Below are 54,234 nucleotides of genomic sequence, written 5' to 3'. Positions count from 1 at the left end.
CTCCCCGCTCTCCTGGGGCACCGCCTTCCGGGAGGCCGGGTCCAGCCTGTTCACCCTCGGGTTCGCCAGCGGCGACCGCCTGCGGCTGTCCGCGCTCGACTTCGTCGCCGCCGCCACCGGTCCCGTCGTCATCGCCCTGCAGATCGCCTACCTCCCCACGCTGTACGCCGCCTACAACCGCCGGGAACTGGAGGTCACCCTCCTGCAGTCCCGGGCCGGTGAGCCCGCCTGGGGCCCGGAGATCCTGGCCCGGCAGTGGCTGGTGGACACCGAGGTCGCGCTGCCCCAGCTCTACCGGGACTGGGAGCGGCTGGCCGCGGACATGGGAGAGAGCCACGCCACCTACCCGGTACTGCTGGCGTTCCGCTCGCCGCGCCCCTACCGCAGCTGGCTGGTGGGGCTGATCGCCGTCATGGACGCGGCCGCCCTGCAGCTCGCGCTCGCCCCGCGTACCGCCCCCGCCGAGGCCCGCCTGGTGCTGCGCGCCGGCTTCACCGCGCTGCGCGACATCGCCGTCTCGGTACGTGCCACTTTCGACGCCGACCCGCCCCCCGACGCCCCGATCGACCTGACGTTCGGCGAATTCGAGGCGGCCGTGGCCATGTTGGAGAAGACCGGCTTCCGCGCGGAACGCGGCCCCGAAGAGGCCTGGCCGCACTTCCACGGCTGGCGGGTCAACTACGAGGCCGTCGCCTACGAACTGTGCCGCCGGTGCGACGCCGTACCGGCGCTGTGGACCGGCAGGCGCGACTTCCCGTCGGAACCGATCCCGCCGATGCGCCCGGTGGACCGGCAGCCTCCCGAAGGACAGCCGGAAGTTCATCCCGGCCACGGATAGCGCGGCCCGTCCTGAGGGAAGACCCCGGCAGGGGCCGGGAGACCGAGAGGGGCGGATCGTCGTGAGGGTCGTCCTGCTGGGCACCGCCGCCGGTGGCGGATTCCCGCAGTGGAACTGCGCCTGCGCGCTGTGCGCGGCCGCCCGGGACGGCAAGCTGCCGTCCCGTACCCAGGAGTGCGCCGCCCTGACCGGCAACGGCCGGGACTGGTGGCTGCTCAACGCCTCCCCGGACATCCGTGCCCAGCTCACCGCCACCGCGATGCTCTGGCCGGGCCCGGGTCCCCGGGAGACCCCGGTGCGCGGTGTGCTGCTCACCGACGGCGAGGCCGACCATGTCACCGGTCTGACCGTGCTGCGCGGGGCGCCGGACCTGAAGGTGTACGCGGCCCCGCCGGTGCGGACGGTGCTGGCCCCGGCCCGCGGGGTCCTCGACCGCTACGCTCCCTGGGAGTGGGCGGACAGCCTGGCCGACGGCGGGTTCGTGCTGTCCGGCGGCCTGGTGGTGACCGCGCATCCGGTGAGCGCCAAGGCCCCGAAGTACGTACCGGCCGGACCCGCCGCGGCCGACGGCCGCTGGGTCACGGCGTACCGGGTCGAGGACCTGGCCACCGGGGGAGTCCTGCTCTACGCACCCTGTGTCGGCGCCTGGAGCGACACGCTCGACCAGCTGTGTGCGGAGGCCGACTGCGTCCTGCTGGACGGCACCGTCTTCACCGCGGACGAGATGGGCACCGCGGTGCGCTCCGGCCCCGGGCAGGCCGCCATGGGCCACCTCCCCGTCTCCGGCCCGCACGGGAGCCTCGCCGCCCTGGCCCGGCACCCCCGCGCCCGCCGGATCTACACCCACCTGAACGACACGAACCCCCTGGTCGATTCGGCCTCCCGGGCTCGCGCCCAGGTCGCCGAGGCGGGCATCGAGGTACTTCCGGACGGCATCGAGTTCGCGCTCTAAGGGCTGTCCCGTAATCCCTGGTGGATCAGCGCGCGGCGTCAGATGCGGTGCATCGCAAGGCGGAGGGTCGTCCTCATACTGGGCGTATTCGGGCGAGCCCGAATACCCTGCGAGGTGCCGTAGCTGTCGTCGTGCGCCCGCCGGGGATTACGGGACAGCCCTTAGCCGCCGGCCGGACCCTCCAGCGTCCGCTGCAGGGCGGCCCGCTGCAGCGGCCGTACCTCGGCGTGCACGGCGCGGCCCTTCTCGGTGAGCGCCACCCACACGCCCCGCCGGTCCTCGACGCACACCGACCGCTCCACCAGGCCGTCCTTCTCCAGCCGTCCGATCAGCCGGGACAGGGCGCTCTGGCTGAGATGGACCTGCCCCACCAGGTTCTGCACCCGGCAGTGGTCGCCCTCGTCGGGCGATCCGACGGCCAGCCGGTCGAGCACCTCGAAGTCGCTCGCGCCCAGCCCGTGCGGGTGCAGCACCCGGTCGATCTCGCACATCGTGCGCGCGTGCACCGACAGGATGTCCCGCCAGCGCTCCTCCAGCCGCGACTCGGCCGTTGTGACTGCCATACCCGCACCGTAGCACCGATCCGGTCAGTCATTGAGTGTGCAACTAGTGCAGATGCAAGCAGTCGTGGCGGGGGGGCGCCGAACGAACTCGCCTGACCGCCGTACCAAGGGGCGGCAGGCCGGTCAGGCCACCGGGTCCTGGAGCAGACCCACCATGTTCCCGTCGGCGTCCTTCACCGAGGCGACCAGCCGGCCGTTGCCGACGTCCCGGGCGTCCTGGACCAGCTCCGCACCCGCCGCGAGCAGCGCCGCGAGCCGCTCCCGCAGATCGGTGACATGCCAGAACGGCGTCGGCCCGGTCAGGCCCTGGGCGTGCCCGTTCGGGTCCAGACCGACGTCCTGCCCGGCCGCCTTGAACCCGATGTAGTACGGCTCGTCGGCATACGGCTCGACACCGAGCAGCGCGCCGAACAGGGCCTTGGCCCGCTCCGCGTCCTTCACGGGGTAGATGATCGTCTGGATGCCTGCGGTCATGGTCTTCTCGCTCCTCGTGCGTGGCGGCCCGGCACGGTTCGTCCGGTGGATCCCACGCTAGGAGCACCGGGGGCGCCACGGCTTCTCGAAAACTGACCGGCTGCCGGACCGCTCGCCCCCTGCCTCCGCCTCAGGCCGACTCGCGCCGCACCAGTTCCGTCGGCAGGATCACGGCCGCCGGGTCCTCACCGCCGATCCGGGCCAGCAGCACGCGGACCGTCCCGGTGCCGATCCGGTCCCAGGGCCGGCGGATCGTGGTGAGCGCCGGCGGCACCGCCGTCGCCACCGCGGAGTCGTCGAAACCGCCGACAGCGATGTCGTCCGGGCCGCCGTTGGTCTCGTTGCCGATCTGGACCGTGTCGGCGGTGGTGCCCCGGGACTTCAGCGCGTTCAGGACGTCGTAGGTGTGCTGGCACACGTTTGTCCTGAGCTGACCGTAGGAGTGAGCGGGCCAGGCATGCTCCGGTCCGAGGGCTCCACCGGCAACTGGTCCCAGCTCGCCGGCCTGCTCAACTCCGGGTACGGCGCGGCCAAGGCGGTCTCCTCCGCCACCCGGGTCGCCCTGCACCTGGCCAACGCGGGCGAGGACGCCACGGTCCGCCGGTGGTTTCGGCAACGCCAAGACCTACGGCATCGGCACGGCTCTCTCGCCGCCGCCCGTACCACCCGGGACGACACGGCCGCCCGCTACGGCAGGCCGGTCTTCGTCGCCGAGACCGCCTGCCCGCCCACCCGTTCACCCTCGGCCAGGACGCCTCGCCGGAGAACCAGATCGACACCAGCGGCGAACTGGTCACCGGCTGCCCGCCCACCGCGGCCGGCCGGTCTGGACGAACGCCGTCGCGAACATCGTGGAGACGGTCCCGAACGGCCGGGGACTCGGCGTCTTCTACTGGGAGGCGACCTGGACCGCCGTCACCGGCAACGGCTAAGGACCCGACCGACGCCACGTCCGGAAACGGCTGGGAGAACCAGGCCCTGTTCGGCTACGACGGCAAGGCCCTCTCCTCCATGCGTGGTTCGGCCGCCGCTGAACCACCACTGACGAGGGTTCCGCAGGGGGAGGGCCGGGCCCCTTGCGCCGGTCCTGGACCGGGCACGAAGGCAAGGCCCCCGCCAGCCGGACGCGGACGGCCGTCCGGTCTCGGACAACGCTCTCCGACTCGCTGACATGGTGGCTTCGGCTGCGGAACAGTGGGAAAACGAACTGCGAGGAGGCAGGGGACGGACGGAGGCCGGTCGGATGCTGAGGAACTCCCAGAGCGTGAGCCGCCTGGACATTCTGGACTGGCTCAAGGATCCGGCGGCCCACTTCCCGCCCCGGCGTCACGCGGACCTCACCGAGAACGGCGTCACCGTCCGGGCCGTCGCGGCCAAACTCGGCATCTCCCGCAAGGCCGCAGGCAGCCATCTGGGCATGCTGACCCGGCTCGGGCTGCTGCGCACCCGGCGCATCCGGCACCGCACCCACTACCAGCGCGACGAGACCCGTATCGCCGAAGTGGCCCGGATGTTCGAGAAGGGCTGGTGAGACCGGTCACGCCTGTCAGTATGGGGTTCATGGACCGACCCTCGCGCCTCGTCCCGCTCCACTACGTCGCCATCGGCGGCCGCGGCCCGGAGGACGTGGTGACGGCTCCGGACGGCGGCGTCCTGACCGGCGTCGAGGACGGCCGGATCCTGCGCCTGGACGGCCTCGGTGATCCGGACACCGCCCGGGTCCGGGAGCTGGCCCGCACCGGCGGCCGCCCGCTGGGCCTCGAACTCCTCCCGGACGGCGACCTGTTGGTGTGCGACGCGGAGCGCGGCCTGCTGCGTGTCGGCCTCGCCGACGGAGCCGTCCGCGTCCTCGCCGACTCGGCGGAGGGGGAGCCGCTGCGGTTCGCGAGCAACGTGGTCGCCCTGCCCGACGGGACCGTGTACTTCACGTCCTCCAGCCGACGCTTCCCGCTGGACCACTGGATCGGCGACATCGTCGAGCACAGCGGCACCGGCCGCCTGCTGCGTCTCACGCCCGGCGCCCGCAGCGCCGAAGTGGTCTGCGACGGACTCCAGTTCGCCAACGGGCTGGCCGTGGGCGGCGACGGCACCTTCCTGATCGTCGCCGAGACGGGCGCGTACCGCCTGACCCGCTGCTGGCTGTCCGGCCCGCGGGCCGGACGTGCCGAGTTCTTCGCCGAGCTGCCCGGCATGCCCGACAACATGTGGCGCGACGGCGAGCTGATCTGGGTCGCCCTGGCCGGTCCGCGCAATCCGCCGCTCGACCTCTTCCACCGGGCCCCGGCCGCCGTCCGCCGGGCCGCCGCGCGAGCCGCCGTGCACGCCCCCTACCGTCCGGCCGGCACCGTCGCCGTGACGGCCCTCGACGACCACGGCAGGATCGTCCACCACCTCGCCCGGCGGCACTCCGGCTTCCGCATGGCCACCAGCGTCTGCGTGACCGGCCGCCACCTGGTCCTCGGCAGCGTCCGGGAGCCCGGGGTGGCGGTCTGCGCGGCCCCCCTCGCGAAGTGACCGGCAGGTAGCCGCGGCGGTACCCTGGGGCATCCGTCGGGGCGGTGCCGAACAGGAGACCTACGACCCATGACAGCCCCGGAAGCCGAGAGCCTCCGTGTCCAGCCGAGCGCCCAGCGGCGGTCCGAGTGGCGTGCCCAGGCGCCGGTCGTCGCGGTGGTCGCCGCCGGCGGCGCGATCGGGGCGCTGGCCCGCTACGCAATCGCCCAGGCCCTGCCCACGGCGGCGGGCGGATTCCCCTGGGCGACGTTCTGGACGAACGCCGTCGGCTGTGCGGTCATCGGTGCCTTCCTGATCCTGATCGCCGAAGGACTGCCCGCGCACCGCCTCGTCCGTCCCTTCTTCGGCACCGGCGTCCTCGGCGGCTTCACCACCTTCTCCACCTACGCCGTCGACATCCAGAAGCTGGTCGACCACGGCAGGCCTGCCACGGGCCTGGCCTACCTCGCAGCGACCCTGTGCGTGGCCCTCGCCGCGGTGTGGTGCGCGGCCAGGGTGACCCGCCGACTCCTGACCCGGAGGCAGCGATGACGAGACTGACCGGCCGCGCCCTGCGCCTGACGGTCTACATCGGCGAGGACGACTGCTGGCACCACAAGCCCCTGTACACGGAGATCGTGCACCGCGCCCACGCGGCAGGTCTCGCGGGCGCCAGCGTCTTCCGGGGCATCGAGGGCTTCGGTGCCACCTCCCGCATCCACACCGCGCGGCTGCTGTCGCTGAGCGAGGATCTGCCGGTGGCGGTCGTCGTCGTGGACACGGAGGAACGGATCCGGGCGTTCCTGCCTCAGCTGGACGAACTGGTGAGCGAAGGTCTCGTCACCCTGGACGACTGCGAGGTCATCAGGTACGTCGGCCGGGACGCCAAATCTGGCAAAACGGACGCGAAGGGTAAGAGGTCGTTGTGAACTGGCTGTTGGTCGTCGCCGGTGCCGTCGTAGGTGCTCCACTGCGCTATCTCGCCGACCGGGCCGTGCAGGCCAGGCACGACTCCGTCTTCCCCTGGGGTACCTTCGTGGTGAACGTCGTCGGCTGCCTGATCCTCGGCCTGCTGACCGGCGCGGCCGAGGCGGGCGCGGCGAGCCCCCACCTCCAGCTGCTGCTGGGCACCGGGCTGTGCGGGGCGCTCACGACCTACTCGACGTTCTCCTACGAGACCCTGCGGCTGACCGAGACCGGCGCCGGGCTCTACGCTGCGGCCAATGTCGTCGCGAGCGTGGCGGCGGGTCTCGGGGCGGCCTTCGCCGGAGTGGCGATCGCCCAGGCGGTGTGGTCCTAGGACTTGCTTCACACGCGCGCCTTGTAAGACTGTCTACAGCACTGTCGACCAAACTCTGCAGAACTGGATCCCATGAGCGCCATCTCCGTCGGTCAGGCCGCCGTCCTCGGGGTAGTCGAGGGGGTGACCGAGTTCCTCCCGGTGTCCTCCACCGGCCACCTCAAGATCACCGAGGGGCTCATGAACATCCCCGTCGACGACCAGTCCGTCGTCGGGTTCTCGGCCGTCATCCAGGTCGGCGCCATCGCCGCCGTGCTGGTGTACTTCTTCAAGGACATCCGGCGGATCGTCTCGGCCTGGGGCCGGGGGCTGGTCAACAAGGAGGAGCGCTACCACCACGACTACAAGTTCGCCTGGTGGGTGATCGCCGCGACCGTTCCGATCGTCCTGGTGGGCCTCGCCGCCAAGCCGCTGATCGACGGCCCCCTCGCCTCGCTCTGGGTGGTGGCCGGCTCGCTGATCCTCGGCTCCGGTGTGATGTGGGCGGCCGACCAGATGGGCCGCCACAAGCGCGGAGAGGACGACACCTCCTTCGCGGACGCCATGTGGGTCGGCTCCTCCCAGATCCTCGCCCTGCTCTTCCCCGGTTTCTCCCGCTCCGGCGCCACCATGTCCACCGCGCTCATCCGGGACCTCGACCGGGTCGCCGCCACCCGCCTCTCGTTCTTCCTCGGCATCCCGGCCCTGACCGGCGCCGGCCTCTACGAGCTCAAGGACGCCCTGGGTGCGGGCGTCGGCGCCGCCCCGCTGGTCGTCGGCACGGTGGTCTCCTTCGTCGTCGCCTACGCCTCCATCGCCTGGCTGCTGAAGTTCGTCGCCAAGCACTCCTTCAACGCCTTCGTGATCTACCGGATCGTTGTCGGCCTGGCCCTCTTCGGGCTGCTCGCCACCAACACGATCAGCGCCTGACCCGGTCACCGCTCCGCCACGGGGTGTGACGCCTGTCCCTTCAGGTGTCGCACCCCGTGCGTGTTTCTTCCGGGGCGCCTTGACAGTCGCGTCCCGCAGCCCGGACCATCTCACTCGTGAACCTGTCAGACAGCCCGACAGCCGGACAGCCCCCGCGGCGCGTGAGTGCCATGGAGGCGGTCCTGTCGTACCTGCGCGGCGCCATCGAGCGCGGCGAGTACGCCATCGGCGACAAACTCCCCTCCGAGGCGGAGCTGTGCCGTTCCCTGGAGGTCAGCAGGCCTGTCCTGCGCGAGGCCCTGCGGGCCCTGCAGACGATGGGCCTGACCGTCTCCAAGACCGGCAAGGGCACCTTCGTCGTCGCCGGCGCCGTCGAGGACCCCACCTTCGGCGACTACGCGGCCAGCGACCTGCTGGAGGTGCGGCGGCACATCGAGATCCCGGTCGCCGGGTACGCGGCGCTGCGCCGCACTCCGGAGGACCTGGACCACCTGGCCCATCTCCTCGACCGCATGGACCGGGAGACGGACACCACCGCGTGGGTCGCGATGGACACCCTCTTCCACCTCGCCGTGGCCGAGGCCGCCCAGAACCCGGTCTTCCGCCGGGTCATCGAGGAGATCCGGGACGCGCTGGCGCGCCAGTCGGCCTTCCTCAACGAACTGGGCGGCCGCCGCGAGCAGTCCAACCGGGAGCACCGCGCCATCGTCGAAGCGCTGGTCGACGGGTGCGAACCCGACGCCGTGGACGCCATGAGCCACCACCTGGACCGCGTCGAGACGACCCTCACCCACATCGTGCGACCCGCACACCCGTCCAGCGGAGCCGACGCGTGAACCGCGTACCGGTCCGTCCCGACCCACCCGAGACCAGGCAGTGATGTACAGCAGTTCCCCCGCGGACGCACCCGTCGTCCGTGAACCCCTGCACGCCCCCGTCGCCCACCTCATACGCGGCGGGGTCGTCGAGGGCGTCCACCACGGCTCCGTCGTCGTCCTCGGCGCCGACGGCGAGGTCCAGTTCCGGCTCGGCGACATCGAGGCCGCGTTCTACCCGCGCTCGGCCGTCAAACCCCTCCAGGCCGTGGCCATGCTGCGGGCCGGACTGCCGCTCGACGGCGAGCTGCTCTCGCTGGCCGCGGCCAGCCACTCCGGCGAGGAACGCCACCTCGCCGGCGCCCGGCGGATCCTCGGCCTCGCCGCACTGACCGAAGCCGACCTGCGCAACGTGCCCGACCTGCCGTACGCCCCCGCGGTCCGGGACACCTGGATCCGCGCGGGCCGGCAGCCCTCCCGGCTCGCCCAGAACTGCTCCGGCAAGCACGCGGCGATGCTGTGGACCGCGAAGCTGAACGACTGGTCGCTCGACGACTACCTGGACCCGGAGCACCCGCTCCAGCAGGCGATCGCCGAGATCGTCGAGGACCTGACCGGGCAGCACATCGCGCGCACCACCGTGGACGGGTGCGGCGCGCCGCTGTTCTCCCTCTCCCTGCACGGGCTGGCCCGGGCGGTGTCGCGGATCGTGACCGCCGCGCCGGGGACACCGGAGGCGCGGGTCGCCGACTCGATGCGGCAGCACCCGGAGATGGCGTCCGGTGCGGGGCGTGACGTGGCCGCGCTGATGGCGGCCGTGCCGGGGCTGCTGGCGAAGGACGGCTTCGAGGGCGTGCAGGTCGCCGCGCTGCCGGACGGCCGGGCCGTCGCCGTGAAGATCGCCGACGGGGCCGACCGGGCGCGGGTGCCGGTCGCCGCGGCCGCTCTGGCCAGGGCCGGGGTTGACCCGGAGCTGCTGACCGGCTTCGCCGGCGAGGCGCTGCTCGGCGGTGGCAGGGAGGTCGGGCGTGTGCGGCCCGTTCGTTCCCTGGAGCCGGTTCCGGTTTCGGCCCGCGCCTAGCGGGCCGGGCCGGGTTGTCGGTCGGCGGCCGCGGGTCGGCCGTGGCCGGTCGCGCAGTTCCCCGCGCCCCTTGCGGGGTGCTTCACCCTCACTCTCTTGAAACAGGACTTGTGACCGTTCGCAGCGGACACGCTCTGCTCGGCGACCGTGACGTGGCCGCCGACGCCTGCCGGGGTGTGCACACCCTGCGGGCCACCGAGAACTTCCCCCTCACCGGTACGGCGATCTCCGCCTACCCGGGACCTCGACGGACATCAACGCCGGCGAGGTCGTCGCCACCGGCCGGGGCGTGGCCGAACCCGTCCTGGAGAAGGCCCTGTTGCGCGCCGAGCGGCTCGCCGGCCCGCTGTGTCCCGAGGCCGTCGCCGGCAGCGGAGGGTCCCTCGCCCGACCCGCGCACACGCGCCGGGACCGGCCCCGGGGCACAATGGCGATCATGGCAATGACGTCGTCACCGCCCTTTCTGCCGGTCCTGGAGCGGATCGCCGAGGAGATCGAGCGGACGCCCGGCCGCGGGCGGCCCGCCGACTACATCCCGGCGCTCGCCGCCTGCGACCCCCGCCGCTTCGGCATGGCCGTGGCCGAGCTGGACGGCACGGTCTACGGCGTCGGCGACTGGCGGCAGCCTTTCTCCACCCAGTCCATCACCAAGGTCTTCACCCTCGCACTCGACCTGGCCCGCGAGGGTGACGAACTCTGGGAGCACGTCGGCCGGGAGCCGTCCGGCAACCCCTTCAACTCCCTGGTCCAGCTGGAGTACGAACAGGGCATCCCGCGCAACCCGTTCATCAACGCGGGCGCCCTCGTCGTCACCGACCGGCTCCAGACCCGTACCGGAGACGCGGCCGGCGAGCTGCTGGCCTTCCTGCGCGCCGAGAGCGGCAACGCCACGCTGGAATACGACACGGAGGTGGCCGCCTCCGAGTCCCAGCACGGCGACCGCAACGCCGCGCTGGCCCACTTCATGGCGTCCTACGGCAACATCGACAACGAGATCCCGGTCCTGCTCGACCAGTACTTCCGTCAGTGTTCCGTCGCCGCCTCCTGTGCCGACCTCGCCCTGGCGGCCACCTTCCTGGCCCGCCACGGCATCCGGGCCGACGGCAGCCGTCTGCTGACCAGAAGCCAGGCGAAACAGGTCAACGCGGTGATGCTGACATGCGGGACCTACGACGCGGCGGGCGACTTCGCGTACCGGGTGGGGCTGCCCGGCAAGAGCGGGGTGGGCGGCGGCATCGTCGCCGTGGTACCGGGGCGTTGCGCGCTCTGCGTGTGGAGCCCGGGGCTGGACGAGCGGGGCAATTCGGTGGCGGGAGTCGCCGCGCTGGACAGATTCACGACCCTCACCGGTCTGTCCGTGTTCTAGGTCCGGCGGGACGGGGGACCGGCGGACCGGCGGATCGCTCCGCGCGGCGATGCTCGCGGTCGTCCTCCAGGCGCAGCCGCCGGCGCGGCGCGGGCTTCGCCAGCGGGCGCGCTCAACTCCCTTCCCCCGCCCCCGATCACGCTCCACCGCACACAGGTAACAAGCAGGCCGCTCCCAAGAAAACGCCCCGTCGCTTTCTGGCCACCCGCCCTTGACACGCTGACCCAGTGTTGGCCATGGCTTTTCCCGTCGATCTTCGCCGCTGCCAGGTCCTGGGCCTGGCCGGTACCGCGTTCCTCGCCCTGGGAGGTGAGACAGCCGGCGCCCTGCCCGTGGAGGACCTGCTCGCGCCGGGCTCCGCGCAGGCGGCGTTCGGTCTGGTCGGGGTCTACTTCGGCGTCGTGCTCCTCATCGCGGCATGGCTGCTGCTGGGCCGCCTGGTACGCGGCGGCGAACCGCCCACCCCCCGCCGGCTGTTGCTGGTCCTCGCCGTCTGGGCGGCCCCGCTGCTGCTCGCGCCCCCGCTGTTCAGCCGGGACGTGTACAGCTATCTCGCGCAGGGCGCGATGGTCGACGCGCACATGGACGTCTACACGGCGGGACCCGCGCAGCTCGGCGGGCCGCTGGCGGACGAGGTCGCCCCGGTCTGGCAGAACACCGCCGCGCCGTACGGCCCCGCGTTCATGGGTGTGGCCTCGCTGCTGTCCGGCCTGACCCGGGGCGAACTCCCGGCCGGGCTCTTCGGGATGCGGCTGGTCGCCCTGTTCGGCGTCGGCCTGATGGCGGCCGCGCTGCCCCGGCTGGCCCGGCACAGCGGGGCCGACCCGGCCGCCGCGCTCTGGCTCGGCGCCCTCAACCCGCTGGTGCTGCTGCACCTGGTGGCGGGCGCCCACAACGACGCGATCATGCTCGGTCTGCTGGGCCTCGGCCTGGTCGCCGCGCTCGGCCGCTGGCCGGTCCTCGGCGCCGTGCTCGTCACGCTGGCGGCGCTGGTGAAGGCGCCGGCCGCACTGGGGCTGCTGGCGATCATCGTCGTACAGGCGCGCAAGGGCCGCAGCCCGGTGGGGGCCACCCTGCTCACGGCCGCCGCGTCCGCCGCCACGACGGTTGCCGCGACCGCCGTCGCGGGGACCGGGTACGGGTGGATAGGCGCGCTCGACACGCCGGTCTCCGCGCACAACTGGGCCCTCAGCAGCCTCCTCGGCCGGGCCACCGGCGCGCTCCTCGAACACCTCGGCAGCGACCTGGCGCCGCTGGCCGTGCCCGCCTGGCACCTGCTCGGACTCGTACTCACCGCGGTGACCGTGCTGCTGATATGGGTCCGGCTGCGGCTCCGCCCGGTCTACGCCCTCGGACTGAGCCTGGCCGCGGTCGCCGCCTTCGGACCCGCGATCCGGCCCTGGTACGCCATCTGGGGCCTGTTCCTGATAGCGGCCGCGGCGCCCAGCACCTCGGTACGGCACCGGGTGGCCGCCGTCACCGGAGTGCTCGCGCTCGCCGTGCTGCCCAGCGGCGGCCCGGCCGACGCCGCGCAGCTCGTCCTCGCCGTCTCCGGCGGCGTGCTGGGCGTGGTCGTGCTCTGGCAGGCCCACCAGACCGCGCAGGCCCCGGCCGTGGGACGTACGGCATGAGAGGACCGGGTACCGACCGGGGGAGACTGCTGCTCGTCCTGGTCCTCGTCGCCGCCGTGACCGTGTTCACGGCCACCGTGCCGCTGCTGCGCGACTGGTTCGACCTGCGCGTCTACTACGGGACCGTGCACACCTGGGTGCACCACGGCGGGCGTATCTACGACTACCGGGTGCCCGGGACGGCGTACGGCTTCACCTACCCGCCGTTCGCCGCCGTCGGCATGCTGCCCATGGCGCTGGTCGGCCTGCGCCTGGCCATCGCGGTCTCGCTGCTGGTCAACCTGGCCGCGCTGGCCGTCGTGCTGCGCATCCTGGCCGGGCCGGGCTGGCGGCGCCAGGGCTGGTACCGCTGGGCGCTGGCCCTGTGCGCGCTGGCGCTGTTCGAGCCGCTGCGGGACACCTTCAGCTTCGGCCAGGTGAACCTGGTGCTGCTCGCCCTGGTCCTCGCCGACTGCTGCCTGCTGCGCAGCGGGCGGGGACGCTGGGCCGGCGTCGGGATCGGGCTCGCCGCGGCCGTCAAGCTCACGCCGGCGCTCTTCATCGGCATGCTGCTGCTGGCCCGCAGGTGGCGGGCGGCGGCGACCGCGACGGCGGTGGCGTTCGCCGCCACCGGGCTCGCCGCCTGGGCCGATCCGAAGGCGTCCCGCTTCTACTGGACGCAGGCGCTGTGGGACACCAGCCGGGTCGGCCGGCTCGACTACGTGTCCAACCAGTCGCTGCAGGGCGTGCTGGCCAGGCTCGGCCATCCCGACAAGCCGCTGTGGGCGTCGGTCGTGCTGATCACGCTCGCCGTCTGGGCGTGGCGGACCCGCAGGGCGGTGGCGGCCGCGGACTGGACGGCCGCCTTCGCGCTGACCGGTCTCGCCGCCTGCCTGGTCAGCCCGATCACCTGGGTGCACCACCTGGTCTGGGTGCTGCCCTCGTTCGCGCTGCTGGCCCGCGCGGGGTACCCGCGGATCGCGGGCGCCCTGTACGCGGTGATGTGCACCAGCGTGGTGTGGCTGTGGTTCGACGACGCGTCGGGCGTCGACGGGTTCCTCGGCAGCAACATCTACACCTGGATCACGCTGGGTCTGCTGCTGGGCCTGCCGACCGGTCAGTCACGCGCGGACCGGTCGCCCCTGAGCCGCAGCGCGAAGGCGACGGCGCCCGCGCCTAGCGCCGCGACGCCCACGGCGATACCGGCCTCGGACCAGCCGGAGCCCTCCTCGGGCCCGGTGGCCGCCGCCACCGGGACGGTGCTCGGTCCCGGCCGGGGCCGCGGCCTGGCCCGCAGGGCGTCCAGCGAGCCCACCGGGTCGACCCGTCCGGCCGCCTCGAAACCCCAGTCGAGCAGCTGACGGGCCTCGTCGTACACGCCGCCGTCCTGAGGGTTCATCACCGTCACGATCAGGGTGCGCCCGCCCCGCTTGGCGGCGGCGACCAGGGTGTTGCCGGCGTTGGTGGTGTAGCCGTTCTTGATCCCGATCAGGCCGGGATAGCGCGGCACGCCGTCCTCGCCTGTCAGCAGCCGGTTGGTGTTCTGGATGCCGAAGGACCATCCGGCGTCGGCGGGGAACTGGGCCGAGGCCGTGGAGCAGTACCGGGCGAAGTCCTGGTTGCGCAGCCCGGCGCGGCCGAACACCGCCAGGTCGAACGCCGAGGAGACCTGGCCCGGTGCGTCGTACCCGTCGGGGGACTCGACGTGCGTGTCGAGGGCGCCCAGGGAACGCGCCTTGGCCTGCATCAGGGAGACGGTGCGGTCCCAGCCGCCGTCGAGTGCGGCCAGGACGTGCACGGCGTCGTTGCCCGAGCTGAGGAAGACCCCGCGCCACAGGTCGGACACGCGGTAGGTACGGCCCTCCTCGACGCCGACCAGGCTGCTGCCCTCCTCGACGTCCGCCAGCTCCTGGTGGGTCACCCGGTGTTCCAGACCGCCCGGCAGGACCGGCAGCACGGTGAGCGCGAACAGGGTCTTCAGGGTGCTGGCGGGCGGCAGCGCGTGGTGCGCCTCGTTCGCCGCCAGCACCTGGCCGCTGGCCGCGTCGGCGATCAGCCAGGACAGTGCCGAGACGTCCGGGACCTCGGGCACCCCGGCGTGCGGCCGAACCTGTGTCCCGGAGTGGTAGAGCAGGGACGGCCCGGGCACCGCCGCGCGCGGGGGCGGGGCCGGGTCCAGCGCCGCGGTGGCGTGGGCGGCCGTGCCGGACGCCAGCGTCAGCAGGCCCGCCACGCAGAGGGCGCAGGCCGACACCGCCGCTCGGCGAGGAAATCGGTCAGGGAATCCGATCGTCATACGATCAACGTAGGAAGAGTGGCGGTTTCCGGCGCGCAGCCTGGGCCGGACGAGGGTCCTGAGCAACCCGGATGCCGCACGCCCGGCCGTGTGTCAGCCCGTGGGCAGGGTCGGCCGGACACGGTGCAGGAAGGTGGTGTTGTCCGGCGTCCCGCGCATCCGCTCAAGGAGCGTCTCCAGGCCGGAGGGGACCCCCTCCCGGCTCTGCAGGGCCCGGCGCAGTCCGCGTACGACGGTCAACTCGGAGGGGGAGAGCAGGAGTTCCTCGCGCCGGGTGCCGGAGGGGGTGATGTCCACGGCCGGGAAGACCCGCCGGGAGGCCACTTCGCGGTCCAGGCGCAGCTCCATGTTGCCGGTGCCCTTCAGCTCCTCGAAGAAGTAGCCGTCGGCACGGGAGCCGGTGTCCACCAGGACGGTGGCCAGGATGGTGAGCGAGCCGCCCTCCTCCGCCTTGCGGGCGGCTCCGAAGAACCGCTTGGGGCCGAGCAGCGCGCCCGCGTCGACGCCACCGCTGAGGGTACGGCCGTTGGTGGCGGCCGCGTTGTTGTGGGCCCGGCACAGCCGGGTCAGGGAGTCCAGGAGGATGACGACGTCCCGGCCGTCCTCGACGAGCCGCTTGGCGCGCTCGACGACGAGTTCGGCGAGGGCGATGTGCTCCTTGGCGGGCCGGTCGAAGGTGGAGGCGTACACCTCGCCCCGGACCGAACGCCGCATGTCGGTGACTTCCTCGGGGCGCTCGTCGAGCAGCAGCACCATGAGGTGGCACTCCGGGTGGTTGCCGGCGACGGCGGCGGCGTACTGCTGGAGCAGCACGGTCTTGCCGGTCTTCGGCGGGGCCACGATCAGTCCGCGCTGGCCCTTTCCGACGGGGGCGAACAGGTCGGTGACCCGCCCGGCGAGCCCCGCGGCGGGGTGCTCGAGGCGGATCCGCTCGTACGGGTGCAGCGGGGTCAGCTCGCGGAAGTGACGCCGGCCGCGCAGCTCTTCGGGCCTACGGCCGTTGACGCGCGTGACCTCGGTCAGGGCGCGCTGGCCGCCCCTGAGGCCCTCGACGAGGTCGCCCCCGCGCAGGCCGTGACGGCGGATCAGCGCGGCGGAGACCTGCGGGTCGGCCGGGGAGGACAGGCAGCTCGTCGCCCGCAGCTGTCCCTTCCCGCCCGCGTCGACGGCGAGGACACCGGTCACGGGCCGGACGGCGTTCCGGTCCTGCTGCTGTACGGGGGGTTCGAGTGTGGTGGTCATGAGAGGTGGTCCTTTCGGGGACGGAAGACAGAGGAGAAGGGGGAGTGGGCCGCGAGCGGGAGGCGTGCGCACAGGCCTCCGTGCGGCGGGAACGACACCTCGGGGAGGGCAGAAGGACCCAGGTCACAAGGTGGTGCGGAGAAGCCGGTGAGCCGGTCGGAGACGACGGGCGATACGGCTGGAGGGGTGGAACCGGCACTCGGCGCCCGACAGGGGGCGTCCACAGGTGCTGATCGCACTATACCCAGGGTTCCGCCATCCTCAACATGGCACCGGTCACCGATATTCCCGTCCTCGGTGCCCCCTCGGTGCCCTCGGTGGCCGCCCGTCACCCCGGGCCCGACGCGACTGGCCGGGAAACGCGGCTTCCCCAGGGGCGCGGGCGCCTACGATCGGCCGTGCCCGCCTGCCCCACGCGTCAGGAGACCCGGTGGAGACCTCGCCCGTGCCGCACCGCCTGGACCCCGCCGGCGGCTGTCCGCACGCCGACAACGCCAGGCTGCTGGCGCGCGGCGCCGTGACGCCGGTCGTCCTGCCCGGCGGTGTCGAGGGCATGGCCGTACTCGGGCACGAGGCGCTCAGGGAGTTCCTCCAGCATCCGGAAGTCGCCAAGGACGCTCGGCACTTCACCGAGCTGCGGGAGGGCCGGATCGCCACCGGCTGGCCCCTGCTGACCTTCGCCACCGTCCGGGGCATGACCACCGCCGACGGTGACGACCACCGCAGGCTGCGCCAACTGGTCAGCCGTGCCTTCACACCGCGCCGGGTAGAGGAACTGAGGCCCCGGATCGAGGAGTTGACCGCATCACTGCTCGACGGGCTGGAGCGCGCCGCGGTGGACGGCGTCGCCGATCTGCGCCGGCATTTCGCGCTGCCGCTGCCCATGGACGTGATCGGTGAACTCCTGGGAGTGGACGCCCGGTTCCGCCACCGGCTGCACCAGCTGTCCAGCCGGGTCGTGGCCACCGGCATCGAACCGGCCGAGGCGGTCGCCGCGAACCGGGAACTGGTCGCCGTCCTCCGCCGTGGCCGCGGACCGGACCGAGCACCCCGGCGACGACCTCACCAGCGCCCTGATCGCCGCACGCGACGAGGACGGCGACCGGCTGGGCCAGGAGGAGCTGACCGGCACCCTGGTACTGATGATCATCGCCGGGCACGAGACCACCCTCAACCTGATCACCAACGCCGTGCGCGCCCTGTGCGGCCACCGCGACCAGCTCGACCTGGTGCGCGAGGGCGAGGCGGGCTGGGCGGACGTGGTGGAGGAGACACTGCGCTGGGACGCGCCGGTCAGTTGCTTCCCGTTCCGCTACCCCGTGCGGGACCTGGCCCTCGGCGGCACGGTGATCCCCGCCGGGACCCCGGTCCTGGCCGGCTACTCCGCCGCCGGCCGGGACCCGGAGGCGCACGGACTGGACGCCGACCGGTTCGACGTCACCCGGCCCGCCCGCCCCGACGCCGTCCGTCATCTCTCTCTCGGCCACGGCGCCCACTACTGCCTGGGCGCCCCGCTGGCCCGACTGGAGGCCACCGTGGCCCTGGAGCGGCTCTTCGACCGCTTTCCCGACCTGGACCTGGCCGTGCCCGAGGGCGGGCTCGCCCGGGAGGCCGGCTTCGTCGGCAACAGCGTCCACGCCCTCCCGGTGCGCCTTCGCGGCTGAGCCGCATACCAGCCGTGCCCACCCCCGATGGCCCTTCCCTGACGCATGTGTCGTTCTGGCCGCGAGCCCCACCTGCGTGGCCGCCACTTCGGCGGCTCGGGACGAGGGACTTGGCAGTCATGGGTCGGGTGGCCGGGAAAACCGCTTTCATCAGGGGAACGGGAGCCGGAACCGGCCGCGCGTCCGGGCAGGGCCTCGGACCTGCCGTGATCAGCACCATCGCGATGAGCGCGGCGTCCTCCGCGCCGGTCACCGTGCTGCCGGTCCGCAGGAACACGGCGCGGGTGGCGGCCCGGGCGCCGGGGCAGCCCGCCTCCGCCTGACGTGTCGTCGGCTCCGGGCCACCGGGAAGTCGTGGGCCGGCAACGAATGTCCGCAATCCATAACGGTCATGGCCGGGAGGGGACTTGATGTCGCGTAATGCCTTATCTTCACGACATGTCCACGCCACCGGAGCAGTCGCCGTCCTCTCCGCAGCAGCCGCCGTCGACTCCTCAGCAGCCCCCGCAGCAGCAGCCGTCGCCGCCCGCACAGCCGCCGGACCAGCCGCCGGCTCCGGCGCCCCAGCCGACCGCGTATCCGTATCCGAACCCGCAGTCGCCGCCGCCCCCGCAGAACCCCTACGCCCAGCCGACCCTCGTCAACCAGCCGGTGCCGCCCCCGCAGCAGGGCAACCCCTACGCCGTGCAGCCCGGTTACGGCTACCCGCCCCCGGCCGGACCGCCGTCCGCCGGCCAGAACGCGGCCGGAAGAGCCGTGCTGTGGGCGGTCGTGGGAGCGGTGGTGGCCTCCGCGGGCTGGGCGGCCGCCCTCCTCCTCACCGGTGGTCTCGGCGGCAGCGCGGACCTGCGCGGCTATCAGGCGCCCGCGAACCTCTGCTCCGGCGCGGACTACTCCTCGTTCGAGGACGAGTACCCCGACGCCGACTCGGCCCCCACGAAGAACGCGCTGAAGGACCCGGCCCTGGACCAGAGTTACTGCAGCATCACGCTCAAGAAGACCGGGTCCAGCTACGCGGACGCCTACCTCTCGATGCAGGTCGACCTGCACAAAAAAACGGACCCGGCGCCGGAGTTCACGGCCACCTGGAAGAACTACGGCGACAGCCACACCGACTACGACGTGAGCCCCGTGCAGGGCATCGGCGACGAGGCCTACCTGGTCACCGAGGACACCAGCAGCGGCTCCACCACCAGCGGCTCGCGGTACGCCACGCTCGCGGTGCGGGACGGCTGGATGACCTACACGATGAGCTACAGCGCCTACTTCTCGTCGTACGACAGCGACACCGACCCGCCGGCCCTCGACGACGTGACGGGCTGGCTGAAGACGGACACCAAGTCCACGCTGGAGCAGCTCAAGGACTGACGCTCAGCAGACCCGGCGAGGGGGCGGCCCGTCGCGCGGGCCGCGCCTCCGACGGGTCGGCTGCCGGTCGCTCCCGTAAGCTGGCCGGATGTTCAGCCCCGATGGCCCGAGTCTGCGCGAGCTCACCGTCCAGGCACTGTCCTCGGTCGAGCGCGGCTACGACCTGCTGGCCCCGAAGTTCGACCACACCCCCTTCCGGACCCCGGACTCGGTCCTGGAGTCGGTCGCCAAGGCGCTCACCCCGCTGGGCCCGTACCCGGACGGCCTCGACCTGTGCTGCGGCACCGGCGCCGGTCTGGACGTGCTGGCCCAGGTGTGCCCGACCAGCGTCACCGGCGTCGACTTCAGCGCCGGCATGCTCGACATCGCCCGGCGGCTGCCCCCGCCCGACGGGCCGGACGTCCGCTGGGTGCGCGCGGACGCCCGGGCCCTGCCGTTCGGGCCGGTCTTCGACCTGGTGGTCAGCTTCGGGGCGTTCGGGCACTTCCTGCCCCGGGAGCTGCCCGGACTCTTCGGCCAGGTCCACTCGGTCCTGCGACCGGACGGCGTCTTCGCCTTCCCGGTGCCGGCGCCACCGCGCCCCACGCGCCCCGGGTTCTGGATCCTGCTCGGCTTCGACGCGGTGATGCGGGTACGCAACGCCCTGTGGCGGCCGCCCTTCGTCATGTACTACCGGGCCTTCCGATTCGGGTCCGTGCTGGGGGAGTTGGAGCGGGCGGGGTTCTCGGTGGAGCTGTGCGCGCTGCCCGGGTTCGGGCGGCGTGACGACGGCAGCCCGCGCGCCCGGCTCGTCGTGGCCAGGAAGACCGGCGCGGGTCAGCCCGCGGCCGGGACCGTGAACTCGTAGACCAGTGTCTCCTGCTGGGCGTCCACCACGAGGTCGGTGATCTCCAACGGACGGGCGTACTGGTCGTGCACCCGGCGGGTCACCAGGACCGAGGCCGCGTTCGCGATCTGGCTGATCGAGTCCCGGTGGTGCAGCGTGAGGCCGGCCTTGCGCATCCAGTCGTAGGCCCGCCGCAGTTGGGCGGCGGCCGCGCCGTCGGCCCGGTCCCGGTAGCGGCCCAGTTCCTCGACCTCGGTCAGGGCGACGGCGGAGAAGGAGGTCACCGCGGTGCGCAGGGCGCGGCCGTCGGGTGCGGCCGACTCGAAGCGGTGGACCAGGGTCGGCCGGTGCGGGGCCAGACCCAGGGCCGCCGCGTGCTCCGGTGGCGGCTCCTCCCAGGTCACCGTGGCGCGGTCGACCGCGCCGTGCTCCGTGCTTCCGGCGCCCACCGGGAACGCCAGGGAGACCGGGCTCTCCACCGGCCGTCCGGGCAGCGTGGCGTGACTGCCCCGCCGGTCGGTGGCGACCAGGCCGCTGTGCCGCAGCACCTCCAGCGCCTGCCGGACGGTCTCCCGGCTGACGCCGAAGTGCTGTGCCAACTGCCGTTCCCCCGGCAGTCGTTCGCCCGGCGGGATGGTTCCGGCGCGCAGCTCGCCGAGCAGCTGTGTCGCGATCCGCCCGTACAGGGGCTGCTCTTCGTTCTCGGAGTGGTCGTGGTGGGTGGTGCGGACCATGCCGCGCCTCCTGTTGGTGACAAGACGTAGCCGTGCGGGCTCATTGCGCGACCAGATCTAGCATTGGTCTAAACCATCAGGGAAGGGCGGCTCACAGGTTCGGCCGAAACCGAGCCTCAAAGGCTCGCGTAGAGGGCGGTCACCAGGGCCGTCTTCCGGGGGTCGTCCGCGATCCGCGGCCCCATGCGGTTCATCACGTACCCCAGCGAAACCCCTGCCTCCGGATCGGCCAGCCCGCACGAACCGCCGAAGCCGTCGTGCCCGAAGGCCCGTGGGTTCGGTCCGTAGGAGCCGTTCGTCCCACTCAGCCACAGACCGAGCGCCACCTCGGTCTCGTGCTCGAAACCCGCCCCCAGCACCAGGTCACGGCAGCTGCCCTGCCCCTCGCGCACCCGCTCGGCGGCCTCCGGCGACAGCAGGCGCAGACCGCCGAACTCGCCGCGGCCCGCGAACACGCCGTACAGCGCGGCCACCGCCCGTGCCGTGCCGTGACCGTTGGCCGCCGGGTTCTCGGCCGCCCGCCACTCGGGCGTGTTCGCCGCGCCGGCGCCCACTCCCGGGTTGGCCAGTGCCGCCACCGCCGCCGGTGCCAACTGGCTGAAGATCGCAGCCTGTTCGCTGTCGGACATGACCCGTGGATGGTCCAGCACCGCCGCCCGTCCGGTCTCCTTCTCCGGCAGCCCGACGGTGAAGTCGATGCCCAGAGGTCCGGTCACCTCCCGCTCCAGGAACGCCCCCGGCAGCAGCCCCGACACCCGCCGCACCACCTCGCCGACCAGGAACCCGTAGGTGATCGCGTGATATCCGGACCGTGTACCCGGCTCCCACCAGGGCTCCGTCGCCGCCAGCCGGGAGGTCGTCAACTCCCAGTCGTACAGCTGCTGGAGCGAGTGCGGCTCCCGCAGCCCGGACAGTCCGGCCCGGTGCGAGAGCAGATGCCGGACGAGGACCCGCTCCTTGCCCGCCGCCGCGAACTCGGGCCAGTAGTCGGCCACCGGCGCGTCGAGGTCGAGCAGCCCCCGGTCGGCCAGGATGTGCGCACAGAGGGCTACCGGGCCCTTCGTCGTCGACCAGACGTTCACCAGGGTGTCGCGCTCCCACGGCCGGGTGTGTCCGGGCTCAGCCCAGCCGCCCCACAGATCCACGACCGTCTCGCCGTCGACCGTCACCGCCACGGCGGCGCCCAGCTCCCCACGGTCCCGGAAGTTCCCCTCGAAGGCCTCCCGTACCGCCGCGAAACGCGGCTCGCAGTGACCGTGGACCAGCGGCTCGTGCTCGGACATGCGCCCTCCGTCGTACGCCGGAAAACCCGGACCGCCACGCCGCGACCCGGGCACTCCGAACGTACCGACTGGTCGGACTGGAGGGAAGGGTGGCGGGCGGACGCGCATCTGCTCCCCGTGGCCGACGCGGCGCTCGACACCATGGCCACCCTCTCGGCGGACGGCTCGCGAGGCGCGGCGACGATCGGGCGGCCGGTGTGACGTGCGACAGCCGTCCGGGAGCAGGTGTTCCACGTCCCCTCAGGCGTGGGCGCGCAGCCAGCGCAGCTTCGCCGCCTCGTGGTACGGGCCCCCGCCCTCGTGGTCGTTGAAGTCGTACACCTCGATCTCCTTGTCCTCGTGCGCCCAGGCGTTGAAGGCCGAGAACACCGTGGACGGCGGACAGGTCTGGTCCTCCAGGGCCGCCGAGAACAGCGCCGGGGCCCGGCCGCGCGCCGCGAAGTGCACACCGTCGAAGTAGGACAGGGTGCGCTGCACGTCCGCCGAGCGGCCGCGGTGCGTCTTGAGGAACAGGGCGATCTCGCGGTAGGGATGGCGGTCCGTCACGGTGACGGCGCGCGGGAAGTCGCAGAGGAACGGCACGTCCGGCGCCACCGCCACCAGGTCCGGGACCAGCCCGCCGACCGCGATGCTGATCCCGCCGCCCTGGCTGGCGCCGAGCGCCACCGTCCGCGCCGAGTCGGTGAGCGGGTGCGAGCGGGCCGCCTCGACCGCCCGGACCGCGTCCGTGTACACCCGGCGGTAGTAGTAGTTCTCGGGCGCGTCGATGCCTCGCGTCATGAACCCGGGGAACGCCGGCCCGCCACCCACCGGGTCGGCGGTGCCGCCCCCGCCGCCCCAGGCGCTGCCCTGGCCCCGGGTGTCCATCACGAAATGCGCCCGCCCGGTGGACGCCCACAGCAGGTTCTCGTGCGCCAGTCCGCGCCCGCCGCCGTAGCCGACGAACTCCACGATCAGCGGCAGCGGTCCGGTGGCCCTGGCAGGCAGCCGCAGCCAGCCCTTCACCGGGTGGCCGCCGAACCCCGCGAAGGTCACGTCGTACACGTCGACCGTGGACAGCCCGGTGTCGACCGGTTCGAAGCGGGCGTCGAGGTCGTGCCCGCGGGCTTCCTGGAGCGTCCTGGACCAGAAGGCGTCGAAGTCCTCGGGCGCCGCCGACGTGCTTCGGTGCTCACGGAGTTCGTCGAAGGGAAGGTCGAACAGGGCCATCAACAACCGCCTTTGGGCGCAGGGATCATGCCGGTGATCACACCGTACGCGGGCGGCCGGACGGGTCGCCAGGCCTCCGCGCCGCTGTCACAGGAGGTCAGACACGGTGGACGCGGCGCAGCGGAGGGCGGGACCTCAGGTCCGGCCGCGGGTCCAGTCCGGTCCGGTGCGGGCCCACTCCTGTTCCCACTCGGCGAGCCGGCGCCGCAGCGCGACCCGGCGGACGACCCCGTGACCGAGCAGCACCACGGCCGTGGCGCCGCCCGCCCCGCACAGGCCCACCGTGACCGTGTGCTGCCAGACGGCGACCTCGTCAGGCGGTGGGGCGACACTGTGCCCCCGGCGGTCGAACCACACCTCGACCCGGTCACCGGTCCTGGTCCCCGCCGGCACCCGGGCCAGCGCGGTCCTCGTCCCCTTGCCGGGTTCGGTCCAGCGGACGTCGGTCTGGTAGGCGTGCTCCCGGTCGCCGCCCTCCGCCGACGGCAGCTGCTCCGGCGCGTCCCCGACGACCGACGCCCGTACCATGTGCCGCTCGGCCCGCTGAGCCGTGGCCACCGACCGCGCCTGATCATGGGCCCACAGCCCCGCCACCGCCCCCACCAGGGGCGCACCTATGCACAGCAGGACCGCGACGGACAGCGCGATCCATGCCTCCACCTGGTCGGACTTGCGCCGCAGCGGGTTGTACCGCCAGCGCCAGCCACGCACTCGGGTACGCATGTCGACCTCCTCGCCGCCACGGGAGCCGTAGGGCCGGACAGCCGGTCCGCAGCTCCAGCGTGCCCCCCTTGCACGCGAGCGTCCACACGGTGTGCCACCCCCGTACGGCGCAGCGGGCCCACCTGACGGCGTAACCAGGGCGAAAACGGCCGACGTGTACGTTCCGTGCCGCGCCGCACCGAGGGCGGCCCTCTCCGCCGACAGGCGCCGGGGGGCGGCGGCTTTCATCATGAAGATGCACGTGGTGCGCGCTTGGCTCTTCGGCGTGGCGAGCCGGGAGAGGACTGGTCATGTCGACACCTGAGCAGGCTTACGAACCTGAACTCACGGGGTTGCTCGTCGTCGACCCCTACAACGACTTCCTGTCGGAGGGCGGCAAGCTGTACGAACGCAGCCGTTCCACCCTTGAGGGGCGCGATGTCGTCGAGCACATGCGGCAGGTCCTCGCCGCCGCTCGGAGGGCCGGAACGCAGGTCTTCATCGCCCCGCACCACCGCTGGCGGGAAAGCGATCCGTACAGCCACTGGAAGACGATTCCTCCCGTTCAGGCGTCCGCCGCCGAGGGGCGGATTTTCGCCGACGGCACCTGGGGCGGCAGCTTTCACCCCGATTTCGAGCCGCGTCCCGGCGAGGTCGTCGCGCACGAGCACTGGATGTCGTCCGGATTCGCCAACACGGACCTCGACCTGCAGCTCAAGAAGCACGGCGTCCGCAAAGTCGTCCTGATCGGCATGCGCGCCAACACCTGCATCGAATCCACCGTGCGCTTCGCGGCGGAACTCGGCTACGAGGTCACGGTGGTGAAGGACGCCATCGGCAGCTTCGGGTTCCCCGAGATGGACGCGTCACTGCGCTTCAACATGCCCTCCTACGCGAGGGCCATCGTCCCGACCGACGAAATCGTCGCGGGACTGTCAGCCTGAAAGGCCGCCGGCTCGGCGGCCACGGCCCGCGTGCGCCCAGGTCAGAGCCCCGATCATTGCGGCCGTATGAAAGATTCGAGGGCGCGGGAATAGCGTCCCGGCGATCCTCCTTGGCCCAGAGAGCCGGTACCGGGAAACCGGTGACAGCATCTGAGAGCGAGGAAGAACGATGCCCAAGGCGTACGTCTACACCAGGCACGGCGGGCCCGAGACCGAGGCCTTCGTCGATGTGGACCGGCCTGTTCCCGCCCCCGGTGAGCTGCTGGTCGCAGTGCGGGCGGCGGGGGTCAACCCCGTCGACTGGAAGCTTCGCAACGGCTTCCGCCGGCCGGGCGAGGGCGAGGCGCGCTTCCCGGTCGTGCTCGGCAGCGAGGCCGCCGGGGTGGTCGAGGAAATCGGCGCGGGGGTGACCGGGTTCGCCGTCGGCGACGAGGTCTTCGGCAACGCACCGGCCGGTGCGTTCGCCGAGTACGCCCTGCTGACGGCGTCCGTGACGGCGCACAAGCCCGCCGCGCTGTCCTTCACCGACGCCGCCACCCTGCCGGTCGCCGCGGCCACCGCCTACGACGGGGTGCGCCAGCTCGACCTGCCCGAGGGTGCGACCCTGCTGGTCACCGGTGCGGGCGGCGGAGTCGGCGCGGCGGCCCTGCAGATCGCCCGGGCCTGGGGGCTGCGGGTAGTGGGCGTGGCGAGCGAGGCCAAGAAGGACTTCGTGGAGGGGCTCGGCGCGGTGCACGTGCCCTCCGGCCCCGGCCTGGCCGAGCGGGTGCGGGCCGCCGCGCCCGCGGGGGTGGACGCGGTGTACGACCTGGTGGGCGGTGAGGTGCTCGCCGAGGCGGCCGGCCTGATCGAGGACCGCGCCAAGCTGATCACCGCGGGGGCCGCCCCGGACACCGTGGCCGCGCTGGGCGGCAGCCGGGTCGAACGCGCCCGTACCGCGGCGGTCCTCGACGAGGTGGCCGAACTGGTCGTGGGCGGCGAGCTGGACCCCTACGTCTCGCGGACCTTCCCGCTCGAGGAGGCCGGCCAGGCGCTGCGCACCGTCGAGGACGGGCATGCGCGCGGCAAGATCGTGATCGAGGTCGCCGCATGAGCGTCCCTGGTCCCCGCCAGGGCGCGCCGCACGTCCTGGACAATCCCGCTCTCGCCTCGCTGACCGGCCCGCACGCCCTCTTCGCCGAACGGCGTGGACGGATCCTGCGCTACCCCGTCGACGTCTCCCCCTGGCTGGCGCTGCCCGGCGAGCCCGACGCCGACGACTGGGCCGATCTCGCCGCCCTGGCCGGGCCCGGCACGGAGGTCGGGCTGCCCGGCTACCGCGGTGACCTCCCCGACGGCTGGGAACTCACCATGAACATCCCGGGCGTGCAGCTGGTGGACGAGGGCATGGAGGCCGTACCGGAGCCGCAGGCGGTGCGCCTCGGTCCGGCCGACGTACCCGAGATCCTCGACCTGATCGAGCGGACCCGGCCGGGCCCCTTCCTGCCCCGCACCATCGAACTCGGCACGTACCTGGGCATCCGCCGGGACGGGAGGCTGGTCGCGATGGCGGGGGAGCGGCTGCACCCGCCGGGCTGGACCGAGATCAGCGCGGTCTGCACCGATCCGGCGTACCGGGGCGAAGGCCTGGCGACCCGGCTGATCCGGGCGGTCGCGTACGGCATCCGGGCCCGCGGCGAGACCCCGTTCCTGCACACCGGAGCCGGGAACACCACCGCGATACGGCTGTACGAGTCCCTCGGCTTCCGGCTGCGCCGTCGTACCGCGTTCCTCGCGGCCCGGGTGCCGCAGACGGTCGGTCAGTCCTCGCCGGTCCCCGCGGACGCCCCCGCGTTGTAGCGCTCCAGGTACCCGGCGAACCTGACCAGGTCCTCCTCGGGCCAGTCGGCCAACCGCTCCCGGAAGGCGGTCCGGCGGCTGCGCGTGACCTGGGCCAGGATCTCCTGCCCGGCCTCCGTGAGATGCAGTACCTGGACCCGGTGGTCCTCCGGGTCCAGGCGCCGCTCGATCAGCCCGGCCCGTTCCAGCGACCCGACCTGCCGGCTGACCGTCGACTTGTCCAGCGCGTAGTGCGCGGCCAGGTCGGTCGCCCGGCAGCCGCCGCGCTCCTCCAGATGCCCGAGGAGCGTGTACGACACCAGTGACAGCTCGGGATGCATGCGCCCGGCGGATGCCCGGGCCCGGCGCGCGAAGGCCGTCATCTCGTACTGGATGGTCTCGACGGCCGCCTCGGCCGCCGTCGCCCCGGCCGTCGGCACGTTCATGGGATACCTCCTCCGACGTTCTAGTTGCATAGTACAACTTCAGCAGGAGTTGTATATGCCAACCAATTTCCCGGAAGGTCTGGAGGTCGTGCGCGACGAGGTCACCGGCGCTGCGCCATGTGCTCACGCACCTGATCACCCCGCTGCTGATGTGCCTGGGCATGGGGCTCGCCTACATGGGGGCGTTCGTCCACCCGGAGCCCACCACATGCCCGTCGCCGTGATCGGTGCCGGCCCGAAGGCGAAGGTGTTCGCGCAGACCGTCAAGGACACCGCGGGGGACCGGCTCGACGTCCGAACCGTCCCGTCCCGCGCCGCGGCCGTCGACCTGCTCACGTCCCGTACCGTCGCCGGCGCCTACGTGCCGAGCACCGAGGCGCCCGAGCTGATCGTCGCCAGTGCAGCCGCCGACACCGACGCCACCGCCGTCGAGAAGGCCTTCACTTCCGTCGCCGCCCACGAGGGCGCTCCGCTCAAGGTCACCGACGTGGCCCGGCCGGTCGCCGAAGACCCCACGGGTCAGGGCCTGTTCTTCCTGCTCATCGCGGTGAGCATCGGTTCCTGCGGTTCGGTCGGCGCGCTCGGCGCGGCCGGCGGCACGCTCCCCATGCGGATCCGTGCCCTGCTCGCGCTCGGCGTCTCCGCCGTCGTCGGCGGGATCGGCACCCTGCTCGCCGGACCGGTGTTCCACCTCGCCCACCACGACCTGGCCGGCGTCTGGGGCCTGGCCTGGCTCTACTCGGCGGGCATCCTGCTCATCGGCGTCGGCCTGCACACCTTCCTGCAGCGGTGGACCACGCCGGCCATGATGGTGCTGTTCGTGATGCTCAACTTCACCAGTTCCGGCGGGTTGTTCCGCCCCGAGCCGCAGAACGGCTTCTTCGGCACCCCGCACGCCTTCTGGAACGGCGGCGGCTTCGTCGAGGGCGTCCGCAGCCTGCTGTACTTCGGCGACGACGGCCTGCGCCGCGAGGTCGTGACCCTCGCGGTCTGGCTGCTGGCCGGCCTCGTACTCACCGCGGTCGCGGCCCTCTGCGAGCGGGCCAGGGCCCGGGCCGCGCGTCCGGCCGCACCGGCCTCGGCCGCCGCTCCCACGGCACGGGCGCGGGCGGACGAGGCGGAGGCGGCCGCGGTGACCGAGGAAGAGGAGACGGTCGGCGTGTGACCGACCGAGCGGCCGCCGGATAGGCTCTCGGCGATGCTCTCACTCTCCGACACCACCGCCGTCGTCTCCGCGCTGCGCGCCGCGGGCTGTGTCTTCGCCGAGGACGAGGCGGACCTGATCCTGGCCACCGCCCGTACCCCGGACGAGCTGGCCACCATGGTGGACAGGCGAGCCGCCGGACAGCCCCTCGAACACGTCCTCGGCTGGGCCGGCTTCCACGGGCTGCGGGTGCTCGTGGGGCCCGGCGTCTTCGTGCCCCGCCGCCGGACCGAGTTCCTGGTCGACCAGGCCCTGGCCCAGGCCCCGGACGCGTCCGTGGTGGTGGACCTGTGCTGCGGCTCCGGCGCGGTGGGCGCGGCCCTCGCCGCCGCCCTCGGTGACGCCGAACTGCACGCCGCCGACATCGAACCGGCCGCGGTCGACTGCGCCCGGCGCAACATCGCCCCCTACGGCGGCCACGCCCACCGGGGCGACCTGTTCGACGCGCTGCCCGCCGCCCTGCACGGCCGGATCGGCATCCTCGCGGCCAATGTGCCCTACGTCCCCAGCGGCGAGGTGGGCCTGCTGCCCGCCGAAGCCCGCGACCACGAGCCGCTGGTCGCCCTGGACGGCGGCGGCGACGGCCTGGACGTGCTGCGCAGAGTCGCCGCCGGAGCGCCCGAGTGGCTCGCGCCCGGCGGCTGCGTCCTCGTCGAGACCAGTGAACGCCAGGTGGCGGCGGCCCTCGAAGCGTTCGCCGCCGCGGGCCTGACGGCCCGGCTCGCGGTCTCGGAGGAGCTGTACGCCAACGTCGTGGTGGGCGTACGGGACCAGGGTTAGGTCGTCGCCCCGCTCGCCGAGGGGCCCGGTGACGGCGAGCGGTCACCGGGACGCTGCCACGGCCCGTGGTGGTCGTGCATGCCGCCCCGGCCCATGCCCCTGAAGTCACCGGAGAAGGCGGCCGCGGCGGTCAGCTTGCCGTCGTCGCCGCGGGTGCCGACCAGGAACGCCTTCGTGTCCTTCTTGAGCGAGCCGTCGTCGCCGCGCACCTTGACGCCCGAGCCCACCGTCCACGTCCACGACGCACCGTCGGCGCTCTTCACCGTGACCTGGTCGTCGGCCACCTTCTCGACGGTGCCCCGCTGCCAGACGCGTACCACGTACCTGCCGGTGTCGGGGTCCTTGACGGTCGCCTCACCGTGCACCCCCAGGCCGCCCATGCCGAACCGGCCGTGCCCGGGGCCGTGCCCGTCCGGGGCGGCGGGCGGCGACGGTGCGCCCGAGGCGGCGGGCGGTGTGCCGGAGCCGCTCGCGCCGGATCCGGCGGCGAACGCCACGGTGCCGCCCAGGGCCAGAGCCCCGGCGACGAAGGCCACGGTCACGGCACGCGCGCGGGCCGGCTGCCGGCGCCACAGATCGCGTACCCGCCGGCCCGGGTCACGGTCCGGTCCGGGTCCGGCGAGCACTTCCCGGTGCGGGCCGGCCTGCGGGGGATGGCCCGGCACCGGCGGGACCGACGGGTCGGTTCCGCCGCCGTCACGGCGGTGTTCCTGCTCCGGTTCGTGCGTCACGGCTCGCTCCCATCGGCGAACGGCACGCGGCATAGCGAGGCATGCCTGTCTGTGAATTGTCCGGGTTCGCCGATAAGAATTCGGTAACGAGTCCCTGTGAACGCGATGCAACCGCTGTCGGGCGGCCCCGGGGCCACCCCCACCCCCCGGCTAGGGCAGCAGTTCCTGCACCCGCGCGATGAGCAGCGCCACGTCGTCGTGGTTGTCGGGGTGGTGCAGCTCCCGCAGCAGCAGGTCGCAGACCTCCTCCAGCGGCCGGGCGGGGCCGCCCAGGAGGGCCAGCAGCGCGTCCAGCCGCTCGTCCAGCGAGTGGCTGCGGGTCTCCACCAGACCGTCGGTGTAGAACACCAGCTCGTCACCGGGCTCGAAGTCGACCGCGGTGGTGGCGAAGGGGATCCCGCCGACGCCCAGCGGGACCCCGGTGGGCAGGTCGAGCAGTTCCGGCGGCCGGCCGGGACGGACCCGGACCGGCGGCAGATGGCCGGCGTTGGCGATCCAGCACTGCCGCAGCAGCGGGTCGTGCACCGCGTACACGCAGGTCGCGATGGAGTGGTCGAGGCCGGAGGTGGTCTTGTCCAGGTGCTCCAGCAGGACGGCCGGGTCGAGACCGAGGGAGGCCAGGGTGTTGGTCGCGGTGCGCAGCCGGCCCATCGTCGCGGCCGCGTTGATGCCGCTGCCCATCACGTCGCCCACGACGAGGGCCGTTCTGCCTCCGTCCAGCGGGATGACGTCGAACCAGTCGCCGCCCACCTCGACGGTGGCGCCGGCCGGCTGGTAGCGGGAGGCGACCTCCAGACCGTTGGTGACCCGGGGGTGGGTGGGAAGCAGGCTGCGCTGGAGGGTGAGCGCGGTGGTGCGGGCGTTCTGGTACCAGCGGGCGTTGTCGATCTGCACGGCCGCGCGGGCTGCCAGCTCGCGGGCCAGCAGCAGATCGTCGTCGTCGAAGGGCGCCGGGTGACTGGCGGTGCGCTTGAGGTCGAGGGCGCCCAGCACCTCGCCGCGGGCGATCAGGGGCACGGCCAGGTACGAGTGCAGCCCTGCCCGCGCCAGCAGCGCGGCCGCCTCGGGGGAGCGGGCGATCCTCGGCAGGTCCTCGTCCCGGACCTGCCGCACCAGGACCGCCTCGCCGGTCCGTACGCACTCGGTGACCAGCCGGTCGGGGGCGTACCGGGCGACCGTGCCCGGCACGTCGGCCGCCCGCACCGCGTCCGCTCCCCGCTCGGCGCGCACGGCGAGCGCGCGGAGCACGGCCGGCTCGGCCGGGCCGAGCGTGCTGCGCCGGCCCTCGACCACGGTGTCCAGCAGGTCCACGGCCGCCACGTCGGCCAGCTCCGGTACCGCGACGTCGGCCAGCTCGGCGGCCGTGCGCTCCAGGTCGAGCGTGGTGCCGATCCGGGTCGAGGCGTCGGCGATCACAGCCAGGCGCCGGCGCGCGTTCTCGGCCTCGACGCCGGCCCGGTAGGGCTCGGTGATGTCCACCACCGAGATGGCCACGCCCAGGACGTTGTCCAGCGCGTCCTCCAGCCGGTAGACCGACAGGGACCAGATGTGCTCCTCGTCCGGGTCGGCCGGCGTCCTGCCCACGATCGACTGGTCGATCAGCGGCTCACCGGTCCGCAGCACCCGCAGGTAGGCCGACTCCAGGGCGTCGGCGTCCAGGAGCGGCACCACCTCACGCAGCGTCCGCCCCAGATGTTCCTCGACCGGGACCCCGTTGATCCGCTCCAGCGCGGGGTTGACCGAGACGAACCGCAGCTCCGTGTCGAGGACGGCCAGCCCGATCGGTGACTGCTTCACGATCCGCTCGGACAGCGCCACGTCCTGTTCCAGGCGGCGCACCGTCGACTGGTCGGCGGCCAGACCCAGCGCGAACACGTCGCCGTTGTCGTCGGTGAGCCGCATGTTGCGGAACTCCACCACATGGGTGGTGCCGTCCTTGTGCAGGATCGGGAAGCCGCCCGCCCAGCTCCGCCCGGTACGCATCACGTCCGCGAACAGTTTGCCGACCAGTTCGATGTGGCGTTCGTCCACCATCAGCCGGGCCGCGTACTGCCCGAGCGCCTCGTGGGCCGAGTAGCCGAACAACTCCTCGGCCTGGGGGCTCCACAGCGCGATGCGTCCCCTGGAGTCCAGCACGACCGAGGCCACGCGCAGGACGTCGAGCAGCCCGCCCGGACGCACGGGGCCGCGCACGGGCTCCAGGCCCCCGGGTCCCGACACCTCGGCTCGACTCATTCCACGCACCGCCTTCGAACCTGCGCACGGCACGCCGTCCCCCGTGCCGACTCTCCTTGTTCTATCGCGCTCACTCCCGACTCTCCGACGCAGCCGCCGACTTTTCCACCATCTCTCAACACGGCGGCGTCCGTGCGGCGAAACCGGCACCGGGGCGGCACGGGCCCGAGTTCACCTTCCCGTTCCGTCGCCGGTCTGTACATGTCTGTCAGGAGCACGCCAGACTGACCGCCGCACGCGCGTCCCACCCCCCGAACCGAGGAGTAGGCTTCCATGCCCGCGTCCACCCGGCAACGTTGTCGCGCAGGCCTGACCGCCCTGGTCGCCCTGGCCGCGGCCTTCGCCCTGTCGACCGGCCCGGCGTCCGCCGCCGACACCTGGACCGAGACCGGCTCCGACCGCGCCGACCCGCTCACCGAGAGCCAGGGGCTGACCTCGGTCGAGGTCCCCGCCAACAGCGCCAACCGATACACCGGCATCGGCACCATCCCGATCGGCGTCTCCGGTCGGGGCTGGAACCACGTCGGCGATCCCGACGAGTCCTACGACGGCTACTACGTCGAGCCCTACCAGGCGGACTCAGGCACCGCCAAGATGTACCGGGTGCAGGCCCCCGGCGGCGCCTGGTCCGAGTACGTGCACACGCTCGCCACCGGAGAGGCCCTCAACAACTCCTGGGACGCGATCTCGCCCGACGGCCAGTACATGCTCTCCGGCGAGTACGGCACGATGACCCGCTTCCTGGTCTTCCCCACGCCGGGTGTCAACAAGAGCACCTCGCCGTCCGCGAACCTCCCGCTGGCCTCCGTCGTCAGCCTGGACCACGCGGTGCGTGACGTCCAGGGCTGCGACTTCTCCGGCGCGACCACGCTGCTGTGCTCCTCGGACGACCCGGACGGCAGCCTCTTCGGGTACGCCAAGCCGCTGCTGCAGATCGACCTGTCCGCCCAGCCCGGCACGGGTGGCGTCAGCGGCCACGTCACCGCCCTGCGCCAGCTCCCGCTGCGCAGTTCCTGCTCGGGCACCTTCGAGGCCGAGGGCGTCGACTTCGACCGGCGCACCGGCACCCTGCGCGTCATCGTGATGTCGCCCGGGTTCTGCATCCTCACGGACAGCAAGACGTACAGGTTCACGCGGGGCTGACTTCCCCGCCCGGGCGGTGCGCCGGGTGATGCACCACCTGGCAATCGGTGCTTTTCTGTTGGCATGGCGCGGTTCGCGGGGGAACCCGGGTGACCGCGCCATCGCCATGAGAGGAGCGATCACCATGGGTCCTGAGCGACTGCACGAGGAACCCGTCTCGCTTGAGATCAGCGGGTGCAGCAAGGAAGACGCCCGGATCGTGTTCGACGCGCTGTGCCAGTGCTTCGAGTCCGACCGTGAGGCCGAGGACGTGCCCCAGCAGCTCCACGAGAGCCGCCCCATGGTGTGGCTCGGCACGTTCGAGGTCACCGACGCCCACGAGTGCACCCCGCCGCCCCGGCTCGCGGCCTCGGTCGAGGCCGACGCGCAGGGCGGTTACTGGGCGATCGACCGGCTCCGTACGACCCTCGACTCCCTGTTCACGGTCCGCAACCTGTCCTCCGTCTCGGGCGACCAGGAGAGGGAGCTGCACGTCCTGCTGGAAAGCCGGTGACCGGTGATCTGAGACACGTCACCCCGGAGCCTTTGTGCAACTAGTTGCATAATTCGTGCGCGGTCCTCTAGAACTGCTGTGAAGACACCGCGCACGGAGGTTCCGATGAGCCCGTACCCGCACCTGTTGAAACCCCTCGACCTGGGCTTCACCACGCTGCCCAACCGCGTGCTCATGGGCTCCATGCACGTGGGCCTGGAGGAGGCCGAGCGCGGCTTCGAGCGGATGGCGGAGTTCTACGCGGCCCGGGCCCGCGGCGGAGTGGGCCTCATCGTCACCGGCGGCATCGCACCCAACGAGGAGGGCCGGCCCTACGAGGGCGGCGCCAAGCTCACCACGGAGGAGGAGGCCGCACAGCACCGGACCGTCACCGGGGCCGTGCACCGCGACGGCGGCCGGATCGCGCTGCAGATCCTGCACTTCGGCCGCTACGCCTACCACCAGGACCTCGTCGCGCCCAGCCCGCTCCAGGCCCCGATCAGCCCCTTCGCGCCCCGTGAACTCACCGACGAGGACGTCGAGCGGACCATCGACGACTACGTCCGCACCGCCCGCCTCGCCCGGCGGGCCGGCTACGACGGCGTCGAGATCATGGGCTCCGAGGGCTACCTCGTCAACGAGTTCATCGCCGCCGGGACCAACCGCCGCACCGACCGCTGGGGCGGGTCGTACGAGAACCGGATGCGGTTCCCCGTCGAGATCGTCCGGCGGGTGCGCGAGGCCGTCGGCACGGACTTCATCATCGTCTACCGGCTGTCCATGCTGGACCTGGTCCCGGGCGGCTCCTCCCTGGACGAGGTGATCACCCTCGCCAAGGCCGTCGAGGCCGCCGGGGCGACCCTCATCAACACCGGCATCGGCTGGCACGAGGCCCGGATCCCCACCATCGCCACCTCGGTGCCGCGCGGCGCCTACACCTGGGTCACCAAACGGCTGATGGGCGAGGTCGCCGTCCCCCTGGTCACCACCAACCGCATCAACACCCCCGAACTCGCCGAGGAACTGCTCGCCGACGGCACCGCGGACATGGTCTCCGTGGCCCGGCCGATGCTCGCCGACCCCGACTTCGTCGCGAAGGCCGCGGCCGGCACGCCCGAGGCGATCAACACCTGCATCGGCTGCAACCAGGCCTGCCTCGACCACACCTTCAGCGGCAGGATCACCTCCTGCCTGGTCAACCCGCGTGCCTGCCACGAGACCGAACTGGTCCTCGCACCGACCAGGCGGCGCAAGAAGGTCGCGGTCGTCGGCGCGGGACCGGCCGGCCTGGCCTGCGCGGTCTCGGCCGCCGAACGCGGCCACCAGGTGACCCTGTTCGACGCGGCGGCCGAGATCGGCGGCCAGCTGAACGTGGCCCGCAAGGTCCCCGGCAAGCAGGAGTTCGACGAGACGCTGCGCTACTTCCGCCACCAGCTCGACGCCCACGGCGTGGACGTACGCCTGAACACGACCGTCGAGCCCGGGGACGTGACCGGCTTCGACGAGGTCGTGGTCGCCACCGGCGTCACCCCGCGCACCCCCGACATCCCGGGCGTCGACCACCCCCGCGTCCTCGGCTACCTCGACGTGCTGCGCGACGGCGCCCCCGTCGGCGACCGGGTCGCGATCCTCGGTGCCGGCGGTATCGGCTTCGACGTGGCCGAATACCTCACCGACGGCGGCGACAAGGCGAGCGAGGACCCGGCGACGTACTTCCGGCACTGGGGCGTCGACACGGACTACCGGAGCGCCGGCGGCCTCGCCGTGCCCGAGCGCCCCGCGCCCCCGCGCACCGTCCACCTGCTCCAGCGCCGGACCGGCAAGGTCGGCGCCGGACTCGGCAAGACCACCGGATGGATCCACCGTGCCGAACTCAAGCACCGGGGCGTCACCATGGTCCCGGGCGTGCGGTACGACCTGATCGACGACGCCGGACTGCATGTCACCGTCGACGGGGAGAGCACCGTCCTGGAGGTCGACACCGTCGTGCTGTGCACCGGGCAGGAACCGCGCCGGGACCTGTACGAGGAGCTGGTCGCCGCCGGTCGCAGCGCGCACCTCATCGGAGGCGCCGACGTCGCCGCCGAACTGGACGCCAAGCGGGCCATCAAGCAGGGCACCGAGCTGGCGGCCGCCCTGTAGGGGCCGTCCCTAGGATGGGCCCATGTCACTCCCGCACGCCATCCTCACCGCCCTGCTGGAGAAGCCGTCGTCGGGGCTGGAGCTGACCCGCAGGTTCGACCGGTCGATCGGCTACTTCTGGTCGGCCACGCACCAGCAGATCTACCGCGAGCTGGGAAAGCTGGAGGCCGAGGGCTACATCCGCACCCTGCCCACCGAGCAGCCGGCCCGCGGGCAGAAGAAGAGCTACGAGGTGCTGCCCGCGGGCCGTGCCGAACTGGCCCGCTGGACCGCCACCGCCCAGGACCCCAAGCCGCAGCGGGACGTGCTGCTGCTGCGGCTGCGCGCGGCGGCGGTGGTCGGCACCGACGGGCTCGAAGCCGACCTGCGCCGCCATCTGGAGCTGCACCGAAGGCAGTTGGCCGAGTACGAGGAGATCGAGCGGCGCGACTTCCCGCCGGGCAAGGACGCCCCCGAGGACCGGCTGCGGCACCTGGTACTGCGGGCCGGCATCGACCTGGAGTCCTTCTGGACGGGGTGGCTCGACCAGGCCCTGCGGGAGTTCGGCGGACTTCCCGGAGGCTGACGGGGGGTCAGAGCCGGTACGGCTTGGACCGCTTGCGCAGGTACCAGCCGGTGGCGATGACGCCCGAGCCGACCAGCGCCGCGCCGACGCCCAGCGTGAGCGGACCGTAGTCGCGGGCGGCACCGCCCAGGCCGCCCATCACGCCCCGGGACGGTGCGGCCGACCTGCCGGTGGAGGGGGTCGTCGGCGGTGCCGCGGCGGTCGGCGGTGCCGCGGCGGATGCGGACACGATCACCGACTGGGTGCCCGCCGTACCGCCGTTGGAGCAGACGACGACCACCGTGTAGGTGCCGGGCGACACGCCCGACCAGGCGGCGGACTGGCTCACCGTGGTGCCCGCCAGGGCCGCCTGCCGCCCCTGGGCGAAGGAGGTCTGGCCGCTGTTGAGCAGCGAGGCGTTGCCCCAGCTGCCACCGCTCTGCGTGCAGGCACTGGTGACCACCGAGACCGTGGTGCCGGTGGTGCTCACCGAGATGCCGGTGACGGCGGCGGACGGGCCCGCGAGCCAGGTCGGGAGCGCGGCGGCGGCCGCCAGGGTCAGGCCGGAGCGGAGGAGAAGTCGTGAGTTGCGCATGTGGCTGCCCTCCGGCGGCACGGTAGGCGGAACGTCCCTTGCGCCGCCGAGGATCGGGAGACTCCCGTGCTGCCTCAGGGCTCAGCCAAGGCGGCGGCGGCCCGTGCCGCACCCGGGGGAGGCCGTCCAGGTGATCTGTTCCTCCGTCCGGTCCAGAGCTGGATGCGGTTCACGCCCCGGTCGTGACGGCCGGCTGTGCCGACCACCCGCCCCAGGTACCGTCCGGCAGCCGTGCCCGCAGCCGCACATGATGCACCACCCCATGGTCCCGCCCCACATAGAAGCTGTAGGTCGAGTGGCCTGTGGGCGGGGTGCCGCCCCAGACCAGCGAGGTCGTCGTAGCGCCGTCGAGCCGGATCTGGTATTCCGTGATCACCCCGTCCACGCGCGGCGGGTCCCAGGCCAGGTCGAGGTAGTACGCCCCGCTCTCCTCATGGCTCCCGGCCGTGAACCCGGTCGGCGCGGTGTCCCGGCCGTCGTCGCTGCCCGGTGTGGTCAGGCGCACCGCCACGGCGGCCGGCGAGAGGTTGTCGGCCGCGTCCCGGGCCCGGACCGTGAACACGTAGCGGGTGCCCGGCCGCAGTCCCGTGACCACGGTCGCGGTCTGGTTCCCGCCCACACTGTGGATCTTCGCACCGCCCTGGAAGATGTCGTACGACACCACCGCCCGGTCGTCCTTCGCGGCGTCCCAGGACAGCTGGACCGCTCGGCTGCCCACGGCCCGGCCGCTCGGGTGGGCCGGCCGGGCCGGCGCCGAGCGGTCCGCCGCGACCGCCGCCGGGGTCGTCGCCCGCACCGCGCGGCTGCGCGGACCGAGGCTGCCGTCGTCGCCCCGGGCCCGGACGGTGAACGCATACAGGGTGGACGGCCTGAGCCTGGTGACGTCCACCATGTGCTGCGAACCCGGCACATCACCGACCTTCGTGGTGCCGCGATACACCTCGTAACCGCGGACCCCCGAGCCGGCCGGCAACGCGTTCCACATCACATGCACGCTCGTCGCGCTCCCGGCCGCCGCGGTGACCCCCGACGGGGCGCCGGGCAGCCGGCCGCTGTCGCCGTCGGAGGTCCCGCCCCATCCGCAGGACGTCATGAACAGCAGTGCGCAGACCAGGACGACAACTCGGCGCACGGTTCCGCCTCCCGGGGACGGCAGCACGGCAAAGGTCCGGACCAATATGACCTGCCTGGGATGCGGACATCAAGAGGGCCGTATTGCAGACAGCGGGGGAGAGTTACGTATGCTGAGGGCTCTACGGCCGAACTTCCCGAGACGGAAGGGGAGTTCGCGCCCGTGGCGCGGAACGCTGTCGTCGCTGATCCCGCGCCGACGCGGGTGGCCGGGGTGACTGGGCCGACACCGCCGGCCCGACGCCCCGGCCCCTGACGGAATCTCACGGAGTGTCAGTTCCTTGCTCCGAACGGCCCTGTAAGGCCCCCTCTTCCTGGCCCGGCCGCCCTGACCCCACCACATTGGACCGGTCGACTCCATGTCCCCCACGGAGAGGGTCTCTCATCGTGCGTCTCCAGACGCTGACGCTGGCCACCGCCGGCGCCGCCCTGCTCGCCCCGACCGTACTGTCCGCCCCCGCCGCCTCGCTCACCGCCCCCGGAGCGCGGCACCGGATCACCGCCCCCGACCTGCTGGCCCGGGTGCGTGACTGCACCGAGATCTCCAAGGGCCGCTACCGCACCGACGCCGGAACCGCCGCCACCGTCCCCGTGTGCGGCACCGAGCAGGCCGTCTTCTGGGAGGCCGACCTCGACATCGACTGCGACGGCCAGGTCACCACCCACTGCAACCGCACCGCCGACCCGGCGTTCTCCGCCGCCACCGCCTTCCAGCAGTCCGACGGCCGCCAGCTCAACGCCGAGACCCTGCCCTACGTCGTCGTACCGGGCCCCAGCAGCCGCTGGGACTACCGGGCGTCCGGCATCCGGGGCGGCGCGGTCGCCGCCGTGATCTACCAGGACCGGGTCCAGTACGCCGTCGTCGGCGACACCGGACCGAGCGACATCATCGGTGAGGCGTCGTACGCCACCGCGAAGGGGCTGGGTGTGGACCCCGACCCGCTCGTCGGCGGGGTGCCGTCCGGTGTGACCTACATCGTCTTCAAGGACTCCGAGGTCAAACCCATCGAAGACGGCGAAGCGGCGCAGGCCGAAGGGGAGCGACTGGCCGCGCTGTTCACCGAGGGCGGCTGACCGGCCGCCCTCGGCTGGGAGCGGGCGGCGCCGGGTTCAGACGGCCGCCCAGCCGTTGTCCACCGGCAGGATCGCGCCGTTGATGTGGGCGGCCCCGTCGGTCTTCGCGATGATCAAGCCCGGCCAGTGTCGACAACGCTCGTGATCAATACACCTAGGGCCTGTCCGGCGGATCAGGTCGAAAGGAGCCGACGGTGCCTCGTCAGCGCCGGTGGGCGGCGACGTGGTGGGGCACCTCCCGGACGAAGGCGAGGGGCGTCGACAACCGAGGGCAACGCCGCCGGGGTCCCCTCTGGGGGAGGCCGGCAGACACTACGTCTGCCGCATGACCCCCGGGACATGCCCTGGGGCATGTCCCGGGGCGGTCTCGGGCCGGCCCGGGAGTGTGCCGGGGCCTTCGTGCCGGCCGTCGCCCGGAGGCCCCGGGGGTTGTCAGACCTTGCGGTAGGAGTACGCCTCCGCTGCGGCCGCCTCCACGGCGCCCAGGTCCGCGCCGGTGGCCGCCGTGACCACCGCGGCCACCGCGCCCTCGACGAACGGGGCGTCCACCAGGCGGGTGCCGTCCGGGAGTTCGTCGCCTTCGGCGAGCAGCGCCTTCACCGTGAGCACCGCGCTGCCCAGATCGGTGAGGACGGCTACGCCCGCCCCCCGGTCCACGGATGCGGCGGCACCCGCGATCAGCTCGGCGCTGGTGCCGAGCCCGCCGCCCTCGGTGCCGCCCGCCGCCGCGACCGGTACCGCCGTGCCGCCGCCCGCGAGGCCCTTGGCCAGCTCGGCGACGGAGGCGGCGACCTCCGCGCTGTGCGACACCAGCACGATCCCGACCACCTTGTCGTCACTCACCGGCCGCCTCCTCGAGTCCCGCGACGAGCAGCGCCGACGAGGTGGCGCCAGGGTCCTGGTGACCGATGCTGCGTTCCCCGAGGTAGCTCGCCCGGCCCTTGCGGGCCTGCAGCGGTGTGGTCGCCAGCGCGCCCTCCTCGGCGGCGGCCCGCGCCGCGCCGAAGCCGTCGCCGAGCGCGTCCACGGCCGGCACCAGGGCGTCGATCATCGTCTTGTCGCCGGGCGCGGCCCCGCCGAGCGCCATGACCTTGTCCACCCCGGCCCGCAGCGCCTCGGCGAACTGTGCCTCGTCGACCTCGGACGCGTCGCCGAGCGCCTTGCCCGTACTGCGCAGCAGTGTGCCGTACAGCGGGCCGGACGCGCCGCCGACGGTGGATATCAGCCGGCTCCCGGCCAGCGTCAGCACGGCACCCGGGGTATCGGGCGCGTCCTTCTCCAGCGCGGCCACCACGGCCTTGAACCCGCGCTGGAGGTTGCTGCCGTGGTCGGCGTCCCCGATGGGGGAGTCGAGAGCGGTGAGCCGGTCCGCCTCGCGGTCGACGGAGGAAGCGGTCGCCGCCATCCAGCGGCGGAAGAAGTCGGCGTCGAGCACGGGATCTCCTTGCGTTGCGGTACGGGCGCGGGTGGTCGCTGTCTCTCGCTCACATGCCCCAGCGCAGGGCCGGTGTGCTCACCGGGGCGTCCCACAGCCGCAGCAGCTCCTCGTCGACCTGGCAGAGGGTGACCGAGGCGCCGGCCATGTCGAGGGAGGTGACGTAGTTGCCGACCAGGGTGCGGGCGACGGTGACACCGCGCTCGGCCAGCACACGCTGGACCTCGGCGTTGAAGCCGTACAGCTCCAGGAGCGGGGTGGCACCCATGCCGTTGACCAGGACGAGCACCGGGTTGCGCGGCGGCAGGTCCTCCACGACGGCGTTGACCGCGAAGTCGGCGATCTCGCCCGACGTCATCATGGCCCGCCGCTCGCGGCCCGGCTCACCGTGGATGCCGATCCCCAACTCCAGCTCGCCCGACGGCAGATCGAAGGTCGGGGTGCCCTTGGCGGGGGTGGTGCCGGCGCTCAGCGCCACGCCGAAACTGCGGGAGTTCTCGTTCACCTGGCGCCCGATGGCCTCCACCCGCTCCAGCGGCTGACCCTCGGCCGCGGCGGCGCCGGCGATCTTCTCCACGAACAGGGTGGCGCCGGTGCCACGCCGGCCGGCGGTGTAGAGGCTGTCGGTGACGGCGACGTCGTCGTTGACGAGGACCTTCCCGACCTGGATGCCCTCGTCCTCGGCGAGTTCCGCGGCCATGTCGAAGTTGAGCACGTCGCCCGTGTAGTTCTTCACGATGAACAGGACGCCGGCGCCGCTGTCCACGGCCGCCGCGGCCCGGGCCATCTGGTCCGGAACGGGAGAGGTGAACACTTCACCGGGACAGGCCGCCGACAGCATCCCGGGGCCCACGAATCCGCCGTGCAGCGGTTCGTGCCCGGACCCCCCGCCCGACACGAGACCGACCTGCCCGGCGACGGGAGCGCCCCGCCGCACGATCACCCGGTTCTCCACGTCGACGATGAGATCGGGATGGGCGGCCGCCAGACCCCGCAGCGCATCCGCCACCACGGTTTCCGGGACGTTGATCAGCATCTTCACGGCTGTCTCCTGAGAGGTTTGGCAGGTGACTCTCTGACCGGTGTCTGTCCTGTTCAGGGCGCGATCTGTGGAGTTGTCCATGGGGCGCGGACGGACTCTTGCCCACCAGTATCGGCCTTGCGGCGGCGGAGGTCATGTGCGTCGCACTGCCGCGATCGGCCGCGGTGGACGCCGCAGGCGCCGGACAACCTGACGGCTCCCGTCCTGCGCGCAGGAACGGGAGCCGTCCAGATGGGCGTAGCCGTGTGCCTCCAGCGGGTCACGGTGCCGTCAGTGCGTCACGCGTGACGATGCGAACGCCGGTTGCCGGTGACGAGGCGGTAGAGGACGAGCAGGATGAGGGAGCCGACGATCGCGGCGATCCAGGTGGACAGGTCGAAGAATCCGTCGATGGAGTCGACGCCGAAGATCACCTTGCCGAGCCAGCCGCCCAGCAGACCGCCGACGATGCCTATGAGCATGGTGACGATGATGCCGCCGGGGTCCTTGCCCGGCATCAGGGCCTTGGCGATGGCGCCGGCGAGCAGGCCGATGATGATCCACGCGATGATGCCCATGGTGCGTCTCGCTTCCTCGAAATAAAGGCTGTGTCAGCTCATCGTGTGCACCGATCGCGCGCGGACAAACGTCTCGGCCGGGTCACGGCCGGACCGAGGTCATTCCGGTCGGCGCGACCGTGCGCTGATCGAGGCCACTCATGCGATGGCGGGGTGAGTTCTTTCGATCCCATGCGGCAGCGGGGCGGCGGACTCGCCGGAGCAGGGTGAAAGTCGTCGACGGGGGCACTCGGCTCTCTGCGGCACGCACCGATGAGTGCCGCCCCCTCACGGAAAGAGAAAATCGTGTACATAGGTCTGGGGACCATCGTCATCATCATTGTCATCGTCGTTGTCGTCATGATGCTGCGGCGCTGACCCGGGTGACCCGTGTCGCACGTCTCTCAACAGGCACTACGGCCTCCCGGAGAAGGGAGGCCACCCGGAGCCTTGAATCCTGCACTTCCGGTCGTCGTGCCGGTCGTCGTGACGGCCGGCGTGATATCGGGCGGCGCCGAATTCACCGTTCACATTCCGTGGAGACGCACACACCGAGAAACGAGGAGTGTGAGAGGGAGGGCGGTGGGCACTCGGCTCTCCGAGGGGCGCCCAGGAATTTATGGGACGGGCGTTCCGGGATTCACGTTCTACAAGGGGAGGCTTTTGTATGTCGGACAGCATGTGGGGCTACCAGGCCGAGTCGGGCCACCAGGCCGGGACTGACCTGACCGGATTCAAGGTCGAGGCGAGCGACGGCTCGATCGGCAAGGTCGACAAGCACTCGGAGGACGTCGGAGCCGCGTACATCGTCGTCGACACCGGAGTGTGGATCTTCGGCAAGCAGGTTCTGCTTCCTGCCGGTGTCATCTCGGCCATCGACATCGCGGAGCGGACGGTCCACGTCGGTCGTACCAAGAACGAGATCAAGAACGCCCCCGAGTTCGACAAGGACAAGCACGTCGGCGACCCCGGCTACCACGAGCAGGTCGGCGGCTACTACGGAGACCTCGGAGCCTGATCGTCAGACCACGTGCACGGGGCGGGTGCCGGCGTTCTGCCGGCGCCCGCCCTTCGTTCGTCCCGTCGCATCGAAGGAGAGTGAAACTGATGGCCACCGTGTCCCTCACCGGAACGTCCCGGCAGGACGCCGCCACCGTCTTCGGGGTCCTGCGCACCGCGTTCCCGACCGACCGTTCGCCGGACGATCTGCCCCAGGATCAGCCTGGCGGCCGATCCACCGTGTGGAGTGCGGAGTTCGAGCCGACGCAGGAGTGGATCCCGGCCGGTCCCGTCCCGCTGCGGGGCTCGGTCTCCGCGACCCTGCAAGGCGACTACCTCGCTGTGGATCGGCTCTGCGACGCCCTGGGTGTCGCGTTCGCCGTGGACGAGCGGGGCAGGGCGTCGGGAGACCAGGAGCAGGAGGTCGACCTGCGGCTGACGACGAAGGGATGACGACCTGCCGGGCGGGCCCGGGGGAGCGAACCCCGGGCCGGCTCGCGGGAGGTCGGCCGGCGCCGAGTACCGAGTCGTCCTGGGGGCGGGCGCCGGGCAGTTGGTGGCGGGCAGCGATCAGGGCGACGTCGACGTCCTGGGTGCCGGCCGAGACGCCTTGAACGTGCCGTACGCGATGCGACGCCCCTCGGCTCAGGGGCCCATACGGTGAGGAGTGGGGCCCTCGGCGCGGGCCGGGCGGCGCGGCAGCCGGTAGGCCAGAAGGAGGGTGACCGGCCACAGCGCGGCGAAGCACCACAGGGCCGCGGGGTTCAGGGTGAGGATTCCCGCGACGAGGAGGAGAAGAGAGGCACACACCAGGGCGGCCACGGACAGGGGCAGCCACCGCCGGGCGGGACCCGAGTGGCGCATCCGCCGCACGAGACGCCGGTCGTCGCTGAGTTCTGCTTCTATGTGCCAAAAGACGAGGCGTTCGTGCGTCGACAGCACGACGTCGTCGGGGTCGTTGCGGTTTTCCACGGTGAGTGCCTCATTGGTCGCGGCCTGACCTCCGGACCACTCCGCCCTGGTCGGCGCGGGCGTCCTGGGTGCTGATACCTGGACGGGTTCCCCGCAAGGGCCGGACAACGCCGGTCCGGGCACGATGCCGAGACCGCGCGGGCGATCACCGGCTGAAGGCCGTGGAGTCGGTCACCGACACGTGTACGTCACCGGCTCGTCCGGGGCCGGGGCCCGCCGTCCCACAGGCCCACGTCCGTGGTGTCGCCGGACATCAGGCCGAGGCGGACGTCCGTCCGGTCGGCCCTCACAGCGCGGGGCGGTACGCGGCCACGCGACCGCGCGCCGTCGGTCCGGGGCCGAGGGGTGCGCGGGGCGAACACACCGAGACGCAGCACGAGATACCGGCCGATGCCGACGAGCGCGGTGGCCGACAGGTACACCGTCTGCTGCAGGACGAGTCCGGCGCCGGGGCGAAGCGCGGCCAGCGCGCCGACCGCCGCGGACGTGACCAGCCATCCGGCGGCGGTGGTGGCCGCGCTCCGCAGATGGCCGGCCAGTCCCGGCCGTCCGTGGCCGAAGGAGACACGAGCGTGCAGTTCGGTCGCGACCACGGTGGAAGCGACGGTGGTCAGCGCGTTCGCCGCCACCCACGGAATCCACTGCCCAAGCAGGACCAGGGCCGCCGAGGACGCCAGGGTGACCGCGCCGCCCAGACCGGCGAAGCGCCCGAAGGCCGCCGCGTGCCGACGGATCCGTCGCAGGCCGTTCATGGTGATCCCCTCCAGGGCAGCCGGCCCCGACGGGGCCGTCGTCGTCATGCCGCGGAGCGTGGCCGAACCCCCGTTCAGCGCGGTTTCAGAGGGATTTCAGGGCCGGCGCCGGAGGTGAAACCGGAAGGGCACGTCCGTGCCGAACCCCGTGACCGACGGCACGAGCCGACCGCGGGGCCGGCTTGACAGCCTCCTCGGACCGGTCGAGCCGCACCCGAAGCCAGGGAATCCGGTGCGGCTCCGGAACCGGCGCGCGGCGGTGACGCGAAGGGCATGACCGATGACGTCCGACGAGCGCCCTGTACAGGCCCACAGGAGCCGCCGACGTACTACTCGGTGATACCGTATAGTGGTACTCGGTACTACGCAGTACTGGGGGATCGAAGGGGAGACCCGTCATGGACGACCTGACGGAGATGCTGAAGGGCACGCTCGAGGGCTGCGTGCTCGAGATCATCGACAGTGAGGAGACCTACGGCTACGCCATCACACGGCGGCTCAATGAACTCGGCTTCGCCGACGTCATCGAGGGGACCGTTTACACCATCCTGCTGCGACTGGAGAAGAACCGGTTCGTCGAGGTGACGAAACGGCCGTCCGGGGTGGGTCCGCCGCGCAAGTTCTACGCACTCAACGACGCGGGGCGTCAAGAGCTGGAGAGGTTCTGGAAGAAATGGGAGTACCTCTCCGCACGGATCGACAGGCTCAAGGAGGGCGGGAGATGAATTTCTGGGAGACCGTCACCGGCAGTGACCTCACCCGGGAGTGGAAGGCGTTCGAGGTCAGGGCCGAGGCCCTGCCGGCCGACCACCGGGCGGCGTGGGAACAGGTCAAGGCGCACCTCATCCCCTACGGGGACTTCACGGGCCGCAACCTGATGCCGATCCTCGACGGTGCCCTCGGGCTGCTGGAGGAAACGGCCGCGGACGGGCAGAGCGTTCACGAGGTGCTGGGCGACGACATCGCGGGCTTCTGCGCGGCGCTGGCCGGCGGAGAAGGGGCTCGCAGCCATCGCGACCGGTGGCGCGAGCAGTTGAACCGGAACGTTGCCAGGAAACTGGGCCGGCTGGGAGGCTGACGTGGGCATCCAGGACATCATCGAAGGCAAGAAGCAGTGGCGGGCGCACGTGGCGCGGGTCAAGGCGCTGCCCCCGGACTATCAGATCGTCTACCGGGAGATGCAGAAGTACTTCTTCAAGGTCGGACCGGTCGACCTGTCCGACGGCACCCTGCTGCCGGGAATCGTCGATTTCTTCGAGGAGGGCGTCGCGGCCGGCACGGGAGTTCTGGAACTCGTCGGCGAGGACGTCGCCGCTTTCTGCGACGACCTGATCAAGGACTCGCGCACCTACGCGGACGTCTATCAGGAGTCCGTCACCGGGAAGCCCGGCCCGACCGGGACGTGAGATCGCCCGCCGGGGCCGGGGGCCGACGGCGTTCAGCTGCGGTCGGGGAGCCGCCGCGGGGCGCTGCTGCCGCGGGGGAGGAGGATGTCGGGGAAGTGGCCTGGCGTGCGGGGAGCCGGGGTAGGGGGCGAGGGCGGTCGCCTGGGCGTAGTCGCGTTCGAAGACGCCGAGGCTGAGGATCCAGGTGGCGATGCGGGTGAGGTTGAGGGTGACGCGGTAGCTGCCGCCGGGAGGTCGGGGTGGTGCGTGCGGGTCAGCCCCGAAGGTCTCGCCGACGTCGAGCTCCCGCACGGTGACGACGCCCTCGCTGACCCGGTACACGCACTCGCGGAAGATCGCCGACTGCAGCGGTCCTCCACATCTCGTGCTTGAGCTCCAGCCCCTCCGGGCCGTTCTCCTGCACCAGGTCCGTCTCACGGGCCGCGGTGGCCAGGTCCGGTGCGAAGGACAGCCGCGCGGTGAGGGACGAGGTGTCCAGGCCGAGTGCCTTCAACGCGGGCGCGGCCTGGGCGACATACGTGCGCACGGCCTCGTCGATGCCGGGCCGCGGGTCGCCGACGGTGACGGACAGGCCGGGGGCCAGGAAGAGCGCGGCCCAGGAGGCGCCGATGACCCCTCCTCCGACCACGGTGACCCCGCGGATTCCGGAGTTGCCGTCGTTCTCGTTCTCGGACCTGCGGGACACCTGCTTTGCCTCGGGGCAAGGCGGGGGAGGCGGAGGGGAGTGGGGAACGGTCAGGCCAGGTAGTCGTGGACGATCCGGGCGCGGCCCAGGGTCAGGTCGGTGAGGATGTGCGAGGCGGAGACGACCTCCAGGACCGGCAGGTCTGCGAGCGGCGCCAGCGCGTGGGCCAGCAACTGCAGCCGGGCGGGCCCGCTCCAGGCACCCTTGACCGTGAGGTCGACGATCTGGGTCCGGACGAGTTCGCAGATGCGCGGTGTGCCGTCGTAGTGCGGAAGCTTCTTCAGCATGAACGTCGGCAGCGTCAGCTGCGCGCGGGCATCCTCGGTGGCCAGCGTCCGGTGCTTGTAGCCCATCGTCCCGCGGGCCACGGGCAGCGAGCCGTAGTCCAGGGTGCCGACGAGGGTGTCCTGGTCGACGTGGAGCCGGGGCCGTCCGAGCTTCTTCGGGAAGGCGCCGATCTCCCGCCCACTGGCGATCGCGGGGAAGTCGTCCACGTACGCCGACAGGCTGTACTCGCCCGTCTCGCCCTCGTACTCGACGACGGCGAGCTGGCCCGACTCCGTGTGGTCGCCCAGCCCGGTGACGTCCGGCATCCGCATGACCTCGAACCGGACCAGCGGGTCCGTCACCCGCAGCGGCTCCGGGACGACCCGCTCCAGGACCGCCGGATCCGTCCGGTAGGTGATGTTCAGATACTCGCGGTCGGTGAACCGGTGCGGACCGGCCGGAAAGGCCGGGGCGTCCAGTGGTGTGCTCGGTGCGTGGACGACGTCCTCGACGCGCATGGCTCTCGCCCGCCTCTCACATCCCCATGATTGACATAAAGACATTAAAAGGGACGAAACGATGTGCACCGCCCATGGTCGGGTGTGCCGGGTGTGCCGGGTGTGCCGGGTGCCCGGCGGAGGCGGTGTGGCTTCGACGGTCGGTTGCCTAATGCAACATTCCCCCTGGAGAACCGTCCGCAGAACCGTCCGTCGTCTGTTGCAAAACGAAACTCCGAACGGCAGGCCGGGCCGTAGCGAAGGGACACGCACGTGGCCGACGACGAGACGGCGCTCCGCGGACTCGTCCGGGAGCTGGTGACCCTCTCCCGGCGCTTCCGGGGCAACGCCGAACGGCTCCACCCGGACCTGAGCTTCGTCGGCTACTCCCTGCTGTCCGAGACGGACACGCGCGACGGAGCTCGCGCGACGGACGTGGTCGGCCTCTACGGCCTCAACAAGTCCACGATCAGCCGCCGGGTCACCGCCCTGCGGCGTGCCGGTCTGGTGGTACGCGAGGCTGATCCGCACGACCACCGGGCCCAGCTGCTCCGCCCCAGCGACCGCGGCCGGGAACTCCTCGCCCGTGCCGACGCCCTGATGTACCGGGAGGTCGACGCCCGCACCGAGGGCTGGGCCGCGGGGAAGGTCCAGGGCCTGCGCGGTCTCCTCGCCCGCTACAACGCAGGCGCCTCCGCCGCGGAACCACGGAACCACGGAACGGCGGAACCACGGAACGGCGCAACCGCTGATCCGACCGGGAGACCGGAGGTCACACGGGCGGCCCTCCGCCCGCCTTCCGAGCCGTTTCGTCTACTTGGCACTCGGGAGATGGCCCCAAAGGGGGAATCGGCGGTGCCGCCGACCGCCATGGCGAGCCCGCAACCGGGCGCTGACTAGCATGCGCGAGATCCGACCTCCTGCGATGCGGACCCGCCCAGGGGTGTCGTTCGCCGCTGTCCGAGCCGGAAAGAGAATCCATGCCGTTGTCCGCGCTGCTGGCAGCCGCCGACCCGCCGCAGCTTCTCCCCGCGCGTGAGCAGATGGCGTTCACTCTGGGCTTCCACATCGTTCTGGTGCCCTTCGGCGTCGCCTTCACCTTCATGATGCTGGTCTGCCACTACCGGGCGCTGCGCCGTGACGATCACGAGGCGCTGCTCCTCGCGCAACGATGGTCGAAGGTGGCCGCCGTGCTGTTCGCGGTGGGGGCGGTGTCGGGGACGGTGCTCTCCTTCGAGCTGGGGCTGCTGTGGCCCGGGCTCATGGGCAGGTACGGGGCGGCGTTCGGGTTCCCGTTCGCCTACGAAGGGCTCTTCTTCTTTCTGGAAGCCGTGTTCGTGGCCATCTACATCTACGGCTGGAAGAGGCTTCCCCCGTGGCCGCACTTCTGCACCGGTGTGGCGGTGACCCTGGCGAGTGTCGGCGGAACGGCCTCCGTGATCGCGGCGAACAGCTGGATGAACCAGCCCGCGGGCATCGTCCTCAGCCACGGGCGTGTCGTCCAGGTGTTCCCGTCCAAGGTGTTCTTCAACGGCGCGTTCTGGTGGGAGATGGTGCACATGTTCCTGGCGGCGTACATCGTCGCCGGGTTCATGGTCGCGGGGGTGTACGCGTGGGGCCTGCTCAAAGGCCGCCGGGACCGCTACCACCGGCTCGGGTTCCTGGTGCCCTTCACCGTCGCGTCGATCGCCATGCCCTTGCAGTTCCTGGTCGGTGACACGATCGCCCGCCAGGTATTCGAGAAGGAGCCCGCCAAGTTCGCGGCCATCGAGATGGTCCCCAGGACCGGTGACCACATCCCTGAGACGCTCGGCGGCATCTTCGTCGACGGCAAGGTCCGTTACGGGCTCCCCCTTCCGGACGTGGCATCCATCCTCGCCGCCTTCAGCCCGTCCACCACGATCCAGGGCATCGACGCGATCCGGCCGGCCGTGCGCCCCGATGACAGGGTGGTGAGTTTTGTACACCTCGCGTTCGACGTCATGGTCGGAACCGCCTCGCTGCTGTTGCTGATGGCGCTGTGGTTCGGCTGGCTGTGGTGGCGGCGCCGCGAGGTCCCGGTGAACCGCTGGTTCCTGCGTGCTGCGTCGGTGTGCGGACCGGTCGCGCTCCTGTCGTTGTGGAGCGGCTGGGTGGTGACGGAGGTCGGCCGGCAGCCGTGGACGGTGGTGGGGCTCCTGCTGACGCGGGACGCGGTCACCACGGTGGGCAACCTGTGGCCGCTGTTCGCCACGGTCCTCGCGATCTACCTCTGTGTCGGGGTGGGCGCGGTGCTGGTCCTGCGGGCGATGCACCGCCGCTGGCTGCGTGAGGGGACCGAGGCCGTCGCGGTCCCGTACGGCCCCGAGCCGCCGCCGGCGCCGGTGCCGGCCGCGAGCGAGCGCGGGTTCGGAGCGGAGGACGTATGAGCACCCTGACCGCGGTCGTCCTGTTCGTCGGCGTGATCGCCTACGCCCTGTTCGGGGGTGCCGACTACGGGGCCGGATTCTGGGACATGGCAGCCGGTGGCCGCAGGCAGGGCCGCCCCGTACGGGAGCTGATCAACCTTTCCATCAGCCCGGTGTGGGAGGCCAATCACACGTGGCTGGTCTTCATCCTGGTGATGATCTGGACGGGATTTCCGCCGGCGTACACGGCCATCACCACCACGCTCTACATTCCCCTGGGCCTGGCGGCGCTGGGCATCGTGGCGCGGGGCGCCGGCTTCGCCTTCCGCCACGCGCTGTCCGGCGGCCGGGGCGAGGCGGCGGCAGGTATCGCCTTCGCCTCCTCGTCGGTGGTCACGCCGTTCTTCTTCGGCACCGTCGCCGGCGGCATCGCCTCCGGCCGTGTCCCCGCGGCGGGGCACGGTGACCCGCTGTCCAGCTGGCTCAATCCGACGTCCGTACTCGGCGGTGTACTGGCCGTGACCGTCTGCGCCTATCTCGCCGCCGTCCTCCTCACCGGGCAGGCCAGGCGCCGGGCGCAGTCCTCCCTGGAAAGGGCGTTCCGCCACCGGGCCGTCGGCGCCGGCCTCGTTGCGGGACTGGTGGCGCTGGCAGGCGTGTTCGTGCTGCGTGCGGACGCTCCCCGGCTGTTCCACCAGCTGAGCCGGGTCGGCTTGCCGCTGCTGATCGTCTCCGCCGTGTGCGGTCTGGCCGCGCTGGTGCTGCTGCGCAGGGGCAGCCCGCCCGTCGTCCGCGCGCTCGCGGCCGTCGCGATCGTCGCCGTGGTGGCGGGCTGGGGGGTCGCGCAGTACCCGTACCTCCTGGGCACGCACCTGACCATCCAGCAGGCGGCCTCCCCGTCGGCCACCCTGTGGCAGCTGTTCGTGGTCTCCTGCGTGGCGGCGGTTCTGGTCGCGCCGTCGCTCCTGCTGCTCTACGTCCTGCAACTGCGCCGCAAACTCGGCTGACGCCCGGGCACGGTCCCTGCCGACGTGACCACGTCGTCCCGGCCGAGGACCGGGAACCGGCACCGCGGCGCGGCCGGTTCACAGGCCCACGACGACCAGGGCGGTGTCGTCGGTGGCGTCACCGGGCGGGAGCAGGTCGCCGAGTACGGCGTCCGCGAGGGCCTGCGGGTCCTCCCCGCGGTGGCGGGTCAGGGAGTCGGCGAGTCTGGTGAGGCCCGTGTCGATGTCCTCGCCGCGGCGTTCGATCAGACCGTCGGTGTAGAGCACGAGGACGGAGCCCTCGCGGAAGGGCGCGACGGCCTGGGTCCGGGGGCCGTGCTGAGGGCGGGCGGCCAGTGGCGGATCGGTCGCCTGGTCCAGGAAGCCGACCCTCCCGTCGCTCCGCAGCAGCGCCGGCGGAGGGTGGCCGGCGCTGCTGTAGGTGATGGTGTCGTTCTCCCAGTCGACGAAGGCCGTGGCCACCGTGGTGTTCTCGGCGCCGTCGATGGTACGGGCGTACAGCCCGAGGACCTCCAGGGCGCGGGCGGGGCCTTCGGGGACGAGGGAGGCGGCCGTGAGGGCGCTGCGCAGCTGTCCCATCACGCATGCCGCGGCCAGGCCGTGACCGACGACGTCGCCGACGGCGACGGCGACCCGATCGCCGGGCAGGTCGACCAGGTCGTACCAGTCGCCGGCCACGTTGAGCGCCTCGGCGGCCGGCCGGTACCGCACGGCCGTCGGATGCCGGCAGACCGGGCGAGGGGTGGGCAGCATCGCTTCCTGCAGGGTCAGCGCGACTTCACGGGCCCTGATGAGTTCGGTCACGTCCTCCAGCCGCTGCAGCAGCAGCGCCACCCGCCCGTCGGCCCCGAACACCGGAACGTTGGTCACGGTGTAGTACCGCTCGTGCCACACCCCGGGCTGGTCGGGATCCTTCATCTCGAAGTGCTGCACCGCCACGACGGTACGCTCACCGGTGTCCGCGGACCTGCGCAGCGACGCCAGGACCTTGAGCAGGAGGGGCTCGGCGGAGTCGTTGTCGGGAAGGTCCTCGGGGATGAAGCTGTTGACCACCCGCTCGCGGGGGAGGCCCCGAAGACGCAGGAACTCGGCGTTGGCGTCCGCGACGATCAGCTGCGGAGTCACCAGCGCCACCGCGCCGGGAAGGGCCTGGAACACCGCCGCGTAGTCGACCGCCGGTTCTGCCATGGTTTTCCTGCTTACCGCGTCGCTCTGTCCTCCCACGATACGAGCAGGTCGTCAGGGCCCGCATCACGACGTCGCGGCGTTGGCGGGCCTTGTGGGGCCCGTCCGGCGGATCATGCCGCGGACCGCGGGGTCCGCCACGCCCTTCCCCAGAGGGGGACCCCGGCGGCGCTGTCGTCGGTCGTGGCCGCCCCCCGGCCTCCGGCCGGGAGGCGCGCGCGCCGCGTCGCCGCCCTCCTCCGCCTCGCGGTGGGACGCACCGGACCTCGCTCACCGGCGCAGACGAGACGCCGTCGACTTCCCCCCGCCCTGATCCGCCGGACAGGCCCTAGCCGGGCTGCCCCGTCAGGCTCTGGGTGCCGAGCACCGAGATCAGCCTCAGTTTCTCCGCGGCCTCGGTGCCCGGCTCGGCCGAGTACACGAGGATGTGCAGGTCGTGCTGTTCGACCCGCAGCTGGTCGCAGTCCAGGGTGAGCGGGCCCACCTGAGGATGCTCGATGGTCTTGCGCGACGCCTCCAGCCGGCCGACGACCCCCGCGTCCCACAGCTGCGCGAACCGCTCGCTCCCGGCCCGCAACTCCGTGATCATGCGCTGGAGCTGACGGTCGGCCGGATAGCGGGCGGCTGTCGAGCGCAGCTCGGCGACCATGCCGACCTCGAAGGCGCGCCGCTCCTCGGGAGCGTGCCGCACGCGGCTTGGCCGGCCGAGGAAGTTGCGCCACACACCGTTGCGTTCGAAGCCGCGCAGACCGGACGGGTCGCCCATCAGCGCCGCGTACATCGGGTTGGTCACCAGGAGCGTCATGGCCGCGTCGGAGACCGCGACCGGGGTGCCGGACAGCCGGTCCAGCAGCCGCTGCACGCTGGGCGTGAGATACCCGGGAACGACGTCCGGACCCGGCGGCACCAGCCCTGCCAGGCCGAACAGATAGATCCGTTCGTCGGCGGACAGCCGCAGCGCCCGCGTCAGCGCCTCGACGACCGGCACCGACGGATTGACCGCCCGGCCCTGTTCGAGGCGCGTGATGTAGTCGACCGAGATGCCGGCCAGCAGGGCCAGCTCCTCGCGCCGCAGCCCGGCCGCACGCCGCTGACCGCCGGCCGGCAGCCCGGCCGCGGCCGGGGCCACCCGATCGCGCCAACGCCGCAGTGCCCGCCCGAGTTCCGTCGCCGTCATGCCCCCAGTCAACACCGCCGGTCGGGGCTGTGCCTGGTACCGGCAGTCCCAGGAAGAAGGGTCTGCTGGCTGGCCCGGTGGCCGGGGGGCAGGCTGGACGCATGACGACAACACTGATCACCGGAGCCAACAAGGGCATCGGGTACGAGACCGCCCGCCGGCTCATCGCCGCGGGTCACACCGTGTACGTGGGAGCCAGGGACGCCGGGCGAGGCCGCCGGGCCGCCGAGGAGCTGGGCGCCCGGTTCGTCCTCCTCGACGTCACCGACGACGCCTCCGTCGATGCCGCGGCCAAGACCGTCGAGGCCGACGGCGGACTGGACGTGCTGATCAACAACGCCGGGATCGAGACCCGGACCGCGGACAACGGCGTGCCGACCGCCGAGACCGTGACCGCGGACCAGATGCGGAACACCTTCGAGACCAACGTCTTCGGTGTGGTCCGTGTCCTGCACGCCTTCCTGCCGCTGCTGCGGCGTTCGGCGGCGCCGGTCGTGGTCAACGTCAGCAGTGGTCTGGCCTCGTTGACGGCGCTCTCCGACCCCGACCACCCCGCCCACTTCTACCCGGGTATCGCGTACCCGACCTCCAAGACGGCCTTGAACATGCTCACCGTGCAGTTCGCGAAGGCGTTCCCGGACATGCGGATCAACTCCGTCGAGCCCGGCTTCACCAAGACCGACCTGAACGGCAACACCGGCACGCAGACCGTGGCGGAGGGTGCCGAGATCATCGTGCGGATGGCACAGCTCGGTCCGGACGGACCGACCGGCGGCTACTTCGACGTCAACGGCCCGCTGGCCTGGTGAACCGCGAGAAGCGCCCGTGCGTGCGGACGCGGGCGTGCGGGGTGGTACGGGGGCCCCGCCCCGAACGTGCCCCCCGGCGGGGGGCCCCGCGTGC

The 54,234-nt window shown here is 72.3% G+C and carries 55 protein-coding genes and 6 pseudogenes (1 of these 61 running past the window's edge); 36 read left to right on the top strand and 25 right to left on the bottom strand.

Going from position 1 to position 54,234, the window contains the following annotated elements:
• Together ACFXI4_RS18295 and pqqB are read left to right on the top strand one after the other, a co-directional pair.
• Window positions 1–838: the 3' portion of a hypothetical protein gene (locus ACFXI4_RS18295; RefSeq protein ID WP_384991816.1), read on the top strand. 275 nt of this gene lie to the left of the window's left edge; the window shows 838 of its 1,113 coding nt (coding positions 276–1,113); the start codon falls outside the window, past its left edge; its stop codon occupies window positions 836–838.
• A 61-nt stretch (window positions 839–899) separates the two neighbouring features.
• Window positions 900–1,790, top strand: coding sequence for a pyrroloquinoline quinone biosynthesis protein PqqB (pqqB, locus tag ACFXI4_RS18290; RefSeq protein WP_384991814.1), 891 nt, complete (start codon window positions 900–902; stop codon window positions 1,788–1,790).
• A 161-nt stretch (window positions 1,791–1,951) separates the two neighbouring features.
• On the opposite strand, the gene ACFXI4_RS18285 is transcribed toward pqqB, so the two are convergent.
• The 4 genes and pseudogenes from ACFXI4_RS18285 to ACFXI4_RS18270 all read right to left on the bottom strand — a co-directional run.
• Window positions 1,952–2,353, bottom strand: a complete 402-nt coding sequence (locus tag ACFXI4_RS18285; protein ID WP_384991811.1) for a MarR family winged helix-turn-helix transcriptional regulator — start codon at window positions 2,351–2,353, stop codon at window positions 1,952–1,954.
• A gap of 123 nt (window positions 2,354–2,476) precedes the next feature.
• Window positions 2,477–2,827, bottom strand: coding sequence for a VOC family protein (locus ACFXI4_RS18280; protein WP_351322685.1), 351 nt, complete (start codon window positions 2,825–2,827; stop codon window positions 2,477–2,479).
• 130 nt (window positions 2,828–2,957) lie between these two features.
• Window positions 2,958–3,152: pseudogene (locus tag ACFXI4_RS18275) on the bottom strand (substrate-binding domain-containing protein); the annotation flags it as partial.
• Window positions 3,153–3,284: pseudogene (locus ACFXI4_RS18270) on the bottom strand (glycosyl hydrolase 53 family protein); the annotation flags it as partial.
• Here ACFXI4_RS18270 and ACFXI4_RS18265 point away from each other — a divergent pair.
• From ACFXI4_RS18265 to ACFXI4_RS18210, 12 genes and pseudogenes are all read left to right on the top strand, one after another.
• A pseudogene (locus ACFXI4_RS18265) lies at window positions 3,282–3,861 on the top strand (glycosyl hydrolase 53 family protein); the annotation flags it as partial. The pseudogenes ACFXI4_RS18270 and ACFXI4_RS18265 sit on opposite strands and share 3 nt — an antisense overlap.
• A gap of 209 nt (window positions 3,862–4,070) precedes the next feature.
• Entirely contained in the window at window positions 4,071–4,358 is a 288-nt protein-coding gene (locus ACFXI4_RS18260) for an ArsR family transcriptional regulator (protein ID WP_384991809.1), read from the top strand.
• Window positions 4,359–4,387: 29 nt separating this feature from the next.
• Window positions 4,388–5,341 (top strand): SMP-30/gluconolactonase/LRE family protein, encoded by a 954-nt coding sequence (locus ACFXI4_RS18255; protein ID WP_384991806.1) that lies wholly within the window; start codon window positions 4,388–4,390, stop codon window positions 5,339–5,341.
• Window positions 5,342–5,410: 69 nt separating this feature from the next.
• Window positions 5,411–5,872, top strand: a complete 462-nt coding sequence (gene crcB, locus ACFXI4_RS18250; RefSeq protein ID WP_384991803.1) for a fluoride efflux transporter CrcB — start codon at window positions 5,411–5,413, stop codon at window positions 5,870–5,872.
• Window positions 5,869–6,249, top strand: a complete 381-nt coding sequence (locus tag ACFXI4_RS18245; RefSeq protein WP_384991801.1) for a DUF190 domain-containing protein — start codon at window positions 5,869–5,871, stop codon at window positions 6,247–6,249. The genes crcB (ACFXI4_RS18250) and ACFXI4_RS18245 overlap by 4 nt, the downstream gene beginning before the upstream one ends.
• Entirely contained in the window at window positions 6,246–6,620 is a 375-nt protein-coding gene (crcB, locus tag ACFXI4_RS18240; protein WP_384991799.1) for a fluoride efflux transporter CrcB, read from the top strand. The genes ACFXI4_RS18245 and crcB (ACFXI4_RS18240) overlap by 4 nt, the downstream gene beginning before the upstream one ends.
• Window positions 6,621–6,692: 72 nt before the next feature.
• On the top strand, window positions 6,693–7,529 hold the full coding sequence (locus ACFXI4_RS18235) for an undecaprenyl-diphosphate phosphatase (protein WP_362720486.1): 837 nt from the start codon (window positions 6,693–6,695) through the stop codon (window positions 7,527–7,529).
• Window positions 7,530–7,699: 170 nt separating this feature from the next.
• Window positions 7,700–8,365, top strand: coding sequence for a FadR/GntR family transcriptional regulator (locus ACFXI4_RS18230; protein WP_362720498.1), 666 nt, complete (start codon window positions 7,700–7,702; stop codon window positions 8,363–8,365).
• A 43-nt stretch (window positions 8,366–8,408) separates the two neighbouring features.
• Entirely contained in the window at window positions 8,409–9,425 is a 1,017-nt protein-coding gene (locus ACFXI4_RS18225; protein WP_384991796.1) for an asparaginase, read from the top strand.
• 427 nt (window positions 9,426–9,852) lie between these two features.
• A complete protein-coding gene (locus tag ACFXI4_RS18220) occupies window positions 9,853–10,791 on the top strand; it encodes a glutaminase (RefSeq protein WP_362731121.1) in 939 nt (312 codons plus the stop codon).
• A gap of 236 nt (window positions 10,792–11,027) precedes the next feature.
• Window positions 11,028–12,422 (top strand): polyprenol phosphomannose-dependent alpha 1,6 mannosyltransferase MptB, encoded by a 1,395-nt coding sequence (mptB, locus tag ACFXI4_RS18215; protein WP_384991792.1) that lies wholly within the window; start codon window positions 11,028–11,030, stop codon window positions 12,420–12,422.
• Complete coding sequence (locus tag ACFXI4_RS18210) at window positions 12,419–13,762, top strand: glycosyltransferase family 87 protein (RefSeq protein WP_384991789.1); 1,344 nt, start codon at window positions 12,419–12,421, stop codon at window positions 13,760–13,762. Before mptB ends, ACFXI4_RS18210 begins: the two co-directional genes overlap by 4 nt.
• 41 nt (window positions 13,763–13,803) lie before the next feature.
• On the opposite strand, the pseudogene ACFXI4_RS18205 reads toward ACFXI4_RS18210, so the two are convergent.
• A pseudogene (locus ACFXI4_RS18205) lies at window positions 13,804–14,697 on the bottom strand (D-alanyl-D-alanine carboxypeptidase family protein); the annotation flags it as partial.
• Between the two features lie 93 nt (window positions 14,698–14,790).
• Window positions 14,791–15,939 carry a transcription termination factor Rho gene (rho, locus tag ACFXI4_RS18200; RefSeq protein WP_384991787.1) on the bottom strand — a complete coding sequence of 383 codons (1,149 nt, stop codon included), beginning with the start codon at window positions 15,937–15,939 and terminating at the stop codon, window positions 14,791–14,793.
• A gap of 430 nt (window positions 15,940–16,369) precedes the next feature.
• On the opposite strand from rho, the pseudogene ACFXI4_RS18195 reads away from it, so the two are divergent.
• From ACFXI4_RS18195 to ACFXI4_RS18185, 3 genes and pseudogenes are all read left to right on the top strand, one after another.
• Window positions 16,370–17,603, top strand: a pseudogene (locus tag ACFXI4_RS18195) (cytochrome P450).
• 438 nt (window positions 17,604–18,041) lie between these two features.
• On the top strand, window positions 18,042–18,971 hold the full coding sequence (locus tag ACFXI4_RS18190; protein ID WP_384991785.1) for a hypothetical protein: 930 nt from the start codon (window positions 18,042–18,044) through the stop codon (window positions 18,969–18,971).
• Window positions 18,972–19,059: 88 nt separating this feature from the next.
• The gene (locus ACFXI4_RS18185; protein WP_384991782.1) at window positions 19,060–19,818 is read left to right on the top strand and encodes a class I SAM-dependent methyltransferase; all 759 of its coding nucleotides are present in this window, start codon (window positions 19,060–19,062) and stop codon (window positions 19,816–19,818) included.
• On the opposite strand, the gene ACFXI4_RS18180 is transcribed toward ACFXI4_RS18185, so the two are convergent.
• The 4 genes from ACFXI4_RS18180 to ACFXI4_RS18165 form a co-directional block, all read right to left on the bottom strand.
• Window positions 19,788–20,531, bottom strand: a complete 744-nt coding sequence (locus ACFXI4_RS18180) for a GntR family transcriptional regulator (RefSeq protein ID WP_384991780.1) — start codon at window positions 20,529–20,531, stop codon at window positions 19,788–19,790. The genes ACFXI4_RS18185 and ACFXI4_RS18180 overlap by 31 nt on opposite strands.
• Window positions 20,532–20,647: 116 nt before the next feature.
• Window positions 20,648–21,814, bottom strand: coding sequence for a serine hydrolase domain-containing protein (locus tag ACFXI4_RS18175; protein ID WP_384991777.1), 1,167 nt, complete (start codon window positions 21,812–21,814; stop codon window positions 20,648–20,650).
• A gap of 240 nt (window positions 21,815–22,054) precedes the next feature.
• Complete coding sequence (locus ACFXI4_RS18170; protein ID WP_384991774.1) at window positions 22,055–23,023, bottom strand: acetylxylan esterase; 969 nt, start codon at window positions 23,021–23,023, stop codon at window positions 22,055–22,057.
• A 135-nt stretch (window positions 23,024–23,158) separates the two neighbouring features.
• Window positions 23,159–23,746 (bottom strand): DUF3592 domain-containing protein, encoded by a 588-nt coding sequence (locus tag ACFXI4_RS18165; protein WP_362727396.1) that lies wholly within the window; start codon window positions 23,744–23,746, stop codon window positions 23,159–23,161.
• A 290-nt stretch (window positions 23,747–24,036) separates the two neighbouring features.
• Between ACFXI4_RS18165 and ACFXI4_RS18160 the strand changes: the two genes are divergently transcribed.
• The 3 genes from ACFXI4_RS18160 (at window position 24,037) to ACFXI4_RS18150 (ending at window position 26,508) form a co-directional block, all read left to right on the top strand.
• Window positions 24,037–24,669 carry a cysteine hydrolase family protein gene (locus ACFXI4_RS18160; RefSeq protein WP_384991771.1) on the top strand — a complete coding sequence of 211 codons (633 nt, stop codon included), beginning with the start codon at window positions 24,037–24,039 and terminating at the stop codon, window positions 24,667–24,669.
• 169 nt (window positions 24,670–24,838) lie between these two features.
• Window positions 24,839–25,762: an NADP-dependent oxidoreductase gene (locus tag ACFXI4_RS18155; RefSeq protein WP_384991768.1), complete on the top strand. Its 924-nt coding sequence runs from the start codon at window positions 24,839–24,841 to the stop codon at window positions 25,760–25,762.
• Window positions 25,759–26,508, top strand: coding sequence for a GNAT family N-acetyltransferase (locus ACFXI4_RS18150; protein ID WP_384991765.1), 750 nt, complete (start codon window positions 25,759–25,761; stop codon window positions 26,506–26,508). Before ACFXI4_RS18155 ends, ACFXI4_RS18150 begins: the two co-directional genes overlap by 4 nt.
• On the opposite strand, the gene ACFXI4_RS18145 is transcribed toward ACFXI4_RS18150, so the two are convergent.
• Entirely contained in the window at window positions 26,469–26,933 is a 465-nt protein-coding gene (locus tag ACFXI4_RS18145; RefSeq protein ID WP_384991763.1) for a MarR family winged helix-turn-helix transcriptional regulator, read from the bottom strand. The two genes, ACFXI4_RS18150 and ACFXI4_RS18145, sit on opposite strands and share 40 nt — an antisense overlap.
• Before the next feature lie 149 nt (window positions 26,934–27,082).
• Between ACFXI4_RS18145 and ACFXI4_RS18140 the strand changes: the two are divergent.
• Both ACFXI4_RS18140 and ACFXI4_RS18135 read left to right on the top strand, forming a co-directional pair.
• Window positions 27,083–28,098 (top strand): annotated as a pseudogene (locus tag ACFXI4_RS18140) (hypothetical protein).
• Window positions 28,099–28,131: 33 nt separating this feature from the next.
• A complete protein-coding gene (locus ACFXI4_RS18135) occupies window positions 28,132–28,917 on the top strand; it encodes a putative protein N(5)-glutamine methyltransferase (RefSeq protein WP_384991760.1) in 786 nt (261 codons plus the stop codon).
• On the opposite strand, the gene ACFXI4_RS18130 is transcribed toward ACFXI4_RS18135, so the two are convergent.
• Window positions 28,914–29,648 carry a hypothetical protein gene (locus tag ACFXI4_RS18130; RefSeq protein WP_384991758.1) on the bottom strand — a complete coding sequence of 245 codons (735 nt, stop codon included), beginning with the start codon at window positions 29,646–29,648 and terminating at the stop codon, window positions 28,914–28,916. The genes ACFXI4_RS18135 and ACFXI4_RS18130 overlap by 4 nt on opposite strands.
• Before the next feature lie 150 nt (window positions 29,649–29,798).
• Window positions 29,799–31,883, bottom strand: a complete 2,085-nt coding sequence (locus ACFXI4_RS18125; RefSeq protein WP_384991756.1) for a SpoIIE family protein phosphatase — start codon at window positions 31,881–31,883, stop codon at window positions 29,799–29,801.
• Between the two features lie 273 nt (window positions 31,884–32,156).
• On the opposite strand from ACFXI4_RS18125, the gene ACFXI4_RS18120 reads away from it, so the two are divergent.
• The 4 genes from ACFXI4_RS18120 (at window position 32,157) to ACFXI4_RS18105 (ending at window position 36,205) form a co-directional block, all read left to right on the top strand.
• Window positions 32,157–33,026 carry a hypothetical protein gene (locus ACFXI4_RS18120; RefSeq protein ID WP_384991753.1) on the top strand — a complete coding sequence of 290 codons (870 nt, stop codon included), beginning with the start codon at window positions 32,157–32,159 and terminating at the stop codon, window positions 33,024–33,026.
• A 124-nt stretch (window positions 33,027–33,150) separates the two neighbouring features.
• Window positions 33,151–33,519, top strand: coding sequence for a hypothetical protein (locus tag ACFXI4_RS18115; protein ID WP_362725048.1), 369 nt, complete (start codon window positions 33,151–33,153; stop codon window positions 33,517–33,519).
• 105 nt (window positions 33,520–33,624) lie between these two features.
• Window positions 33,625–35,640, top strand: a complete 2,016-nt coding sequence (locus tag ACFXI4_RS18110; protein WP_384991750.1) for an FAD-dependent oxidoreductase — start codon at window positions 33,625–33,627, stop codon at window positions 35,638–35,640.
• A 22-nt stretch (window positions 35,641–35,662) separates the two neighbouring features.
• On the top strand, window positions 35,663–36,205 hold the full coding sequence (locus ACFXI4_RS18105; protein ID WP_362725053.1) for a PadR family transcriptional regulator: 543 nt from the start codon (window positions 35,663–35,665) through the stop codon (window positions 36,203–36,205).
• 7 nt (window positions 36,206–36,212) lie between these two features.
• On the opposite strand, the gene ACFXI4_RS18100 is transcribed toward ACFXI4_RS18105, so the two are convergent.
• Window positions 36,213–36,779 (bottom strand): hypothetical protein, encoded by a 567-nt coding sequence (locus ACFXI4_RS18100; protein WP_362725056.1) that lies wholly within the window; start codon window positions 36,777–36,779, stop codon window positions 36,213–36,215.
• A 169-nt stretch (window positions 36,780–36,948) separates the two neighbouring features.
• Window positions 36,949–37,911 (bottom strand): fibronectin type III domain-containing protein, encoded by a 963-nt coding sequence (locus ACFXI4_RS18095; RefSeq protein ID WP_384991747.1) that lies wholly within the window; start codon window positions 37,909–37,911, stop codon window positions 36,949–36,951.
• 386 nt (window positions 37,912–38,297) lie between these two features.
• Here ACFXI4_RS18095 and ACFXI4_RS18090 point away from each other — a divergent pair, with 386 nt between their 5' ends.
• Window positions 38,298–38,984 carry a glycoside hydrolase family 75 protein gene (locus ACFXI4_RS18090; RefSeq protein WP_384991745.1) on the top strand — a complete coding sequence of 229 codons (687 nt, stop codon included), beginning with the start codon at window positions 38,298–38,300 and terminating at the stop codon, window positions 38,982–38,984.
• A 432-nt stretch (window positions 38,985–39,416) separates the two neighbouring features.
• Here the strand turns inward: ACFXI4_RS18090 and ACFXI4_RS18085 are convergent, their stop codons facing one another.
• The 4 genes from ACFXI4_RS18085 to ACFXI4_RS18070 all read right to left on the bottom strand — a co-directional run bounded on the left by ACFXI4_RS18085 (window position 39,417) and on the right by ACFXI4_RS18070 (window position 42,018).
• Complete coding sequence (locus tag ACFXI4_RS18085) at window positions 39,417–39,827, bottom strand: PTS-dependent dihydroxyacetone kinase phosphotransferase subunit DhaM (protein ID WP_384991742.1); 411 nt, start codon at window positions 39,825–39,827, stop codon at window positions 39,417–39,419.
• A complete protein-coding gene (dhaL, locus tag ACFXI4_RS18080) occupies window positions 39,820–40,419 on the bottom strand; it encodes a dihydroxyacetone kinase subunit DhaL (protein ID WP_384991739.1) in 600 nt (199 codons plus the stop codon). The genes ACFXI4_RS18085 and dhaL overlap by 8 nt, the downstream gene beginning before the upstream one ends.
• A 49-nt stretch (window positions 40,420–40,468) precedes the next feature.
• A complete protein-coding gene (dhaK, locus tag ACFXI4_RS18075; RefSeq protein WP_362726344.1) occupies window positions 40,469–41,461 on the bottom strand; it encodes a dihydroxyacetone kinase subunit DhaK in 993 nt (330 codons plus the stop codon).
• A 278-nt stretch (window positions 41,462–41,739) separates the two neighbouring features.
• Complete coding sequence (locus ACFXI4_RS18070) at window positions 41,740–42,018, bottom strand: GlsB/YeaQ/YmgE family stress response membrane protein (protein ID WP_351663322.1); 279 nt, start codon at window positions 42,016–42,018, stop codon at window positions 41,740–41,742.
• 646 nt (window positions 42,019–42,664) lie between these two features.
• Between ACFXI4_RS18070 and ACFXI4_RS18065 the strand changes: the two genes are divergently transcribed.
• Both ACFXI4_RS18065 and ACFXI4_RS18060 read left to right on the top strand, forming a co-directional pair.
• A complete protein-coding gene (locus tag ACFXI4_RS18065) occupies window positions 42,665–43,015 on the top strand; it encodes a PRC-barrel domain containing protein (RefSeq protein WP_384991735.1) in 351 nt (116 codons plus the stop codon).
• 89 nt (window positions 43,016–43,104) lie between these two features.
• On the top strand, window positions 43,105–43,449 hold the full coding sequence (locus ACFXI4_RS18060) for a hypothetical protein (RefSeq protein WP_384991733.1): 345 nt from the start codon (window positions 43,105–43,107) through the stop codon (window positions 43,447–43,449).
• 192 nt (window positions 43,450–43,641) lie between these two features.
• Here ACFXI4_RS18060 and ACFXI4_RS18055 read toward each other — a convergent pair whose 3' ends face one another.
• Window positions 43,642–43,968 (bottom strand): DUF3040 domain-containing protein, encoded by a 327-nt coding sequence (locus ACFXI4_RS18055; RefSeq protein ID WP_384991730.1) that lies wholly within the window; start codon window positions 43,966–43,968, stop codon window positions 43,642–43,644.
• 188 nt (window positions 43,969–44,156) lie between these two features.
• Window positions 44,157–44,768, bottom strand: a complete 612-nt coding sequence (locus ACFXI4_RS18050) for a hypothetical protein (protein WP_384991727.1) — start codon at window positions 44,766–44,768, stop codon at window positions 44,157–44,159.
• Between the two features lie 350 nt (window positions 44,769–45,118).
• Here ACFXI4_RS18050 and ACFXI4_RS18045 point away from each other — a divergent pair, with 350 nt between their 5' ends.
• The 3 genes from ACFXI4_RS18045 to ACFXI4_RS18035 are packed head-to-tail and all read left to right on the top strand — an operon-like array spanning window position 45,119 to window position 46,126.
• Window positions 45,119–45,445, top strand: a complete 327-nt coding sequence (locus ACFXI4_RS18045; protein WP_384991724.1) for a PadR family transcriptional regulator — start codon at window positions 45,119–45,121, stop codon at window positions 45,443–45,445.
• Window positions 45,442–45,798: a DUF1048 domain-containing protein gene (locus ACFXI4_RS18040; protein ID WP_384991721.1), complete on the top strand. Its 357-nt coding sequence runs from the start codon at window positions 45,442–45,444 to the stop codon at window positions 45,796–45,798. The genes ACFXI4_RS18045 and ACFXI4_RS18040 overlap by 4 nt, the downstream gene beginning before the upstream one ends.
• Before the next feature lies 1 nt (window position 45,799).
• A complete protein-coding gene (locus ACFXI4_RS18035) occupies window positions 45,800–46,126 on the top strand; it encodes a DUF1048 domain-containing protein (protein ID WP_384991719.1) in 327 nt (108 codons plus the stop codon).
• 253 nt (window positions 46,127–46,379) lie between these two features.
• Here ACFXI4_RS18035 and ACFXI4_RS18030 read toward each other — a convergent pair whose 3' ends face one another.
• Together ACFXI4_RS18030 and ACFXI4_RS18025 are read right to left on the bottom strand one after the other, a co-directional pair.
• On the bottom strand, window positions 46,380–46,811 hold the full coding sequence (locus ACFXI4_RS18030) for a 3-hydroxyacyl-CoA dehydrogenase NAD-binding domain-containing protein (RefSeq protein WP_384991716.1): 432 nt from the start codon (window positions 46,809–46,811) through the stop codon (window positions 46,380–46,382).
• A 50-nt stretch (window positions 46,812–46,861) separates the two neighbouring features.
• Window positions 46,862–47,596 carry an acetoacetate decarboxylase gene (locus tag ACFXI4_RS18025; protein ID WP_384991713.1) on the bottom strand — a complete coding sequence of 245 codons (735 nt, stop codon included), beginning with the start codon at window positions 47,594–47,596 and terminating at the stop codon, window positions 46,862–46,864.
• Between the two features lie 252 nt (window positions 47,597–47,848).
• Here ACFXI4_RS18025 and ACFXI4_RS18020 point away from each other — a divergent pair, with 252 nt between their 5' ends.
• From ACFXI4_RS18020 to ACFXI4_RS18010, 3 genes are all read left to right on the top strand, one after another.
• A complete protein-coding gene (locus ACFXI4_RS18020) occupies window positions 47,849–48,475 on the top strand; it encodes a MarR family winged helix-turn-helix transcriptional regulator (protein WP_384991710.1) in 627 nt (208 codons plus the stop codon).
• Between the two features lie 80 nt (window positions 48,476–48,555).
• The gene (locus tag ACFXI4_RS18015; RefSeq protein WP_384991708.1) at window positions 48,556–49,983 is read left to right on the top strand and encodes a cytochrome ubiquinol oxidase subunit I; all 1,428 of its coding nucleotides are present in this window, start codon (window positions 48,556–48,558) and stop codon (window positions 49,981–49,983) included.
• Window positions 49,980–50,969, top strand: a complete 990-nt coding sequence (locus tag ACFXI4_RS18010; protein WP_384991706.1) for a cytochrome d ubiquinol oxidase subunit II — start codon at window positions 49,980–49,982, stop codon at window positions 50,967–50,969. Before ACFXI4_RS18015 ends, ACFXI4_RS18010 begins: the two co-directional genes overlap by 4 nt.
• Before the next feature lie 78 nt (window positions 50,970–51,047).
• Here ACFXI4_RS18010 and ACFXI4_RS18005 read toward each other — a convergent pair whose 3' ends face one another.
• Window positions 51,048–52,157, bottom strand: a complete 1,110-nt coding sequence (locus ACFXI4_RS18005) for a PP2C family protein-serine/threonine phosphatase (protein WP_384991704.1) — start codon at window positions 52,155–52,157, stop codon at window positions 51,048–51,050.
• Window positions 52,158–52,482: 325 nt separating this feature from the next.
• Entirely contained in the window at window positions 52,483–53,331 is an 849-nt protein-coding gene (locus tag ACFXI4_RS18000; protein WP_384991701.1) for a helix-turn-helix domain-containing protein, read from the bottom strand.
• A gap of 101 nt (window positions 53,332–53,432) precedes the next feature.
• On the opposite strand from ACFXI4_RS18000, the gene ACFXI4_RS17995 reads away from it, so the two are divergent.
• Window positions 53,433–54,140: an SDR family oxidoreductase gene (locus ACFXI4_RS17995; protein ID WP_384991698.1), complete on the top strand. Its 708-nt coding sequence runs from the start codon at window positions 53,433–53,435 to the stop codon at window positions 54,138–54,140.
• Window positions 54,141–54,234 lie beyond the last annotated feature (94 nt).

This window comes from Streptomyces sp. NPDC059224 (assembly GCF_042754285.1).
In the GTDB taxonomy this organism is placed as follows: domain Bacteria; phylum Actinomycetota; class Actinomycetes; order Streptomycetales; family Streptomycetaceae; genus Streptomyces.
Note: the sequence above shows the minus strand (reverse complement) of the source record. Positions and strands in the feature narration are given on the sequence as shown.

Coding starts and splice junctions, on each gene's coding strand:
- ACFXI4_RS18255 (WP_384991806.1), top strand. CDS start 4,388: ATGGACCGACCCTCGCGCCTCGTCCCGCTCCACTACGTCGCCATCGGC.
- crcB (WP_384991803.1), top strand. CDS start 5,411: ATGACAGCCCCGGAAGCCGAGAGCCTCCGTGTCCAGCCGAGCGCCCAG.
- ACFXI4_RS18170 (WP_384991774.1), bottom strand. CDS start 23,023: ATGGCCCTGTTCGACCTTCCCTTCGACGAACTCCGTGAGCACCGAAGC.
- ACFXI4_RS18150 (WP_384991765.1), top strand. CDS start 25,759: ATGAGCGTCCCTGGTCCCCGCCAGGGCGCGCCGCACGTCCTGGACAAT.
- ACFXI4_RS18225 (WP_384991796.1), top strand. CDS start 8,409: ATGTACAGCAGTTCCCCCGCGGACGCACCCGTCGTCCGTGAACCCCTG.
- ACFXI4_RS18145 (WP_384991763.1), bottom strand. CDS start 26,933: ATGAACGTGCCGACGGCCGGGGCGACGGCGGCCGAGGCGGCCGTCGAG.
- ACFXI4_RS18235 (WP_362720486.1), top strand. CDS start 6,693: ATGAGCGCCATCTCCGTCGGTCAGGCCGCCGTCCTCGGGGTAGTCGAG.
- ACFXI4_RS18175 (WP_384991777.1), bottom strand. CDS start 21,814: ATGTCCGAGCACGAGCCGCTGGTCCACGGTCACTGCGAGCCGCGTTTC.
- ACFXI4_RS18010 (WP_384991706.1), top strand. CDS start 49,980: ATGAGCACCCTGACCGCGGTCGTCCTGTTCGTCGGCGTGATCGCCTAC.
- ACFXI4_RS18120 (WP_384991753.1), top strand. CDS start 32,157: ATGCCCGCGTCCACCCGGCAACGTTGTCGCGCAGGCCTGACCGCCCTG.
- mptB (WP_384991792.1), top strand. CDS start 11,028: ATGGCTTTTCCCGTCGATCTTCGCCGCTGCCAGGTCCTGGGCCTGGCC.
- ACFXI4_RS18100 (WP_362725056.1), bottom strand. CDS start 36,779: ATGCGCAACTCACGACTTCTCCTCCGCTCCGGCCTGACCCTGGCGGCC.
- ACFXI4_RS18220 (WP_362731121.1), top strand. CDS start 9,853: ATGGCGATCATGGCAATGACGTCGTCACCGCCCTTTCTGCCGGTCCTG.
- ACFXI4_RS18245 (WP_384991801.1), top strand. CDS start 5,869: ATGACGAGACTGACCGGCCGCGCCCTGCGCCTGACGGTCTACATCGGC.
- ACFXI4_RS17995 (WP_384991698.1), top strand. CDS start 53,433: ATGACGACAACACTGATCACCGGAGCCAACAAGGGCATCGGGTACGAG.
- ACFXI4_RS18025 (WP_384991713.1), bottom strand. CDS start 47,596: ATGCGCGTCGAGGACGTCGTCCACGCACCGAGCACACCACTGGACGCC.
- ACFXI4_RS18210 (WP_384991789.1), top strand. CDS start 12,419: ATGAGAGGACCGGGTACCGACCGGGGGAGACTGCTGCTCGTCCTGGTC.
- ACFXI4_RS18110 (WP_384991750.1), top strand. CDS start 33,625: ATGAGCCCGTACCCGCACCTGTTGAAACCCCTCGACCTGGGCTTCACC.
- ACFXI4_RS18160 (WP_384991771.1), top strand. CDS start 24,037: ATGTCGACACCTGAGCAGGCTTACGAACCTGAACTCACGGGGTTGCTC.
- ACFXI4_RS18180 (WP_384991780.1), bottom strand. CDS start 20,531: ATGGTCCGCACCACCCACCACGACCACTCCGAGAACGAAGAGCAGCCC.
- ACFXI4_RS18165 (WP_362727396.1), bottom strand. CDS start 23,746: ATGCGTACCCGAGTGCGTGGCTGGCGCTGGCGGTACAACCCGCTGCGG.
- ACFXI4_RS18260 (WP_384991809.1), top strand. CDS start 4,071: ATGCTGAGGAACTCCCAGAGCGTGAGCCGCCTGGACATTCTGGACTGG.
- ACFXI4_RS18125 (WP_384991756.1), bottom strand. CDS start 31,883: ATGAGTCGAGCCGAGGTGTCGGGACCCGGGGGCCTGGAGCCCGTGCGC.
- ACFXI4_RS18105 (WP_362725053.1), top strand. CDS start 35,663: ATGTCACTCCCGCACGCCATCCTCACCGCCCTGCTGGAGAAGCCGTCG.
- ACFXI4_RS18065 (WP_384991735.1), top strand. CDS start 42,665: ATGTCGGACAGCATGTGGGGCTACCAGGCCGAGTCGGGCCACCAGGCC.
- ACFXI4_RS18015 (WP_384991708.1), top strand. CDS start 48,556: ATGCCGTTGTCCGCGCTGCTGGCAGCCGCCGACCCGCCGCAGCTTCTC.
- ACFXI4_RS18115 (WP_362725048.1), top strand. CDS start 33,151: ATGGGTCCTGAGCGACTGCACGAGGAACCCGTCTCGCTTGAGATCAGC.
- ACFXI4_RS18040 (WP_384991721.1), top strand. CDS start 45,442: ATGAATTTCTGGGAGACCGTCACCGGCAGTGACCTCACCCGGGAGTGG.
- ACFXI4_RS18185 (WP_384991782.1), top strand. CDS start 19,060: ATGTTCAGCCCCGATGGCCCGAGTCTGCGCGAGCTCACCGTCCAGGCA.
- ACFXI4_RS18190 (WP_384991785.1), top strand. CDS start 18,042: ATGTCCACGCCACCGGAGCAGTCGCCGTCCTCTCCGCAGCAGCCGCCG.
- rho (WP_384991787.1), bottom strand. CDS start 15,939: ATGACCACCACACTCGAACCCCCCGTACAGCAGCAGGACCGGAACGCC.
- ACFXI4_RS18230 (WP_362720498.1), top strand. CDS start 7,700: ATGGAGGCGGTCCTGTCGTACCTGCGCGGCGCCATCGAGCGCGGCGAG.
- ACFXI4_RS18135 (WP_384991760.1), top strand. CDS start 28,132: ATGCTCTCACTCTCCGACACCACCGCCGTCGTCTCCGCGCTGCGCGCC.
- ACFXI4_RS18060 (WP_384991733.1), top strand. CDS start 43,105: ATGGCCACCGTGTCCCTCACCGGAACGTCCCGGCAGGACGCCGCCACC.
- ACFXI4_RS18000 (WP_384991701.1), bottom strand. CDS start 53,331: ATGACGGCGACGGAACTCGGGCGGGCACTGCGGCGTTGGCGCGATCGG.
- ACFXI4_RS18005 (WP_384991704.1), bottom strand. CDS start 52,157: ATGGCAGAACCGGCGGTCGACTACGCGGCGGTGTTCCAGGCCCTTCCC.
- ACFXI4_RS18070 (WP_351663322.1), bottom strand. CDS start 42,018: ATGGGCATCATCGCGTGGATCATCATCGGCCTGCTCGCCGGCGCCATC.
- ACFXI4_RS18050 (WP_384991727.1), bottom strand. CDS start 44,768: ATGACGACGACGGCCCCGTCGGGGCCGGCTGCCCTGGAGGGGATCACC.
- ACFXI4_RS18155 (WP_384991768.1), top strand. CDS start 24,839: ATGCCCAAGGCGTACGTCTACACCAGGCACGGCGGGCCCGAGACCGAG.
- ACFXI4_RS18285 (WP_384991811.1), bottom strand. CDS start 2,353: ATGGCAGTCACAACGGCCGAGTCGCGGCTGGAGGAGCGCTGGCGGGAC.
- ACFXI4_RS18045 (WP_384991724.1), top strand. CDS start 45,119: ATGGACGACCTGACGGAGATGCTGAAGGGCACGCTCGAGGGCTGCGTG.
- ACFXI4_RS18280 (WP_351322685.1), bottom strand. CDS start 2,827: ATGACCGCAGGCATCCAGACGATCATCTACCCCGTGAAGGACGCGGAG.